The organism is Oerskovia flava, from assembly GCF_026163685.1.
Classification (GTDB): Bacteria; Actinomycetota; Actinomycetes; order Actinomycetales; family Cellulomonadaceae; genus Oerskovia_A; species Oerskovia_A flava.
In genome coordinates this window covers 859,871-916,723 of the sequence record NZ_JAOXSR010000001.1, presented here as the reverse complement: position 1 = coordinate 916,723, position 56,853 = coordinate 859,871, and the positions used below count along the sequence as shown (strand labels likewise).

Annotated in this window: 53 protein-coding genes (2 of these 53 only partly in view); 29 read left to right on the top strand and 24 right to left on the bottom strand. The window is 72.8% G+C overall.

Features of this window, described 5'->3' with window-relative positions; genetic code table 11:
* The 3 genes in view from OHL10_RS04035 to OHL10_RS04025 are tightly spaced (at most 7 nt apart) and all read left to right on the top strand, a layout consistent with a single transcriptional unit that may run on beyond the window.
* Window positions 1-765 carry the 3' portion of an ABC transporter ATP-binding protein gene (locus tag OHL10_RS04035; protein WP_265520856.1) on the top strand. The gene continues 63 nt to the left of window position 1, outside the view, so the window shows 765 of its 828 coding nt (coding positions 64-828); its start codon lies beyond the left edge, outside the window; its stop codon occupies window positions 763-765.
* Window positions 766-772: 7 nt separating this feature from the next.
* On the top strand, window positions 773-1,645 hold the full coding sequence (locus tag OHL10_RS04030) for an ABC transporter permease (protein ID WP_265520855.1): 873 nt from the start codon (window positions 773-775) through the stop codon (window positions 1,643-1,645).
* Complete coding sequence (locus tag OHL10_RS04025; RefSeq protein WP_265520854.1) at window positions 1,642-2,532, top strand: ABC transporter permease; 891 nt, start codon at window positions 1,642-1,644, stop codon at window positions 2,530-2,532. Before OHL10_RS04030 ends, OHL10_RS04025 begins: the two co-directional genes overlap by 4 nt.
* Window positions 2,533-2,590: 58 nt before the next feature.
* Here the strand turns inward: OHL10_RS04025 and phoH2 are convergent, their stop codons facing one another.
* Window positions 2,591-3,997, bottom strand: a complete 1,407-nt coding sequence (phoH2, locus tag OHL10_RS04020; RefSeq protein WP_425498935.1) for an RNA 5'-3' helicase PhoH2 — start codon at window positions 3,995-3,997, stop codon at window positions 2,591-2,593.
* Window positions 3,998-4,296: 299 nt separating this feature from the next.
* On the opposite strand from phoH2, the gene OHL10_RS04015 reads away from it, so the two are divergent.
* The 10 genes from OHL10_RS04015 to OHL10_RS03970 all read left to right on the top strand — a co-directional run bounded on the left by OHL10_RS04015 (window position 4,297) and on the right by OHL10_RS03970 (window position 15,526).
* On the top strand, window positions 4,297-5,778 hold the full coding sequence (locus OHL10_RS04015; RefSeq protein WP_265520852.1) for an amidase: 1,482 nt from the start codon (window positions 4,297-4,299) through the stop codon (window positions 5,776-5,778).
* Window positions 5,775-6,326, top strand: a complete 552-nt coding sequence (locus tag OHL10_RS04010; RefSeq protein WP_265520851.1) for a DUF1697 domain-containing protein — start codon at window positions 5,775-5,777, stop codon at window positions 6,324-6,326. The genes OHL10_RS04015 and OHL10_RS04010 overlap by 4 nt, the downstream gene beginning before the upstream one ends.
* A gap of 193 nt (window positions 6,327-6,519) precedes the next feature.
* Window positions 6,520-9,426, top strand: coding sequence for a DUF4040 family protein (locus tag OHL10_RS04005; protein WP_265521017.1), 2,907 nt, complete (start codon window positions 6,520-6,522; stop codon window positions 9,424-9,426).
* Window positions 9,423-9,884 carry a sodium:proton antiporter gene (locus tag OHL10_RS04000; protein ID WP_265520850.1) on the top strand — a complete coding sequence of 154 codons (462 nt, stop codon included), beginning with the start codon at window positions 9,423-9,425 and terminating at the stop codon, window positions 9,882-9,884. Before OHL10_RS04005 ends, OHL10_RS04000 begins: the two co-directional genes overlap by 4 nt.
* Window positions 9,881-11,440, top strand: coding sequence for a monovalent cation/H+ antiporter subunit D family protein (locus OHL10_RS03995; RefSeq protein WP_265520849.1), 1,560 nt, complete (start codon window positions 9,881-9,883; stop codon window positions 11,438-11,440). The genes OHL10_RS04000 and OHL10_RS03995 overlap by 4 nt, the downstream gene beginning before the upstream one ends.
* The gene (locus tag OHL10_RS03990) at window positions 11,437-11,805 is read left to right on the top strand and encodes a Na+/H+ antiporter subunit E (protein WP_265520848.1); all 369 of its coding nucleotides are present in this window, start codon (window positions 11,437-11,439) and stop codon (window positions 11,803-11,805) included. Before OHL10_RS03995 ends, OHL10_RS03990 begins: the two co-directional genes overlap by 4 nt.
* Entirely contained in the window at window positions 11,802-12,059 is a 258-nt protein-coding gene (locus OHL10_RS03985) for an MrpF/PhaF family protein (protein ID WP_265520847.1), read from the top strand. Before OHL10_RS03990 ends, OHL10_RS03985 begins: the two co-directional genes overlap by 4 nt.
* A 1-nt stretch (window position 12,060) precedes the next feature.
* Window positions 12,061-12,441 (top strand): cation:proton antiporter, encoded by a 381-nt coding sequence (locus OHL10_RS03980; RefSeq protein WP_265520846.1) that lies wholly within the window; start codon window positions 12,061-12,063, stop codon window positions 12,439-12,441.
* A gap of 82 nt (window positions 12,442-12,523) precedes the next feature.
* Window positions 12,524-13,720, top strand: coding sequence for an acetyl-CoA C-acetyltransferase (locus tag OHL10_RS03975; protein WP_265520845.1), 1,197 nt, complete (start codon window positions 12,524-12,526; stop codon window positions 13,718-13,720).
* 21 nt (window positions 13,721-13,741) lie between these two features.
* On the top strand, window positions 13,742-15,526 hold the full coding sequence (locus OHL10_RS03970; protein WP_265520844.1) for an alpha/beta hydrolase: 1,785 nt from the start codon (window positions 13,742-13,744) through the stop codon (window positions 15,524-15,526).
* On the opposite strand, the gene OHL10_RS03965 is transcribed toward OHL10_RS03970, so the two are convergent.
* Window positions 15,480-16,559 carry a saccharopine dehydrogenase NADP-binding domain-containing protein gene (locus OHL10_RS03965; protein ID WP_265520843.1) on the bottom strand — a complete coding sequence of 360 codons (1,080 nt, stop codon included), beginning with the start codon at window positions 16,557-16,559 and terminating at the stop codon, window positions 15,480-15,482. The genes OHL10_RS03970 and OHL10_RS03965 overlap by 47 nt on opposite strands.
* A gap of 65 nt (window positions 16,560-16,624) precedes the next feature.
* On the opposite strand from OHL10_RS03965, the gene OHL10_RS03960 reads away from it, so the two are divergent.
* Window positions 16,625-17,233: a TetR/AcrR family transcriptional regulator gene (locus OHL10_RS03960; RefSeq protein WP_265520842.1), complete on the top strand. Its 609-nt coding sequence runs from the start codon at window positions 16,625-16,627 to the stop codon at window positions 17,231-17,233.
* Between the two features lie 21 nt (window positions 17,234-17,254).
* On the opposite strand, the gene OHL10_RS03955 is transcribed toward OHL10_RS03960, so the two are convergent.
* A complete protein-coding gene (locus OHL10_RS03955) occupies window positions 17,255-18,751 on the bottom strand; it encodes a helix-turn-helix transcriptional regulator (protein ID WP_265520841.1) in 1,497 nt (498 codons plus the stop codon).
* Between the two features lie 157 nt (window positions 18,752-18,908).
* Here OHL10_RS03955 and aceA point away from each other — a divergent pair, with 157 nt between their 5' ends.
* The 4 genes from aceA to OHL10_RS03935 all read left to right on the top strand — a co-directional run bounded on the left by aceA (window position 18,909) and on the right by OHL10_RS03935 (window position 23,532).
* On the top strand, window positions 18,909-20,294 hold the full coding sequence (gene aceA, locus OHL10_RS03950; protein ID WP_265520840.1) for an isocitrate lyase: 1,386 nt from the start codon (window positions 18,909-18,911) through the stop codon (window positions 20,292-20,294).
* A gap of 124 nt (window positions 20,295-20,418) precedes the next feature.
* On the top strand, window positions 20,419-22,158 hold the full coding sequence (gene aceB, locus OHL10_RS03945) for a malate synthase A (protein ID WP_265520839.1): 1,740 nt from the start codon (window positions 20,419-20,421) through the stop codon (window positions 22,156-22,158).
* A gap of 235 nt (window positions 22,159-22,393) precedes the next feature.
* Complete coding sequence (locus OHL10_RS03940) at window positions 22,394-22,804, top strand: hypothetical protein (RefSeq protein ID WP_265520838.1); 411 nt, start codon at window positions 22,394-22,396, stop codon at window positions 22,802-22,804.
* A 5-nt stretch (window positions 22,805-22,809) separates the two neighbouring features.
* Window positions 22,810-23,532 (top strand): hypothetical protein, encoded by a 723-nt coding sequence (locus OHL10_RS03935; protein WP_265520837.1) that lies wholly within the window; start codon window positions 22,810-22,812, stop codon window positions 23,530-23,532.
* A gap of 19 nt (window positions 23,533-23,551) precedes the next feature.
* Here the strand turns inward: OHL10_RS03935 and OHL10_RS03930 are convergent, their stop codons facing one another.
* Window positions 23,552-25,405 carry a glycerophosphodiester phosphodiesterase gene (locus OHL10_RS03930; RefSeq protein WP_265520836.1) on the bottom strand — a complete coding sequence of 618 codons (1,854 nt, stop codon included), beginning with the start codon at window positions 25,403-25,405 and terminating at the stop codon, window positions 23,552-23,554.
* Between the two features lie 337 nt (window positions 25,406-25,742).
* Here OHL10_RS03930 and OHL10_RS03925 point away from each other — a divergent pair, with 337 nt between their 5' ends.
* Entirely contained in the window at window positions 25,743-25,901 is a 159-nt protein-coding gene (locus tag OHL10_RS03925; protein WP_265520835.1) for a hypothetical protein, read from the top strand.
* A gap of 14 nt (window positions 25,902-25,915) precedes the next feature.
* Here OHL10_RS03925 and OHL10_RS03920 read toward each other — a convergent pair whose 3' ends face one another.
* Window positions 25,916-26,881, bottom strand: a complete 966-nt coding sequence (locus OHL10_RS03920) for a LysR family transcriptional regulator (RefSeq protein WP_265520834.1) — start codon at window positions 26,879-26,881, stop codon at window positions 25,916-25,918.
* A 109-nt stretch (window positions 26,882-26,990) separates the two neighbouring features.
* Between OHL10_RS03920 and OHL10_RS03915 the strand changes: the two genes are divergently transcribed.
* The 3 genes from OHL10_RS03915 (at window position 26,991) to OHL10_RS03905 (ending at window position 30,033) form a co-directional block, all read left to right on the top strand.
* Window positions 26,991-28,352 carry an aspartate aminotransferase family protein gene (locus OHL10_RS03915; protein WP_265520833.1) on the top strand — a complete coding sequence of 454 codons (1,362 nt, stop codon included), beginning with the start codon at window positions 26,991-26,993 and terminating at the stop codon, window positions 28,350-28,352.
* Between the two features lie 154 nt (window positions 28,353-28,506).
* Window positions 28,507-29,418 (top strand): sulfurtransferase, encoded by a 912-nt coding sequence (locus OHL10_RS03910; protein ID WP_265520832.1) that lies wholly within the window; start codon window positions 28,507-28,509, stop codon window positions 29,416-29,418.
* A 150-nt stretch (window positions 29,419-29,568) separates the two neighbouring features.
* Window positions 29,569-30,033 carry a SufE family protein gene (locus OHL10_RS03905; protein WP_265520831.1) on the top strand — a complete coding sequence of 155 codons (465 nt, stop codon included), beginning with the start codon at window positions 29,569-29,571 and terminating at the stop codon, window positions 30,031-30,033.
* Window positions 30,034-30,126: 93 nt separating this feature from the next.
* Here OHL10_RS03905 and OHL10_RS03900 read toward each other — a convergent pair whose 3' ends face one another.
* The 5 genes from OHL10_RS03900 to eda form a co-directional block, all read right to left on the bottom strand.
* Complete coding sequence (locus OHL10_RS03900) at window positions 30,127-31,101, bottom strand: bile acid:sodium symporter family protein (RefSeq protein WP_265520830.1); 975 nt, start codon at window positions 31,099-31,101, stop codon at window positions 30,127-30,129.
* Window positions 31,102-31,136: 35 nt separating this feature from the next.
* Window positions 31,137-31,922 (bottom strand): SDR family NAD(P)-dependent oxidoreductase, encoded by a 786-nt coding sequence (locus OHL10_RS03895; RefSeq protein WP_265520829.1) that lies wholly within the window; start codon window positions 31,920-31,922, stop codon window positions 31,137-31,139.
* A 12-nt stretch (window positions 31,923-31,934) separates the two neighbouring features.
* Complete coding sequence (locus tag OHL10_RS03890; RefSeq protein ID WP_265520828.1) at window positions 31,935-32,303, bottom strand: hypothetical protein; 369 nt, start codon at window positions 32,301-32,303, stop codon at window positions 31,935-31,937.
* A gap of 110 nt (window positions 32,304-32,413) precedes the next feature.
* Entirely contained in the window at window positions 32,414-33,538 is a 1,125-nt protein-coding gene (locus OHL10_RS03885) for a sugar kinase (protein WP_265520827.1), read from the bottom strand.
* 3 nt (window positions 33,539-33,541) lie between these two features.
* Entirely contained in the window at window positions 33,542-34,201 is a 660-nt protein-coding gene (gene eda / locus OHL10_RS03880) for a bifunctional 4-hydroxy-2-oxoglutarate aldolase/2-dehydro-3-deoxy-phosphogluconate aldolase (RefSeq protein WP_265520826.1), read from the bottom strand.
* Between the two features lie 68 nt (window positions 34,202-34,269).
* Between eda and OHL10_RS03875 the strand changes: the two genes are divergently transcribed.
* From OHL10_RS03875 to OHL10_RS03865, 3 genes are read left to right on the top strand one after another with little or no spacing between them, the layout of a single operon-like run.
* Complete coding sequence (locus tag OHL10_RS03875) at window positions 34,270-35,154, top strand: IclR family transcriptional regulator (protein ID WP_265520825.1); 885 nt, start codon at window positions 34,270-34,272, stop codon at window positions 35,152-35,154.
* Window positions 35,154-35,537, top strand: coding sequence for a universal stress protein (locus OHL10_RS03870; RefSeq protein WP_265520824.1), 384 nt, complete (start codon window positions 35,154-35,156; stop codon window positions 35,535-35,537). Before OHL10_RS03875 ends, OHL10_RS03870 begins: the two co-directional genes overlap by 1 nt.
* A 26-nt stretch (window positions 35,538-35,563) precedes the next feature.
* A complete protein-coding gene (locus OHL10_RS03865) occupies window positions 35,564-36,154 on the top strand; it encodes a DUF4203 domain-containing protein (protein WP_265520823.1) in 591 nt (196 codons plus the stop codon).
* Here OHL10_RS03865 and OHL10_RS03860 read toward each other — a convergent pair.
* Window positions 36,096-37,082, bottom strand: a complete 987-nt coding sequence (locus OHL10_RS03860; RefSeq protein ID WP_265520822.1) for a VOC family protein — start codon at window positions 37,080-37,082, stop codon at window positions 36,096-36,098. The genes OHL10_RS03865 and OHL10_RS03860 overlap by 59 nt on opposite strands.
* Before the next feature lie 85 nt (window positions 37,083-37,167).
* Complete coding sequence (locus tag OHL10_RS03855) at window positions 37,168-38,058, bottom strand: SDR family oxidoreductase (protein WP_265520821.1); 891 nt, start codon at window positions 38,056-38,058, stop codon at window positions 37,168-37,170.
* Between the two features lie 140 nt (window positions 38,059-38,198).
* On the opposite strand from OHL10_RS03855, the gene OHL10_RS03850 reads away from it, so the two are divergent.
* On the top strand, window positions 38,199-38,678 hold the full coding sequence (locus OHL10_RS03850) for a winged helix-turn-helix transcriptional regulator (RefSeq protein WP_265520820.1): 480 nt from the start codon (window positions 38,199-38,201) through the stop codon (window positions 38,676-38,678).
* A gap of 7 nt (window positions 38,679-38,685) precedes the next feature.
* Entirely contained in the window at window positions 38,686-39,321 is a 636-nt protein-coding gene (locus OHL10_RS03845; RefSeq protein WP_265520819.1) for a nucleotidyltransferase family protein, read from the top strand.
* A 27-nt stretch (window positions 39,322-39,348) separates the two neighbouring features.
* On the opposite strand, the gene OHL10_RS03840 is transcribed toward OHL10_RS03845, so the two are convergent.
* From OHL10_RS03840 to OHL10_RS03830, 3 genes are all read right to left on the bottom strand, one after another.
* Window positions 39,349-42,159, bottom strand: coding sequence for a molybdopterin-dependent oxidoreductase (locus tag OHL10_RS03840; protein WP_265521016.1), 2,811 nt, complete (start codon window positions 42,157-42,159; stop codon window positions 39,349-39,351).
* Between the two features lie 68 nt (window positions 42,160-42,227).
* A complete protein-coding gene (locus tag OHL10_RS03835) occupies window positions 42,228-43,130 on the bottom strand; it encodes an FAD binding domain-containing protein (protein WP_265520818.1) in 903 nt (300 codons plus the stop codon).
* Window positions 43,130-44,323, bottom strand: coding sequence for an XdhC family protein (locus tag OHL10_RS03830; protein WP_265520817.1), 1,194 nt, complete (start codon window positions 44,321-44,323; stop codon window positions 43,130-43,132). The genes OHL10_RS03835 and OHL10_RS03830 overlap by 1 nt, the downstream gene beginning before the upstream one ends.
* 252 nt (window positions 44,324-44,575) lie before the next feature.
* Between OHL10_RS03830 and moaA the strand changes: the two genes are divergently transcribed.
* Both moaA and OHL10_RS03820 read left to right on the top strand, forming a co-directional pair.
* The gene (moaA, locus tag OHL10_RS03825; protein WP_425498934.1) at window positions 44,576-45,673 is read left to right on the top strand and encodes a GTP 3',8-cyclase MoaA; all 1,098 of its coding nucleotides are present in this window, start codon (window positions 44,576-44,578) and stop codon (window positions 45,671-45,673) included.
* A 56-nt stretch (window positions 45,674-45,729) separates the two neighbouring features.
* A complete protein-coding gene (locus tag OHL10_RS03820) occupies window positions 45,730-45,921 on the top strand; it encodes a hypothetical protein (RefSeq protein WP_265520816.1) in 192 nt (63 codons plus the stop codon).
* An 87-nt stretch (window positions 45,922-46,008) separates the two neighbouring features.
* On the opposite strand, the gene OHL10_RS03815 is transcribed toward OHL10_RS03820, so the two are convergent.
* From OHL10_RS03815 to OHL10_RS03775, 9 genes are all read right to left on the bottom strand, one after another.
* Complete coding sequence (locus tag OHL10_RS03815) at window positions 46,009-48,564, bottom strand: S8 family peptidase (RefSeq protein WP_265520815.1); 2,556 nt, start codon at window positions 48,562-48,564, stop codon at window positions 46,009-46,011.
* Window positions 48,557-49,525, bottom strand: coding sequence for an AAA family ATPase (locus OHL10_RS03810; protein ID WP_265520814.1), 969 nt, complete (start codon window positions 49,523-49,525; stop codon window positions 48,557-48,559). Before OHL10_RS03810 ends, OHL10_RS03815 begins: the two co-directional genes overlap by 8 nt.
* A gap of 190 nt (window positions 49,526-49,715) precedes the next feature.
* A complete protein-coding gene (locus OHL10_RS03805) occupies window positions 49,716-50,165 on the bottom strand; it encodes a molybdenum cofactor biosynthesis protein MoaE (protein ID WP_265520813.1) in 450 nt (149 codons plus the stop codon).
* A complete protein-coding gene (locus OHL10_RS03800) occupies window positions 50,162-51,415 on the bottom strand; it encodes a molybdopterin molybdotransferase MoeA (RefSeq protein WP_265520812.1) in 1,254 nt (417 codons plus the stop codon). Before OHL10_RS03800 ends, OHL10_RS03805 begins: the two co-directional genes overlap by 4 nt.
* A gap of 52 nt (window positions 51,416-51,467) precedes the next feature.
* Window positions 51,468-52,544, bottom strand: coding sequence for a LacI family DNA-binding transcriptional regulator (locus OHL10_RS03795; protein WP_265520811.1), 1,077 nt, complete (start codon window positions 52,542-52,544; stop codon window positions 51,468-51,470).
* A 45-nt stretch (window positions 52,545-52,589) separates the two neighbouring features.
* Window positions 52,590-54,350, bottom strand: coding sequence for a glycoside hydrolase family 36 protein (locus OHL10_RS03790; protein WP_265520810.1), 1,761 nt, complete (start codon window positions 54,348-54,350; stop codon window positions 52,590-52,592).
* Window positions 54,351-54,360: 10 nt separating this feature from the next.
* On the bottom strand, window positions 54,361-55,254 hold the full coding sequence (locus OHL10_RS03785; RefSeq protein ID WP_265520809.1) for a carbohydrate ABC transporter permease: 894 nt from the start codon (window positions 55,252-55,254) through the stop codon (window positions 54,361-54,363).
* Window positions 55,251-56,144, bottom strand: a complete 894-nt coding sequence (locus OHL10_RS03780) for a carbohydrate ABC transporter permease (protein WP_265520808.1) — start codon at window positions 56,142-56,144, stop codon at window positions 55,251-55,253. Before OHL10_RS03780 ends, OHL10_RS03785 begins: the two co-directional genes overlap by 4 nt.
* Window positions 56,145-56,255: 111 nt before the next feature.
* On the bottom strand, window positions 56,256-56,853 hold the 3' end of the coding sequence (locus OHL10_RS03775) for an ABC transporter substrate-binding protein (RefSeq protein WP_265520807.1). Its footprint extends 815 nt past the window's final position; 598 of the gene's 1,413 nt are visible here — the last part of the coding sequence; its start codon lies off the right edge, out of view; its stop codon occupies window positions 56,256-56,258.

The window sequence follows — 56,853 nt, the reverse complement described above, 5'->3', positions numbered from 1 at the left end:
TCCGGCACCGGCGTGCAGATCTCCGGGCTCAGCAAGGTCTTCCGGATGGGCCGGCGCAGCGTCACGGCCCTGCAGGACACCGACCTGCACACCGAGCGCGGCAGCTTCCTGTCCCTCCTCGGCCCCTCGGGCTGCGGCAAGTCCACCATCCTGCGGATCCTCGCGGGTCTCGAGGACGCCACCACGGGCACGGTGAGCGTCGACGGGCAGTCACCGACCCGGCTGCGCACGGAGCACGCGCTCGGCATCGCGTTCCAGGACTCCGCGCTGCTCCCGTGGCGCAGCGTGGTCGCGAACGTCCGGCTGCCGTTCGAGGTCGCCGGGCTGCGGGTGGACGACGCCGCGGTGCAGGAGATGATCGCGCTCGTCGGCCTGGAGGGGTTCGAGAAGGCGAAGCCCGCGCAGCTCTCCGGCGGCATGCGCCAGCGCGTCTCCATCGCGCGCTCGCTCATCCTGCGGCCGTCCGTGCTGCTCCTCGACGAACCGTTCGGCGCCCTCGACGACATGACCCGCCAGCGGCTCAACCTCGAGCTCCTGCGGATCTGGACGGAGAAGCCCGCGACCACGCTCCTGGTGACCCACGGCATCTCCGAGGCGATCTTCCTGTCCGACCAGGTCGCCGTGATGAGCGCCCGCCCCGGGCGTGTGCGCGAGGTCCTCGAGATCGACCTGCCCCGCCCCCGCGCCCCCGAGATGCAGCGCACGCCCGAGTTCCACGCGTACGTGGACCGCGCGTCCGAGCTGCTCTTCGGCCACGGGGAGTGAGGCGACCATGAGCACGACCACCGCCCCGACACCCACCGGAGCACCGCCGTCGGACACCTCCGCCGAGCGCGCCCGACGCCGCCTGCCCCACTGGGTGGTCGGCGTCATAGGGGGCGTCGGGCTCGTCGCGCTGTGGTGGCTGGGTGCGGTGACCGTGTTCTCGGACGTCGGTCCGGGCAACGCCCAGGCCATCCCGACACCGCTGGACGTCGTGCGCCAGTGGGGGCTCGACGGCTGGGAGCTGTACGCCCGCAACCTGTCCGTGACGCTGGCCGAGGCGGCGCAGGGATTCCTCTGGGGCAACGGGCTCGCGCTCGTGCTCTCGACCCTCGTCCTGGTCGTGCCGCGCCTCGAGGGCGCGGTCATGCAGCTCGCGATCATCACCTACTGCATCCCGATCGTCGCGATCGGCCCGCTCGTGCTCATCATCATCGGCCCGCCGCCCACGGGCGAGCCGTCCGGCACGGCCGTCTTCCTCGCCGCGATGAGCTGCTTCTTCACGACGGTCGTCGGGGCCCTCCTCGGTCTCAAGGCCGCGGACCGCTCGACGCTCGACGTCGTCGCGGTCCTCGGGGGGTCCCGCCTCACGCAGCTGCGCACGGTGCGCCTCGTCGCCGCGCTCCCCCAGGTGCTCACCGCCCTGCAGATCGCGGTGCCGGCCGCGTTCCTCGGGGCGATCCTCGGGGAGTACCTCGGCAAGGTCGACGTGGGACTCGGCCCCGCGATGATCAACGCACAGAACTCGCTCAACGCGGCCCGGCTGTGGGGCTTCGCGCTCGTGTCCGGCGCGGTCGCCATGATCGGCTTCCTCGCGCTCGGCGCCGTCGGACGCCTGGTCGCGCCGTGGTCCCGCGGGACGAGCCGCGGAGGACCCGCGTGAGCGCCCCGACCGCGACGGTCCCCGGGCCGGACGGGCCGACCACCCACGACCTCGCCCTCCTGCGACGACGGGTCCGGCGGGAGGCGACGCGGGACGTGCTGCGCACGATCGGTCGTGGTCTGCTGACCTTCGCCCTGACCGTGGTCGTCGTGCTCGCCCTGTGGTGGGGGGTGCTGCTCGTCTTCGACGTCAGCCCCTACGTCGCGAAGAGCCCCGCCGACGTGTGGGACCACCTGGTGGTCTCTCCCGACGCCGCCGCGCACCGTGCCGCGGTCACGGCACCGCTCGGCATCACGCTGTACCACTCGTTCGTCGGGTTCTGTACAGGGCTCCTCGTCGCGCTGGCCGGCGCCGTGAGCTTCCGCCTGTGGAAGGGCGCCGAGAACGCGCTCATGCCGGTCGCGATGCTGCTGCGGTCCGTGCCGCTCATCGCCATGGCGCCGGTGATCATCATGATCGTCGGGCGGGACGTCGCGGCCGTCGCCGTCATCGGCGGGATCGTGGTGCTCTTCCCCGCCCTCGTCACCATCGCGGCCGGGCTGTCCTCGGCCTCGCAGCAGATGACCGACGTCGTGCACGTCTACGGCGGGTCCCCCTGGCACGCCCTGCGGATGGTCGCGCTCCCGGCGTCCCTGCCGGCGTTCTTCGCCGCGGTGCGCATCTCGGTCCCGGGCGCGATCACCGGGGCGCTGCTCGCGGAGTGGCTCGCGACCGGCGACGGTATCGGCTCCGCGATCAACCAGGCCATCCCGCAGGTGCAGTTCTCGTTCATCTGGTCGAGCGTGGTGCTGGTCACCGCCGTCTCGCTCGTCCTGTACAACGTGGTGCAGATCGTCGAGAACGTCGTCCTGGTGCGGACCGGGATGCGCACGACCACCGACCGCTAGACGCACCCGCGTCCCGGTCGCCGGCCCGTCGGCCGGCCACCGGGACGCGGGCCCTTCCTCAGACCTCGATGCTCTCCAGCATCTCGGTCACGAGCGCGGCGACGGGCGAGCGCTCGGACCGGGTCAGCGTGACGTGCGCGAACAGCGGATGGCCCTTGAGCGCCTCGATGACGGCCGCGACGCCGTCGTGCCGCCCGACCCGCAGGTTGTCCCGCTGCGCGACGTCGTGCGTGAGGATCACGCGCGACGACTGGCCGATCCGGGAGAGCACCGTCAGCAGCACGTTGCGCTCGAGGGACTGGGCCTCGTCGACGATGACGAACGCGTCGTGCAGCGAGCGCCCACGGATGTGGGTCAGCGGCAGCACCTCGAGCAGCTCGCGGTCGATCACCTCTTCGACGACGTCCGGCGAGACGAGCGCGCCGAGCGTGTCGAACACCGCCTGCGCCCAGGGGTTCATCTTCTCCGCCTCGGAGCCCGGCAGGTAGCCGAGGTCCTGGCCGCCCACCGCGTACAGGGGACGGAACACCATGATCTTGCGGTGCTTGCGGCGTTCGAGCACGGCCTCGAGGCCGGCGCACAGGGCGAGCGCCGACTTCCCCGTCCCGGCGCGCCCGCCCATGGAGACGATCCCGATCTCGTCGTCGAGGAGCAGGTCGATCGCAATGCGCTGCTCGGCCGAGCGGCCGTGCACCCCGAAGAGCTCCTGGTCGCCGCGCACGAGCTGGACGTGCTTGTCCGCGGTGACGCGACCGAGCGCCGAGCCCCGCGGCGAGTGCACCACGAGGCCGGTGTGGCACAAGAGCGGCCCGGCGCCGGCGAGGACGAGCGGGTCGAGCTCGGCGAGCTCGATCGAGTCGTTCTCCCACAGCTCGGCCATCTGCTCGTCGGCCAGGTCGATCTCGCTCATGCCCGTCCACCCGGAGTCGACGGCGAGCTCGGCCCGGTACTCCTCGGCCGCGATGCCGACCGCCGACGCCTTGACGCGCATCGGCAGGTCCTTGGACACGACCGTCACGTCGTAGCCCTCGGCCGACAGGTTCGCCGCGACGGACAGGATGCGCGTGTCGTTGTCGCCGAGCCGGAAGCCCGCAGGCAGCACGGTCGGGTCCGTGTGGTTGAGCTCGACCCGCAGCGTCCCTCCGCCGTCACCGACGGGCAGGGGCGCGTCGAGGCGGCCGTGGGTGATGCGCAGGTCGTCCAGCATCCGCAGCGCGCTGCGGGCGAAGTAGCCGAGCTCGGCGTGATGGCGCTTGGCCTCGAGCTCGGTGATGACGACGACCGGCAGGACGACGTCGTGCTCGGCGAACCGCAGGATGGCCCGCGGGTCGGACAGCAGGACGGAGGTGTCGACGACGAAGGTCCGACGCCCCTCCCCACCGGCTGGTGCATCGTCCGATGCAGGTCCTGGTACCGAGACGGGTTCAGGTGCGTTGCGGACCACGGCAGGCTCCCTCCGGCGCATCAGCGCCGTTCTCGCCGCCCGACCCCGTTCCCGGTCCCCGTCGAGGCGGGCCGGGGCGTGGCGGGCTGTTGGGTGGGGCAGGCGACCGGCCGCAGGTGCAGCGGAGCCGGTGCCGGCCCTCCTGCGCGGAGCGTGAACTCCATGGGCTGGCCTCCCGGGGACGGCTGGTGCCGTCCTGTGCTCCCGAAACTACGCCCGTGTGATTCCTGTCACCAGCCCAACAGCCCCGTGTCGCCGAGATGTCACGCGGAATTAACCCTGCGGAGCCCTGGACGACCGTTCCGCCTACGCTCGTCACCATGACCGACGCGACGTGGACCGGGTTCGACGCCCGCGGGCTGGCCCTGGCCGTGCGGCGTGGTGACGTCTCACCGGTCGAGGCGCTCGACGCGACGCTCGCGGCGGTCGACGCGCTCGGCGAGACGGTGGGCGCCTTCGCCGCCGTGACCGCCGACCTCGCCCGCGCGCAGGCCGTCGCGGCGCAGGACGCGCTCGTTGCGGCCCGACGCTCCGGGTCGCTGCACGACCTGCCGCCCTTCCTCGGCGTCCCGTGCCCCGTCAAGGACCTCACGATGGTCGCGGGCGTGCCGCTGCGCGCCGGATCCGCCGCGATCGAGGTCACCGCCCCGTACGACGACGGCGTGGTCACCCTCCTGCGCCGGGCCGGCACGATCATGGTCGGCAAGACGAGCACCCCCGAGCTCGGCCTGCCGCCCTACACCGAGCCGGACACCGGCCCGCCCGCGCGCACCCCCTGGGACCTGTCGCGCTCGGCGGGCGGGTCGAGCGGCGGCGCGGGCGCGGCCGTCGCCGCCGGGATCGTGCCCGTCGCCCACGGCAGTGACGGCGGGGGCTCGCTGCGCATCCCCGCCTCGGCCTGCGGCCTCGTCGGGCTCAAGCCGTCGCGCGGGCTCGTGAGCCCCGGTCCCTACGGGGTCGACGGCCCCGGCCTCGCCTCCCACGGCGTGCTGACCCGCACGGTGCGCGACACCGCCGCCTTCCTCGACGTCCTGGCCCAGCCCTGGCCCGGCGACACCTTCGTGAGCGGGTGCGCGGGGCGCGGCCCGACGACGTACCTCGACGCGTGCGAGCGGCCGCCCCTGGTCCGGGTCGGCCTCCTCACCGCGCCAATCATCGCGACGGACGCCCCGGTCGACCCGGCGTGCCGGCAGGCGGCCCTCGACACGGCCCACCTGCTCGAGGAGCTGGGGCACGAGGTCGTGGAGATCGACCCGCCGTTCGACGCCGAGCGCTGGTCCTCGTTCGCCGCGCTGTGGTCGGTCGGTGCGCTCTCGGCCGAGATCGACCCCGAGGACGAGCACCTCCTCACCCCGCTGAGCCGATGGCTTCGTGCGCGCGGGCGGGACGTGACCGGGCTGGAGCACGCCCGAGCGCTCACGGCGGTCCAGACGCTCACCCGGGAGGTCGCGGCCGCCTGGGCCGGGGTCGACGTCGTGCTCTCACCCACCCTCGCGCAGCTGCCCGCACGGGTCGGCTCGCAGCGGGAAGACCACGACCCCGCCGCGGACTTCGCCGCGCAGAGCGCCTTCACCCCGTGGACGAGCGTATGGAACCTCACGGGCCGACCGGCCATCAGTCTGCCGCTCGGCGAGGCCACCGCCGACGGCGTCCGGCTGCCCGTCGGCGTGATGCTCGGTGCCGCGCACGGGCAGGACGCCGTGCTGCTCGCCCTGGCCGCCCAGCTCGAGACCGCCGCACCCTGGGCGCACCGCCGTCCGCCGGTCCACGCCACGACCAGGCTGCCGACAGGCCCGCGATGACCACCTCCGTCGTCCTGCTCCTCGGCGTGAACGTCGGGGGCAGGCGCGTCGTGCGGTCGCAGACCCTGCGCCAGGTCGCGACCGACGCCGGGTTCACCGACCCACGGACCCACCTGGCGAGCGGGAACCTGGTGGCCGGGACAGGCGACGCCTCGCCCGCGGAGGTCTCGGCACGGATCCGGTCGGGCCTGCTCGACGCACTGGGCCTCGACGTGCACGCCGTCACCCTCTCCGCGACGAGGATCGCGGGCATCGTGACTGCCAACCCCTACCCCGAGGCCGCGCGCGACGACCCCGCGCACCTGCTCGTGCTCGTGGGCACCGAGGAGATCGACGCCGAGGGCGTCGCCCGCCTCGTGGCCGAGCACCCCGGACGCGAACGCGCGACCGTCGTCGACGGCGTGCTGTACGTCACGTACCCCGACGGGATCGGGCGCTCGCGGCTCACGTCCGCCGTGCTCGCGCGGGCCGCGTCCACTGCGCTGACCGCCCGGAACTGGACGACGATCACCCGGCTCGCGGAGATGGCCGGTAGACTCCCCGGGTGATCGAGGCGAACAGGTACCGGGCGCGCCGGTTCCGTCATGAACCGTCTCGGGGACCGATCGCCCAGCACCGAGCACGGGGCACCAACGGGTACGTCTCGGCCTGGGGAGCGGACCAGGCAGGGTCAGCCCCGCCCCACGACGCCTGACCCGTTCGTCCTCCACCGGCTCCACAACGACAAGGTCCGCCTTCGTGATGCTCCCTGCCGTCCTCGGGCTCACCGCGCTCCTCGCGCTGATCGCCCCCTTCCTCGGTCGCGCCCTCGGCCGTGCTGCCGGGTGGCCTCTCGCTGCCGGGCTCCTCGCGCTCGCCCTGTGGATCGGGATCGCACCTCCCGCCACCGGCACCGAGTGGTCCGTGGCATGGATCCCCTCGCTCGACGTCGCGCTGCACCTGCGCTACGACGGGCTGACGGGCATGTTCGTCATGCTCGTGCTGGGGGTCGGCGCGGCCGTGCTCGCGTACTCCGCGAAGTACCTGCGCCCCGGCCCGCACCCCGGCTTCTACGGGCTGATGACCGCCTTCGCGGCGGCGATGACGGGCCTCGTGCTGGCCGACGACGTGATCCTGCTCTTCGTCATGTGGGAGTTCACGACGGTCTGCTCGTTCTTCCTCATCGCGCGCACCAGCCCGCAAGCACACGCGCCCGCGGTGCGGACCTTCCTCGTGACGGTCGCCGGCGGCCTGTGCCTGCTCGGTGCCGTCATCGCCATGTCCGTGGTCACCGGGACGACGCAGCTCAGCGCGATCCTCGTTGACCCCGTCTGGTCGCAGGACACCACCTTCGCCGCGACGATCGCGGTTCTCGTCGCGCTCGCCGCGTTCACGAAGTCTGCCCAGTTTCCTTTCCACGCGTGGCTGCCCGACGCCATGGTCGCCCCGACGCCGGTGAGCGCGTACCTGCACGCCGCGGCGATGGTCAAGGCCGGGATCTACCTGCTGCTGCGGTTCTCCGCCGCGCTCGCCGAGGTACCGGTGTGGAACATCCTGCTCGTCACGGTCGGCCTGATCACCACAGTCATGGGGGCGGTGTTCGCGCTCCAGCGCAACGACCTCAAGGAGCTGCTCGCGTACTCGACGGTGAGCCAGCTGGGCCTGCTCGTCGCGGTCATCGGCATCGGCACGCCCACCGCGCTGCTCGCGGCCTGCGTGCACACCGTCGCCCACGCGCTGTTCAAGTCGGCGGCCTTTATGCTCGTCGGCGTCCTCGACCACCAGACAGGCACACGCGACATCCGTCGCCTCGCCGGCGTCGGGCGGGCGATGCCGCTCACGGCCGTGGCGATCGTGCTCGCCGCGACATCGATGGCCGGGCTGCCCCCGCTCCTCGGCTTCGTCAGCAAGGAGTCGGTGCTCGCCGGGATGCTCGAGGCTCCCGGATGGGCCGGTCCCGTGACCGCCGGTGTCGCCGCGCTCGGCGCGGTGTTCACGTTCGCCTACTGCGGACGCATCGTGCTGCGTACGCTCCCGGGCGTTCCCGACGACGAGCTGCGCTCCACGATGCGCGAGGGCTCGCTCGGGCTCGTCCTGCCCGCCGCGATCCCTGCCGCGCTCGGCCTGCTCCTCGGCCCCGGCGCCGCGCTGCTCGACACGATCACCGGGTCGGCGGCGAGCGCGGCGGCCGGCAGCGAGGTCGACGCGCACCTCACGCTCTGGCACGGGATCACCCCCGAGCTCGGCATCTCGCTCGTCATCTACGCCCTCGGCCTGCTGCTCGTGCTCCGCTCGCGCACCGTCGAGCGCGTCCTCGGGCGTCAGCTCTTCCCGTTCACCGGCGTCGAGGCGGTCGCCGCCTGGCAACGCTGGACGGTCGCTTTCGGCGCTCGGGTCGGCGACCTCACCCGGACCGACGCCCCGGCACGGCACCTGGCGATCCCGGTCGTCGCGATCGCGGTCGTCGCCGTGGCCGCCGCCGCGTCCGTCACGGGCCTCGGCGACGCGCGCGAGACCTCGCGCCCGCTCGACTGGGTGCTGCTGGGGATCGTAGCCCTCGGTGTCGGGGCGGCCGTCACCGCTCGGTCGCGCCTCGGGTCGGTGGCCGTCATCGGCATCGTCGGCTTCGCGGTTGCGGTGCTGTTCTTCGCCCTCGGCGCCGCCGACGTCGCGCTGACCCAGCTCCTCGTCGAGTTCCTCACCGTCGTCGTCGCGGTCCTGCTGCTGCGCAGGCTCCCTCGCAGGTTCCGGAAGGTGCCCCCGCGGCGCGTGCTGGTCACCGGCACGATCGCGGTCCTCGGTGGGCTCTCCGCGGGCCTCGCGACGTTCGCGCTCACCGGGCGGCGTGACCTGTCCGCCGCCGGCGAGCACTTCCTGCTCAATGCGCCGGACGACACGGGCGGCAGCAACGTGGTGAACACGATCCTCGTGGACTACCGCGCGCTCGACACCCTGGGTGAGCTCACCGTCCTCGGGATCGCCGGCGTAGTCGTCGCGGTCCTGCTCGAGTCGGCACGGGCGCTGCCCATGCGCTCGCGCGACGGCGGCCCCGCCATCGCGGTGCTCCCCCGCTCGCCGCTCGTCGACCCCGTGCAGAACGGGCTGTTCACCCGTTCGCTGGCCAAGCCGCTCGTGCCGCTCATGATCGCCTTCTCGCTCTACTTCCTGTTCCGCGGGCACAACGCCCCCGGCGGGGGGTTCATCGCGGCCCTGGTCGCGGCATCCGGCTTCGCGCTGGCCTACCTCGCCGCGACGTCGGACTCCCCGCGGCGCACGCCGTACTACCCGCTCATCGGCGGCGGCGTGCTCATCGCCGTCGTCACAGGCCTCGCCGGTCTGGTCGACGGGTCCTTCCTGCGGCCGCTGCACGTCGACGCCCTGGGGATGCACCTGACCACTGCCCTGATCTTCGACGTCGGGGTCTACCTCGCCGTCATCGGAGTGGTCGTCGCGGCGCTCGACCTGCTCGGCAGCAACCCGCCGCCGGTCGGCACGGTGAGCGTCGACGAGCCACCCCCGACACCCGCGGCCGGCACGGATGCGGACGCCGACGGCGGCACCGGTGCGGACACCGGTGCCTACACCGAGGGGACAGAACCGCCCCCACCGCAGGAACCGGCGATCGCCGGCGCCCACCGACCGTCCACGAACCCGAAGGAGACCGCATGACGCTCGCGATCATCGTCGGGCTCCTCGTCGCCGGCGGCATCTATCTCGTGCTCCAGCGCGAGATGCTCCGCATCGTGCTCGGCTTCATCCTCCTCAGCCACGCCGTCAACGTCCTGCTGCTCGCCGCCGGCGGCGCCGACCGGCGAGGGCAGCCCCTCGGCGACTCCCCTGATCCGGCGACCACCGCGGACCCGCTGCCGCAGGCGTTCGTCCTCACCGCGATCGTCATCGCGTTCGCGATCACGATCTACATGCTGTCCCTCTCCGTCGTCGGGCGCGGTGACGACGACACCGACGTCCTGTCCGACGCGGCGCGCGCCGACCGTGGCGCGCACGAGGATCCACCGCCGATCGAGGAGATCGCGCGGGCGCACGGCATGACCCTGAGCACCGGGTCCGGCGGCGGCACCGGCAGCGGCACCAGCACCGGTAGCAGCACGACGGGAGCGGACGCATGACCGCGACTCTCCTGCCGCTGTTCGTCGCCGTCCCGCTGGTCGCGGCGGCCGTGCTGCTCCTCGTGCCCGGCTCACGTCACTGGTCGACGTCGGTCCTGCTCGCGACGCTCACGGCGTCCGGCCTCGCCGGCATCGCCCTGATCGTCGAGACCGCCGACGGTTCCGCGCTCGCGCACGGGATCGGGCTGTGGCCGTTCGGCATCTCGATCCCCTTCGCCGCCGACATGTTCACCGCACTCATGCTCACGCTGACGGCGGTCCTGTCCGTGACGTGCTCGGCGTTCGCGGTGGCCTCGACGCATGTGCGCCTGCGGTTCTTCGCGCCGCTGGTCCTCGTGCTCGCCGCGGGGGTGAACGGCGCGCTGCTCACGGCCGACCTGTTCAACCTCTTCGTGTTCGTCGAGGTCATGCTGCTGCCGTCCTACGGCCTCCTGGTGATGTCCGCGCCCGGCCGTGCGCCGCTGCGCCGCGTGACCGGCTCACGCCTGTACGTGACGGCGAACCTCCTCATCTCGACCGTCTTCCTCGCAGGCGTCGGGCTCACCTACGGTGTCGCCGGGACGGTGAACATCGCCGAGCTCGCCGGCGCGGCGAAGGACTCCCCCGTCGTCGCGATCGCCGTCGCCGTGTGCCTGTTCGCCCTGTCGATGAAGGCCGCGGTCGTGCCCGTGCACGGCTGGCTCGCCCGTGCCTACCCGGACGCCTCCCCGGCCGTCACGGCGCTGTTCTCCGGTCTGCACACCAAGGTCGCGATCTACGCCATCTACCGGATCTACGCGGTCGTCTTCGAGGGGATGAGCGAGTACCTGTGGATCGGCGTCGTGATGTTCTCCCTCACGATGATCGTCGGCGTGCTCGGTGCGGTCGGCGAGAACTCGACCCGGTCGATCCTGGCGTTCCACATGGTCAGCCAGATCGGCTACATCCTGCTAGGGGTCGCGCTCTTCGGACCGATCGGTCTCACGGCGGGGATCTTCTACCTGCTGCACCACATGATCGTCAAGGCGTCGCTGTTCCTGTCGACGGGTGCGGTGGAGGTCCGCTACGGGACCGGGCCGCTCGGCAGCGTGCACGGCATCGCCCGGGCGGAACCGCTCATCGCAGTGACGTTCTTCATCGCCGCGATGTCGCTGGCCGGGATCCCGCCCTTCTCAGGTTTCGTCGCCAAGCTCGCGCTCATCACCGCGGCGCTGGACTCCGGCCAGGTGGCTGCCGTCGTCGTGATGCTGGTCGTCAGCATCATCACGCTGATGTCGATGCTGAAGATCTGGTCCGGGACCTTCTGGGGACGGCCGGGGGTCGTCCCCCGTGGCTCCGTGACCCCGGAGCACGTCAGCGGAGAGTTCGACGAAGCGCAGGCCCGCGACGCGACGACCATCCTGGCCGTCCAGCCGCGACGCAAGATCAACCTCGCGCTCGCCGCCCCGGCGGTCTTCCTCGCCGCGCTCACCGTGGCGCTCGGCCTCGGCGCGCAAGGACTCATGGAGCTGAGCGAGATCGCGGCGTACAACCTCGTGGACACCACGACCTACGTGGAGGCGGTGACCGGAGCATGAGCTGGCTGACCTGGCCGTTGCGCTGGGCGTGGTTCGTCGTGTGGTTCGTGTGGCAGGTGGTGGTCTCGAACTTCACCGTCATCCGAGACACGGTCACGCCCGGGCAGAACTCGTCGCCCTGCATCGCTCGCCTCGAGACCCGGTGCCGCTCAGCGGCCGAGGTCACGCTCCTGGCGACCGCAATCACTCTGACACCCGGCACGCTCACGCTCGGGACGCGCACGCGACCCGGATCGAGCGACGGCGCTTGGGACCTGTACGTCCACGGCATGTATGCGGACGGTCCGGAGGGCCTGATCGCCGAGCTGCGCGTCATCGAGGACCACATGGTCCGAGCCACCCGACGGAAGGAGACCGCCTCGTGATCGCCCTCACCGTGGCGGCAGGTCTGGTGGTCCTCGCCATGCTGGCTGCGGCCTACCGGATGATCGCCGGACCCGACGACGCGAACCGCGCCGTCGCGGCCGACCTGTTCTTCTTCGCGATCATCGCGATCATCGCGATCGTCGGGGTCGCGACCGAGAGCGTCGGCACGTTCGACCTGGTCCTCGTCGCCTCGCTCGTCGGATTCCTCTCGGCGCTGTCACTGGCACGCGCCCTGACCCGTGGGGAGCGCTGACATGACCACCTCCGTCCTCGAGATCGTCGGACAGGTCCTCGTCGTGCTCGGCGGGATCGTCTTCCTCACCGCCGGCCTCGGACTGCTCAAGCTGCCCGACGTCTACACCCGGACGTCAGCCATCTCTACGGCAGCCGGGTTCGGCATCGTCCAGGTCGTCATCGGTGCGCTCCTCATCGCACCGGCGCTCGACGACACGATCAAGGTCGTGCTGGCCGTCGTCCTTCAGCTCGCCACGTCCGCGATCGGTTCGATGGCCCTCGCGCGAGCCGCCTACACAACGGGTTCACCACTCGTTGCGAACACGTCCCCGGACGCCATCTCCGACGACACCCCGGACGACCGCACCGACGCCGTCAAGGGGAGCACTGCCGAGGGCTGACGTCCCGCGTGCGGACGTGCGATGCTCGGGAGAGAGCCCCACAGCGGGTCCCGAGCACCGTCGCTCACCAGGAGGTCGCACGATGAGCAGCACCAGACCCGACGACGTCGTGATCGTCGCCGCCGCCCGAACTCCCCAGGGACGGCTCCGCGGCTCGCTCGCGACACTCACCGCGACCCGGCTGGGCGCCGTCGCGGCGCGCGCGGCGCTAGAGCGCGCGGGGTCGCTCGGGGCGTCGGTCGGCGCCGTGATCTTCGGCCAGGTCCTCCAGGCGGGTGCCGGCCAGAACCCCGCCCGTCAGACCGCGATCGCCGCCGGGATCGGCTGGGACGTCCCGGCCGTCACGCTCAACAAGGTCTGTCTCTCGGGTCTGACGGCCGTGATCGACGGCGCGCGCCTGCTCCGCACGGGCGAGGCGGAGGTCGTGCTCGTCGGTGGCCAGGAGTCGATGACGAACGCCCCGCACGTGCTGCCGGGAGCGCGCGCAGGCTTCACCTTCGGTGACGTGACGCTCCTCGACGCCGCCGCGCACGACGGCCTCACCGACGCGTTCGACCACGACTCGATGGGCGTGTCGACCGAACGGACCAACACGGGCGACGCCTACGTCTCGCGGGAAGACCAGGACGCGCTCGCGGCCCGCTCGCACCAGCGGGCGGCGGCTGCGTGGAAGGACGGACGGTTCGACGCCGAGATCGCGCCCGTCCTCGTCCCGCAGCGGCGCGGCGAGGACATCGAGGTGCGCACGGACGAGGGCGTCCGACCGGACACGACGCCCGAGTCCCTCGCACGGCTGCGCCCGGCCTTCGCCCCGGACGGGACCCTGACGGCCGGGAACTCGTCCCAGATCTCCGACGGCGCCGCCGCCCTCGTCCTGACGACCCGCGCCCGCGCCGAGAGCTCCGGAGCACAGGTGCTCGCGACCGTCCGGTCGGCCGGTCAGGTCGCCGGACCCGACACCTCGTTGCACTCACAACCCGCGCGCGCGATCGCCGCCGCCCTCGACCGGGAGGGCTGGAGCGCCGGTGACCTCGACCTGGTCGAGATCAACGAGGCCTTCGCGACCGTGGTCGCACGGTCCACCGCCCTCCTCGGCGTCGACCCCGAGCGGGTCAACGTGCACGGCGGCGGGATATCCCTCGGCCACCCCATCGGCGCCTCGGGTGCACGCCTCGCCGTCCATGCGGCGCACGAGCTGGCACGCCGCGGCGGTGGTCGCGCCGCGGTCGGGTTGTGCGGCGGTGGCGGCCAGGGCGAGGCGCTCCTGCTCGAATCCTGAGCCACCCCCTACTATCGGGGCGTGGAGCACACCGAGGCAGCACCGTCCGAGGTCGACGTCCGGCAGCCCGAGGTGATCGAGCCGGCCCCCTCCCCGCGTCACCGCGTGGCGGACGCGTTGCTGCGGTACGTCCGCCGGTTCTCGGCGACCGGGCTCGTGCTCGCCCTGCTCTTCTTCTGCCTCTCCTGCACGCCGTCCCTCATCCCGCGCGCCTGGTACTTCCAGGCGGTGATCAGCGGGATGAGCGTCGTCGGCGGGTACGGGCTCGGGGCGTTCGCGCAGTGGTTCGCCGGCCGTGTCGGGCTGCGCGTGCGGTGGAGCGCCCGGGCGGGCCGGCTCGCCTGGTGGGTGCTCGCCGGCGCGACGATCGTCCTGGTGCCGTTGTTCCTCGTGCTCGCCGCCCGCTGGCAGTCCGAGCTCCGCGAGCTGTTCGGGATGCCGGCCGAGTTCGCGGCCCGGGACGTGGCGGTCGTCGTCACCACGCTCGTCGTCGCCCTCCTCGTGCTGCAGGCGGGCCGGGGGCTGCGCCGGGTCGCCCAGCTGTTGAGCCGGCTCGTCGGCCGGGTCGTCCCCGCCCCGGTGGCCCGCTTCGCGAGCGGCGTCGCCGTCGCCGTCGTGACCGTCCTGCTGTTCAACGGCGTCATCTGGTCCGGCACGCTCAGCCTCCTCAGCTCGGTCTACGCGACGGCGAACGACACCGTCGCCGCCGACCTCGTCCCGCCGACGCAGACGGAGCGTTCCGGCTCGCCCGGCTCGCCGGAGACGTGGGAGTCGCTCGGCGCCGAGGGCCGCAACTTCGTCGCCCTCGGCCCGACCCTCGACGAGCTGCGCGACTTCGCCGCAGCGGGGACCGTCGTCGACCCGGACGCCGTCCTCGAGCCCGTGCGCGTCTACGCCGGCCTCGACGCCGACGGCGACCTCGACGCGACCGCCTCGCGGGTCGTCGCCGAGCTCGACCGCACCGGCGCCTGGGACCGCTCGACGCTCGTCGTCGCGACCACGACGGGCACCGGCTGGGTGGATCCCGGCATGAGCGAGGCCCTGGAGCTCATGCACGGCGGAGACACCGCCATCGCGACCATGCAGTACTCGTACCTGCCGAGCTGGATCAGCTTCGTCGGTGACCGCAGCACACCGCCGGACGCCGGCAAGGCGCTGTTCGAGGCCGTCTACGAGCGGTGGTCCGACCTGCCCGAGGACGACCGGCCCCGCCTGCTCACCTTCGGCATCTCCCTGGGCTCCTTCGGCGCCCAGGGCGCCTTCAGCGGGCTGCAGGACATGACCGCGCGCACGGACGGTGCGCTGTTCGTCGGCACGCCCGGCTTCACCCCGAACTGGCGGGACCTCACCGACGCCCGCGACTCCGGGTCGCCGGAGTACTCGCCGGTCCTCGACGCGGGCGCGCAGGTCCGGTGGGGCACCGGCGCCGCGAGCGCCGCCACGATCTGGGAGCTGCCCACGACGTGGGAGGAGCCGCGCGTCGTCTACGTCCAGCACGCGTCGGACGGCGTGACGTGGTGGTCGCCGTCGCTGCTGTGGTCCGAGCCCGACTGGTTGCGCGAGCCCCGCGGACCCGACGTCCTCACCGACGTGCGGTGGTGGCCGTTCGTCACGTTCTGGCAGCTCACCGGCGACCTGTTCGTGGCGGCGGCCTCCGACATCCCCGCAGGTCACGGGCACAACTACCACCTGGAGTACGCGGACGGCTTCTCGGCCCTGCACCCGCCCGCGGGGTGGACGGACTCCGACACGCAGCGGCTCAAGGACGTGATGGGACCCGCGGCCCAGCAGGGTTCCGCCGGGTAGCCGGCTCGACCACGCTCGCGCCGTCGGCCACGAGCCGCTCGGGAAGGTCCTGCAGGGCGGCGACCTGCTCGAGGTGGTGGACGCCGGGCGGCACCTGCCCGGCGAGGACGGCGCGGGCCGCTGCCGCCGCGACGAGCCCGGTGAACCGTCCCTGTCCCCGGGCGGTGAGCGCGTGCTCGGAGGCCCCGCGCGCCGAGGACGCCGTGGCCATGACGGTGAAGCGGTCCCCACCCGCGTGGAACCGTCCGAGCGTCGTCACCAGCGCGCGGCGCGCCCGCGGCGCTCGCATCGCCCGCAGGAGCCCCAGCCGCCGCGCGCCGAAGAGAAGGCGGGTCTGCACCCGGGAGTCGAGCGAGAACCTCGTGGCGACGCGCGGCACGCCCAGGGTCCTGCGCAGCGTGTGCTGGTCGGAGAAGTCGAACGGGTGGGCGGTCCGGTCCCCGAACCCGGGCACGTGGAGGCGGCGAGACGAGCGCGGCCCCGTCCTGCTCGTGGGGTCGACGAGCTGGTCGACGGTCCAGCGCACGGCGTCCGCCCCGTGGCGCTCCCCCGCACCGAGGACGACGGTGAGGTCGATGCGCTCCGCCCCGCCGACGCCCTCGTGCGCTCGCCGAGCCAGCAGGTTCGTCAGTCCCGGCGCGACCCCGACGCTCAGGAGCATCGGCGACCCGGCACGGCGCGCCTGCGCGTCGAGGCGCTCGACCGCCTCGAGCTGGGTCCGCGTCGCCGAGACGTCGACGAGCCCTGCTCCGTGCTCGACGCACAACCGCGCGACCCGGTCGTCCCCGGGCTCGACGCACAGGACGACCACCCCGACCCCGTCGAGCGCGGCGCGCAGCGTCGCGAGGTCGTCGAGGTCCACGCGGGCCGACCGATCGAGGCCGAGCCGGTCGGCGAGCGCCGCCGCGCGCCGCGCGTCGCGCCCCGCGGGCACCACCCGAGCGCCGAGCGTGCCGGCGAGGGCCTCGCACACCGCTGACCCCACGGCTCCGTACCCGCCGACGACCAGGACATCCGTTTTCGCTGTAGTCATGCTCTAGTGAGTATCACTGTAGTCTTACTACAGTCAAGATCGGCTGACCCGACCGAGGAGGACCGATGAGCGGGACACGCGCCGAGAAGGCCCGGGCGACCCGGGGCCGGATGCTCGACGCCGCGCGCACCCTGTTCGTCGAGCGCGGGTGGGCCCGCACGTCCGTCGAGGACGTCGCCCGCGCGGCCGGCGTCGCGACGCAGACCGTCTACTACACGTTCGGGACCAAGCACGCGCTCTTCGCCGAGGTGCTCGACGTGACGGTCGCCGGCGACGCCGAACCCGTCGCGACCCTCGACCGCGACTGGGCCCGGCACGCCCTGGGGTCCCCCGACCCGCGCGACCACCTGCGCCGCCAGGTCGCCGGGACGCGCACCGTCATGGAGCGCGTCGTCCCGCTCCTGCGCACGCTGCGCGAGGCCGCCCCCGCCCACGAGGAGATGGCCGCGCTGTGGGCCGAGAACCAGCACCAGCGCCGGGAGGTCACCGCCCGGTTCACCGCGTCGCTCGCGGGCAAGGCCACGCTGCGCGTGCCCGAGGACCGCGCTCGCGACGTCACCTACGTCACGCTCGGACCCGAGGTGTACGACCAGCTCGTGGAGTCGTGCGGCTGGAGCGGTGCGCAGTGGGAGGACTGGGCCGCCGACGCCCTCGTGCGCCAGCTCCTCGCCTGAACCCGTGCCTCGGGACGCGCCTCAGGACGTGGGCGCGTGCGCCTCGAGGAACGTGTACACCTCGGTCGTGTCCACCCCGGGGAAGGCGCCGACGGGCATGGCGGCCAGCATGCTGGCGTGCGGGCGGGCGCTCGGCCAGGCCTGGTCCGCCCACCGGTCCGCCAGCACGGCGGGCGGGCGGCGGCAGCAGGACTCGTCCGGGCAGCGGGAGACGGTGCGCTCGGTCGTCTCGCGCCCGCGGAACCACTTGACGTGCGCGAACGGCACCCCGACGCTCACGGAGAACTCGCCGTCGGCGGTCTCCTGGACCCGTGAGGTGCACCAGTACGTGCCGCTCGGCGTGTCGGTGTACTGGCTGAACGGGCTGAGCCGGTCCTCGACCGCGAAGACCGTGCGGGCGGTCCAGTGCCGGCAGACGTACTGCCCCTCGACCGCGCCGAGCGCGTCGGACGGGAACCGCACGCCGTCGTTCTCGTAGGCCTTGTGGATGATGCCGGCCTCGTGGATCTTCATGAAGTGCACCGGGATGCCGAGGTGCTTGGTGGCGAGGTTCGTGAACCGGTGCGCGGCGGTCTCGTAGGAGACGGCGAACGCGTCCCGCAGGTCCTCGACCGAGATCTCCCGCTCGTCCTTGGCGGCGCGCAGGTGCTTGACCGCGTCGCGCTCGGGCAGCAGCAGCGCGGCCGACAGGTAGTTCGCCTCGACGCGCTGGCGCAGGAACTCGGCGTAGTCGCGCGGCTCCTGGTGGTCGAGGACGTGGCTGGCGAGGGCCTGCAGGAGGGCCGAGCGAGGGTCGCTCGCCGCGCGCATGCCGTTGCTCGGCAGGTAGACGCGGTGGTGGCGCAGGTCGATGACCGACCGCGTCGAGTGCGGCAGGTCGTGGACGTAGTGGAGCGAGAAGCCGAGGTGCGCGGCGAGGTCGGCGGCCACGCGCTGGGACATCGGTCCACGCGTGTGCCCGACGCCGTCCAGCAGGTCCCGCGCCGTGTCCTCCAGCTCCGGGAAGTGGTTGTCCTGGGCGCGCATGACCGCGCGGAGCTCGGCGTTCGCGCGCCGCGCCTCCTCGGGCGTCGCGGCGCGCTCGGTGTGCAGGCGCGCGAGCTCGCGCTGGAGCGCGACGATGGTCTCGAGCGCATCGGTCGGCAGCGACTTGCCCACCCGCACGGGGTGCAGCCCGAGCGCCGAGAAGAGCGGCCCGCGCTGGGCGCGTTCCAGCTCGATCTCGAGGGCGTCGCGGCGGGACGGCGGCTCGGCCGACAGCAGGTCGTCGAGGCTCGCCCCGAGCGCCCGCGCCACGGCCTGGAGCTGCGCGAACCGCGGTTCCCGTCGGCCGTTCTCCAGCATCGAGACCTGCGACGGCGCGCGACCGATCGCGGCCCCGAGCTCGTCGAGGGTCATGCCCTTCGCGGTGCGCAGGTGGCGCACACGACGGCCGATGGTCAGCGCGTCGGGTTCGCTCTCGAGCGGGATTCGCGCAGGTTCCGAGGTTCCGGCGGTGCTGGACGTCGAGATTGCCATGACTGAGGGTGACACACCTCACTCCTTGCGCACAACAGAAGAACGACGCTTCTTCTCCTCGGATTGGCTTGAGAACCCCTTGCACGAGGGAGGAAGGTCGTTTCAGGAGCTCCGGCGACGGAGATCCCCGACCGCACCACCGCACAGGAGGCACCCCGTGAGCACGCCCACCATCGTCACCCGACGCGCCAGCACCGAGTACACGACCGGGAGCACCCGGGTCGCGTCCGCCGGCAGCTCGACCGGGCCGGCTCGTCCCGGAGACCAGCGCCAGACCGCTGCCGAGCTCGCCCTGACCTGGGCGACCGACCCGCGCTGGACCGACGTCCGCCGCGACTACACGGCCGAGGACGTCGTCGCGCTGCGCGGCTCGGTGCGCGAGGACCGCACCCTCGCGCACCGCGGCGCCGAGAAGCTCTGGGACCTCCTCCACACCGAGGAGTGGGTCGCCGCGCTCGGTGCGATGACCGGGAACCAGGCCGTCCAGCAGGTGCGTGCCGGGCTCAAGGCGATCTACCTGTCCGGCTGGCAGGTCGCCGCCGACGCCAACCTCTCGGGCCAGACGTACCCCGACCAGTCGCTCTACCCCGCGAACTCCGTCCCCGCCGTCGTGCGCCGCATCAACAACGCGCTGCTGCGGGCCGACCAGATCGAGACCGCCGAGTCCTCGACCGGCAAGCCGGAGCGGGACTGGCTGGCCCCGATCGTCGCGGACGCGGAGGCCGGGTTCGGCGGTCCGCTCAACGCCTACGAGCTCATGCACTCCATGCTCGAGGCGGGCGCCGCGGGCGTGCACTGGGAGGACCAGCTCGCGTCGGAGAAGAAGTGCGGCCACCTCGGCGGCAAGGTGCTCGTGCCCACCGCGCAGCACATCCGCACCCTCAACGCCGCGCGGCTCGCGGCCGACGTCGCCGGGGTCCCGGCGGTGATCATCGCCCGCACCGACGCGCTCGCCGCGGACCTCATCACGTCCGACGTCGACCCCCGGGACCAGGAGTTCCTCACCGGGGAGCGCACCTCCGAGGGCTTCTACCGCACGCGCCCCGGGATCGACACCGTCATCGCCCGCGGCCTGGCCTACGCCCCGTACGCCGACCTCATCTGGGTCGAGACGGGCGAGCCCGACCTCGAGCTGGCCCGCCGGTTCGCGGAGACGGTCCACGAGCAGTACCCGGACAAGAAGCTCGCCTACAACTGCTCACCGTCGTTCAACTGGAAGAAGCACCTGGACGACGCGACCATCGCGAAGTTCCAGAAGGAGCTGGCCTCCTACGGGTACGCGTTCCAGTTCATCACGCTGGCCGGCTTCCACGCCGTCTCGCACTCCATGTTCGAGCTCGCCCGCGGGTACAACGACCGCGCGATGAGCGCCTACGTCGAGCTGCAGGAGGCCGAGTTCGCCTCCGAGGCCGACGGCTACACGGCCACCCGCCACCAGCGGGAGGTCGGCACCGGCTACTTCGACCGGGTCGCCACGGCTCTCAACCCGGACAGCGCCACCCTCGCGCTGGCCGGCTCCACCGAGACCGAGCAGTTCCACTAAGCCATCCCGCCTGACCCGCCTCACGCCGAGACAGAACGCCCGTCCGCGAGGGAGAACGCCAGTCGTCCTCCCTCGCGGACCGGGGTCCTCCCTCGACAGGGCACCTGACCGTTCGGAGACCGCCATGCCCATCACGCTCACCGACCAGACCACCACCTCGCCGCCCCCGGGCCCGACGTCCGACGCCGGAGCCCGGCCCGAGCGCCCGGGCCGCCCGACGCCGTCAGGCACCCTGCGCATCACCGGGACCCTGGGCCGCCGCTACGACGAGATCCTCACGCCGGGCGCCCTGGACTTCCTCACCGCGCTGCACGACCGGTTCGTGGCTCGCCGCCACGAGCTGCTGATGGACCGCCAGCAGCGCCGCCAGGACGTCGCCGACGGGATCGACCCCGACTTCCGGGCGTCGACCCGGCCGGTGCGCGACGACCCGACCTGGCGCGTCGCGGGCTCGACCGGCGCCCCCGGGCTCGAGGACCGTCGCGTCGAGATCACCGGGCCCACCGACCCGAAGATGGCGATCAACGCGCTGAACTCGACCGCGAAGGTCTGGCTCGCCGACGCCGAGGACGCGTCCAGCCCCACGTGGCGCAACGTCGTCGAGGGGCAGCTCGCGCTGCACGACGCGATCCGCGGCACGCTCGAGCACACGAGCCCCGAGGGCAAGGAGTACCGCCTGCGCTCGACGACGCTCACCGACCTGCCGACGATCGTGTTCCGCCCGCGCGGGTGGCACCTCATCGAGAAGCACATGCGCTACGTGGACCGCGCGGGCGTGAGCGTGTCGGCGTCGGCGTCGCTCGTGGACTTCGGCCTGTACGTCTTCCACAACGCCCGTGAGCTGGTCGCCCGGGGGCGGGGGCCGTACCTCTACCTGCCGAAGCTCGAGGGGTACCGCGAGGCGCGGCTGTGGAACGACGTGTTCACGTTCGCCCAGGAGTGGATCGGGATCGAGCACGGCACGATCCGTGCGACCGTGCTCGTCGAGACCCTGCCCGCCGCGTTCGAGATGGAGGAGATCCTCTACGAGCTGCGCGAGCACTGCGCCGGCCTCAACGCCGGTCGCTGGGACTACCTGTTCTCGATGATCAAGTCGTTCCGCACCCGGGGCGCGTCCTACGTGCTGCCGGACCGCGCGCAGGTCACGATGACGGCGCCGTTCATGCGGGCGTACACCGAGCTGCTCGTCGCCACGTGCCACCGGCGCGGGGCGCACGCGATCGGCGGGATGAGCGCATTCATCCCGGACCGACGACGGCCCGAGGTCACCGAGCGCGCCTTCGCCCAGGTGCGGGCGGACAAGGCGCGGGAGGCCGCCGACGGCTTCGACGGCACCTGGGTGGCGCACCCCGACCTCATCGACGTCGCGCGCGGCGAGTTCGACGCCGTGCTCGGCGACCGCCCCCACCAGGTGTCACGACTGCGCGAGGACGTGAACGTCGGCCAGCACGAGCTGCTCGACGTCGGCTCGGCCCGCCGCGCCGGGGCGACCGTCACGGCGGCCGGGCTGCGCGCGAACGTGTCCGTCGGCGTGCGGTACATCGAGTCGTGGCTGCGCGGGGTCGGCGCCGCGGCGATCGACCACCTCATGGAGGACGCCGCCACGGCCGAGATCTCCCGCTCACAGGTGTGGCAGTGGATCGCGTCCGGCACGCGCACCGACAACGGCGTGCCCATCACGCACGAACGCGTCGAGGCGCTGCTCGCCGAGATCGTCGACGACCTGCCCCGGGTGGAGGGAAACCGCATCGACGACGCGGCGACCGTCTTCCGCGCCGTGGCGCTCTCCGAGGACTTCCCGACCTTCCTCACGATCGGCGCCTACTCGCAGTACCTGGTGGGCTCCCCCCAGGACCAGCCGTAACCTCGCCACCCCCCGTGGCCGAACACGACCTTGGTGCCGTTATCCGCTGGATGACGGCACCAAGGTCGTTCTCGTGGCCGAGGTAGCTCGTGGTGGAGGTAGCTCGTGGTCGAGCGCGCCGTTGGGGCGGGTGTCTGGCGGCGGGGTGGGTGGGCGTGGGAGGATCCGCTCGCGCACGGCGGTCCGGTCGCTGAGCGAGCTCGTCCCGCCCCAGCACGCCCCCGGGAGCCCCGCGTTGAGCGATCTGTTCGCCTCACCCTCGTCGCCGCCGTCGCCGTCGCCGTCGCCGTCCGCGGCACCCACGCACGTCGCCGCTGCGCCACCTGCCGCGGTGCTCGCGCCGAGCCCGGCTGGTCCACCCGTCCCGTTCTCCGTCGGCCCAGTCGGCGCAGTCGGCCCCGTCGCGCACGCTCCGTTCACGGGTCCGGGCCGTCCCGACGGCCCGCCACGGCCCGGCATCTCCCTCACCTCGATCGGGGTGATCGCGGCGGTCGTCGGTCTGACGTTCGGCATCCTCGCCGGAGGCTGGCTCGGACGCACCGTCCCGGGACCGGAGCCGGAGCAGTCCGCCGTCGGTGCTGCCCCCGACTCCCTGACCGGCGCCGTCGCGGTCGCGCTGCCCTCGCCCCTCGCCACGGAGGAGTGATCCCCGTGACCACGCCCGCAGGCCCGCAGCCGACGCCCTACGGACCTCCGCGTCCGATGCCCTACGCACCTCCCGTGCACAACCCGTCCGCCCGCCCGGACCCGTGGTCGCGGCCTCCCGCCTCGCCTCGCAAGAGGGTGCTGGTCGGCGCCGTGTCGGGCGGTGTCGCGTTCCTCGCGGCCGGTGCGCTGTCGTTCGGCGTGACGTACGCCGTCGAGCACGCGGACGATCTCCTCGTTCCCACCGACGGCCTCGCCGAGGACGCCTGGTGGGACGAGGAGTGGCCCGATGTCTGGGTGGACTCCCCCGAGGACGGGACGCCGGACGACCCGTGGCCCATCGGCGTCACGGTCTACGGCACCGAGTGGGACGCGACGCTCGGCTCGCCGCGCGACGCGACCGCGGAGATCCTGGCGGCCGACCCGTCGAACACCGCTCCCGACGACGGGACGGAGTACTGGGTCGTCCCGGTCGCGGCGTACTCGTGGAGCGACGACGCCGCGCTCACGGAGGACGAGTCGGTCCGCCTCTCGTTCCTCGACGCCACCGGCACGGAGCACACGGCGTCGTGCGGGACGGTGCCCGGGGAGCTCGTCACGACGGGCCGCATCAGGGACGAGACGACGGTGGTGGGCAGCCTGTGCGTGGCCGTCCCCGCGGGGGCCGACGGCGTGTGGCGGCTGACGCTCGGCACCGCGGGCCCGGTCCACCTCGCGTCCGCGGACTGACGCACGCTCGACCGGCGCGTCACCACCAGAGGGCGTCGCGCAGGGCGCCTTCCAGCCGCGTCGAGACCATGGTGTCGGCGGCGACGGCGTCGCGGACGCCGACGGCGCTGCGCAGGTCGCCCGTGATGATGCCGTCGAGACCGTCCTGCAGGTAGGCGCGCATCGCGGCCGGGTCGTTCACCGTCCAGACGAGCACGTCCACGCCGGCGGCGCGGGCCTCGGCGCGCAGCCGCGGCGTGACCGACCACTCCTCGACGACGACGAAGTCGACGGCCACGTCACCGAGACCGCCACGGCTGAACGGCACGACGTACCCGACGGAGATCTCCGGGCCGAGCGCCCGGACCTCGTCCACCAGGTCGGGGTAGATCGACTGGACAAGGTGCTCACCGGCGACGTCGTGCTCACGCAGCAGCGCCACGACGTCGGCCGCGAACCCGGGCGTCTCGGACCCGTGCCGCTTGAGCTCGACGAGCAGCGGCTGGTCCAGCTCCTTGGCGCGCAGGACGAACTCCTCGAGCGACGGGATCTGCGCCTCGAAGGCTCCCTGGCGCACGGTCGTCGCGGTGAGCTCGTCGAGCGTCGAGCCCGCGACGGTCTGCGACGACCCGGCGAGGCGCCGCAGCGTCGTGTCGTGGAAGACGACGAGCTCACCGTCCGCGGTCTGGAGCACGTCGAGCTCGACGTACTCGGGACCGAGGGCCGCGGCCGCCTCGAGCGCCGGCACCGTGTTCTCCACTCCCCCGCCCGGGTAGCCGCGGTGCGCGACGACCGCGCCCGTCCCCCCGGCCGCGAGGCCCGCCACGACGGACGTGTTCACCGCCGCGAGCCCGACGAACACCGCGACACCCAGCAGCCCGACGGCGGTCCGCACCCGCCGCGACCACGGCGCCCGCCCGGGCACGGCCTCCGGTGACGGCTCGGCACGGACGGGCGCGACGCCGTCGGGCAGACCGGACGCGCCGGCGGCGAGGACCACCACCTGCGAGCAGAGCGCCGCGACGAGGCCCGCGAGGAGGACCCCGAGCACCTGGACCACGGCGAGCGACGCACCCGCCACGGCGGGGGCGGCCGCGGGGAGGTGGACGTCGGCGAGCCGGGTCGGCACGAGCCCGGCGGTGACGAGGCCCGCGCTGATCACGAACGCCCCGACCAGGACGGTCGCGAACCGGCCGAGCAGGCGCAGCGCCACCCCGCGCGTCATCCGCCAGCTCGCGGACATCGCGGCGGCGACGGAGGCGTCCGAGGTGAGGAGCACCGTCGTCGTGAGGACGAGCCGGAGGTTGAGCGCCAGCACCACCAGCAAGAACACGACGTAGACGGCCAGGCCGCCGTCGAACTTCAGCAGCTCGGTGACGACGAAGTTCGGCAGCGCGATGCCGCGCACCACGGTCGCCGCCACCCCGAACCCGCCGAGCGGCACGAGCACGAACACGTACGCCACGAAGAGCAGCAGCTGCGGACCGACGAGCCGTCGGACGGCGCGCGCGAGATCACCCGCGACCGCGCGCACCGACACCGCGGCGCCGTCGCGCAGCCGCGCGCTGATCGCCAGATACACACCCTGCTGGACGAGCGCGACGACGCTCGCCACGAGCGCGAGCAGCACGAGAAGGAGCACCGACGTCGGCGTCGACAGCACCCGCAGCACGTTGAGGTGCGTGAGCGCGCCGACGCCCGCCTGCGCGAGCGCCGCGTCGAACAGCCGCGCGATCAGCGGGAACGCGAGCAGCACGGACACGCCCTGCACCAGGAGCGTCGCGGCCAGGTACGCCCGCGGCGCCGCGGCGACCTGCGCGGCCGCGCGGGCGAGAGTCGCCGAACGACCCGGCGCGGGGGGCCGCGTGCGGGACCCCCTCCGACGCGCGCTCACCAGGCACCGCTCACGCGGTGCGCCGCCGTGCCATGGACTCCGTCTGCATCGTGAGCATGATAGCCACCAGGTCGGCCGCGGAGCGGGTGATCAGTCGTCGAGCGGGCCGTCGACGAGGCGCGACCTGGCCTCACCGGTCTGCTCGTACGCGTGACCCACCGTGTTGTCCGCAGCGCAGGTGCAAGACCGGGCCGCGTTCGCCGACCTCCTGACCAAGAACCCGTGCAGTACGGTGGCCCATTTCTGGGCCGACAAGGGGCTACGTCGGCCAAGGCCTTGCCGAGGCCGCTGCAGCCACAGGGATCAAGCTGGAGATCGTCTCCGGCCCCGCGCCTTCATGGTCAGCACAGGCGCTGGGCCGTTCGAGCGGACGAACGAGTGGATCAACCGGCAACGCCGCCTCGTGAGCCAGTACGAAGCCACCCTGACGGCCCACGAGAGCTTCGTGATGCTCTCCCCGTTCCGTCTCCTGCTCCGCCGCCTCGACCGCTGGTAGGTGTTCGACAGGCACTAGGACGTTCCACGCGGCGCGTCGCCAGCCGACCGTCGTCCTGTGGACAGGCGCTCGCGCGCGACCCTGCGAAGACCCGACAGGACTGCCGCCGTGGCGGGCGTCGGTGGGGCGCCCCGCCGCACGGCGGCGTAGACCTTCCGTGTGCGCGGCGCGGCGGGCGTGTGGACGTCGACGGCGTAGCGGCGGTCCACCGCGAGCCCGGGCAGGAGCGCGACGGACAGTCCCGCCTCGACGTGCGCGAGCAACAGCTCGTAGCTCGGCAGTCGCGCCACGACGTGCGGCGCGAAACCTGCCTCACGGCACACGTCGTCCAGGAGCGTCGACAGATAGGTGCCGGGCAGGTCCGCCGCCCACCGGGCGCGGGCGAGTCCGGTGAGGTCGACCGCTCCGGCGGCCCGGTGCCCTGTCGCCGCATCACCGGGTCCGCCCGCGGCCGCGGTCACGAGGACGACCGGGTCCTCGAGCAGCGGCACGGTCGCGACGTCCGGACCGGCGAGCGGCGCGCCGTCGAGGAGCTCGGCGGTGACGGCGAGGTCGACGTCGGCACGCCGCAGCGCCGGGCCGCTCTCGCGCGGGTCGAGCTCGACCACGTCGATCTCGACCCGCGGGTGCTCCGTGGCGAGGCGCAGTGCGAGGGGGATCACGAGCTCGCGTACCGCGCTCGAGAACGCGGCGATGCGCACGACCCCGGCGGGCTGCCCGTCGGGGTGCGCGAGGTCCGCCTCCGCGAGCGCCATCTGGTCGAGGATGATGCGCGCGTGCCGGGCGAGCGACCGGCCCGCCGGGGTGAGGTGCACCCGCCGCCCGGTCCGTTCGAGGAGTCGGGAGCCCGTCTCGGCCTCGAGCGCCGCGAGCTGGGCGGACACCGCGGAGGGGCTGAGGTGGAGCGAGGCACCGACGGCGCGGACCGTGCCGAGGCTGTCGAGCCGGGCCAGGATCTGCAGCCGTGCGGCGTTGAGCACGAGCGTCTCCCCGGTGTCGGCGCGCGAATCGCGTTGTGCGGCTTCTCCGCACAGACTGTACGAGAAGTCGTGCTGTACGCGCACAGCGCCTCGTCCCTACGCTCGGCGCATGCCTCCCGCCGACGCCACCGCCGCCGCCACCGCCGCACCGCCTGAGTCCGCAGGCTCCCCCGAGCGCTTCTGGGCCGACGTCGAGCGTCACGTCGTGCGCTACGGCGGGCCGTTCACGCCCGAGATCGTGGAGAGCGCGTCGGGGAGCTGGGTCACGACGGCGGCCGGTCGCCGGGTCCTCGACTTCACGTCGGGCCAGATGAGCGCGATCCTCGGCCACAGCCACCCGGCCGTCGTGGAGACGGTCCGCCGGCAGGTCGGCACCCTCGACCATCTCTTCAGCGGGATGCTCTCGCGACCTGTCGTCGACCTCGCGCGCCGGTTGGCGGACACCCTGCCGGACCCGCTCGAGAAGGTGCTGCTCCTCACGACCGGCGCGGAGTCGAACGAGGCCGCGATCCGCATGGCCAAGCTCGTCACGGGCGGGCACGAGATCGTCTCGCTGGCCGGGTCGTGGCACGGGATGACGCACGCGGCGGCAGCGGCGACGAACAGCGCGGGCCGGCGCGGCTACGGCCCGACGGCGCCGGGCAACGTCGTCATCCCGGCGCCGAACGCGTACCGCCCCGACCATCTCACCGCCGACGGCGGGCACGACTGGCGCCGTCAGCTCGACCTCGCGTTCGACCTCGTCGACGTGCAGTCGACGGGCAGCCTCGCGGCCTGCCTCGTCGAGCCGATCCTCAGCTCGGGCGGGATCCTCGAGCTCCCGCCGGGCTACCTCGCCGCGCTGCGGGACAAGTGCCACGAGCGCGGGATGCTGCTCATCCTCGACGAGGCGCAGACGGCGCTGTGCCGGACCGGGTCCTGGTACGCATTCGAGGGGCGGCCGGGCGACGAGCCCGTGGTCCCTGACATCCTCACGCTCTCCAAGACGCTCGGGGCAGGCCTGCCGCTCGCCGCGGTGGTCACGAGCGGCGAGATCGAGGAGCGTGCGCACGAGCGCGGCTTCCTGTTCTTCACGACGCACGTGTCGGACCCGCTGGTCGCGGCGGTGGGCACCACGGTCCTCGACGTGCTGCAGGCCGAGCACATGGACGCGCGCGTGCGGGTGCTCGGCGACCGCCTGCGCGCCGGCCTGCTCGACCTGCAGTCCCGGCACGAGGTCGTCGGCGACGTCCGCGGCCGTGGGCTGCTCCAGGGCATCGAGCTCGTCGTCGACCGGGAGACCAAGGAGGGCGCCGACGCGCTCGGCGCGCTCGTGACCCGGCACGCGCTCGAGCTCGGCCTGCACATGAACGTCGTGCAGCTGCGGGGCATGGGCGGGGTCTTCCGCATCGCCCCGCCGCTCACCATCACCGAGGACGAGCTCGACCTCGGGCTCGCGCTGCTCGACCAGGCGATCCAGGCCGCGACGTAGCCTCGGCATGCCTCCACGTCTCGTCACGTTGTCTCAGCATGCGCGACGCCCCTTCCGCGATACGGACGCCCGACCTAGCCTGACGACGAGCGGCGACGCAGGCCATCGTGCCCGCCGCCGCACCGACCGACAACCTGCACCACGGAGGACGTCCATGCCCGCACCGCTCGACACCACCGAGAAGATCGCCGCCTACGCGCACCCCGACCGCCTCGTGAGCACGGACTGGCTGGCGGAGCACCTGGGCGACGAGAACGTCGTCGTCGTGGAGTCCGACGAGGACGTGCTGCTCTACGAGACCGGCCACATCCCGGGCGCCGTGAAGGTCGACTGGCACACCGACCTCAACGACCCCGACCTGCGCGACTACCTCGACGGCAAGGGCTTCGCGGAGCTTCTGGGCGCCAAGGGCATCTCGCGGGACACGACGGTCGTGCTGTACGGCGACAAGAACAACTGGTGGGCCGCCTACTCGGCGTGGGTCTTCACGCTGTTCGGCCACGAGGACGTGCGCCTGCTCGACGGCGGGCGCGGCAAGTGGATCGCCGAGGGTCGCGAGACCACCACGGACGTCCCGACGCCCGAGCCGGTCGAGTACCCCGTCGTCGAGCGTGACGACGTGACGATCCGCGCCTTCAAGGAAGACGTGCTCGCGCACCTGGGCAAGGGCCCGCTCGTCGACATCCGCTCCCCGCAGGAGTTCACGGGCGAGCGCCTGCACATCCCCGACTACCCGGAGGAGGGTGTGCTGCGCGGCGGCCACATCCCCACGGCTCGCAACGTCCCCTGGGCGACCGCGGTCGCCGAGGACGGCACGTACAAGTCGCGCGCCGAGCTCGAGGCGATCTACCAGGAGGGCGGGCTCGGCCTGTCCACGGACGACGACGTCGTCACGTACTGCCGCATCGGCGAGCGCTCCAGCCACACGTGGTTCGCGCTGACGTACCTGCTGGGCTTCGACAAGGTCCGCAACTACGACGGCTCCTGGACCGAGTGGGGCAACGCCGTGCGCGTCCCGATCGTCAAGGGCGACCAGCCCGGCGAGGTCCCGGCGCACCTCTCCTGAGCCTGAGACCTCTTCTCGCAGCACGGATGCCCGACGGCGGTGGGCCGGCTCCCGGAGCCCGGCCCACCGTCGTCGGGCATCCGTACGTGCGGGAGTTCCGGTGACTGGAAGCGGGCGCGCCGTCGCGCCGCGTGGTGCGAGGATCGACCCATGAGCGAGCACACCACCACCGCGGACGAGACCCTGCCCGAGGCTCTCGCCGCGCTCCGCGACGACTTCCTGGCGGTCCCCGAGCGCGACCGGCTGCAGCTGCTGCTGGAGATCTCCCGCGAGCTGCCCGACCTGCCGGAGCGCTACGCGAATGCGCCGGGGATGCTCGAGCGCATCGAGGAGTGCCAGTCGCCGGTCCGGGCGTTCGCCGAGGTCGGGGACGACGACGTCGTGCACTTCTACGCCACGGCCCCCGAGGAGGCCCCGACGACGCGCGGGTTCGCCTCGATCCTCGCCCAGGGGCTCAGCGGCCTGACGTCGGCGCAGGTGCTCGCCGTCCCGGACGACTTCCCGTTCATGATCGGCCTCACGCGCGCCGTCAGCCCGCTGCGGATGAACGGCATGAGCGGCATGCTGACCCGCGCGAAGCGCCAGGTCCGCGAGCAGATCGCGGCTCGCGCCTAGACCGCCGAGCACGGGGCTGGTGCCGTTCTCGGCTCCGAGACGGCACCGACCCCGTGTTCGGCGGGAGCGGTGTCGCGGAGCGGCGTCAGAGCTTCAGTCGCGGAGGGCCAGGCGGCGGGCCAGGACGGCGCAGACGACGAGCTGCAGCTGGTGGAAGATGATGACCGGCACGGCGACGGTGCCCGCGACGGCGACGGGGAACAGCACGGCGGCCATGGGGAGCCCGGTGGCGAGGCTCTTCTTCGAGCCGCACATGAGCAGCGCGATGCGGTCCGGCACGTCGAGGCGCAGTGCAGCGCCGCCCCACCACGTGACGGCCAGCATCACGGCGAGCAGGACCCCGCTCACACCGACCAGGGCGAGGATGGTCCAGCCGGACGTGCGTGCCCACACGCCCGCCGTCGTCGCGGCGGCGACGGCGCCGAAGACGACGACGAGGATCGTCCCGCGGTCGACGCCGAGCGTCAGCCACCGGCGCGCCCGGATCCACCGGCCCACGAACGGCTGGAGGAGCTGCCCGACGACGAACGGCACCAGCAGGTGCACCAGCACCCCGCGCAGCCCGTCGAACCCGCCGACCGCACCGTCTGCCGCGCCGGTCCCCGCGAACAACCACAGCACGAGCAGCGGCGTGACGACCATTCCGACGACGTTGGACACCGTCGCCCCGCAGATCGCGCCCGCGATGTTCCCGCGCGCGACGGACGTGAAGGCGACCGACGACTGGACGGTCGAGGGCAGGAGCGCGAGGAAGAGCACGCCGGCGGCCAGCGGCTCGCCGATCAGCGGTGTGACGGCCCACGCGACGAGCAGCCCGACCAGGGGGAACACGACGTACGTCGAGGCGAGGATCGATCCCTGCAGCCGCACGTTGCGCAGACCGGCCACGACCTCGGTCGTCGGCAGCCGCATCCCGTAGACGAGGAACAGGACCGCGACCGCGACGTCCGCCACGGCGTCGACGACCCGCTGGACGTCCGCGCCGACCGGGACGACCAGCCCCAGCACCATGACGGCGACGAGCAGGACCACGAACGGGTCGACCCATGTCTTCAGCACCTGGCGCACGGGCCACGAGTCTGCCACGTGAGCGCGGCGGCCACTCAGAAGAGCGTGTACCCGCCGTCGACGGTGACGACCGCGCCGGTCATGAAGCTCGACGCACGGCTCGCGAGGAACACGACCACGGGCCCGAGCTCGTCGGGTGTCCCCCAGCGCTGCATCGCCGCGGGGGCGACGCAGTCGTCGTGGTACTCGGGCTGGTCCACGGGCGACGCCTCGGTGAGGAAGTAGCCGGGCGCGACCGCGTTGACCCGGATGTCGTGGGGCGCCCACTCGGCGGCGAGGCCCTTCGTCAGCTGGTGGACGGCCGCCTTCGACGCGAGGTAGGCGGGCTGCCACCGCGGCCGGTTGACGATCTGCGCCGACATCGAGCCGATGTTGACGATCGTCCCCGGCACCCCGGCGTCGACCAGTCCCCGCGCGACCGCGCGCGAGCAGTACCAGACCCCGTCGAGGTTGGTGGCGAGCGTGCGGTGCCACACGTCGTCGTCGATGTCGAGCGCCGCGCCCCCGATAGAGATGCCCGCGTTGTTGACGAGGAGGTCGACCGTGCCGAGGTCGGCACCCGCCTGCCCGACGACGTCGTCCACCTGCGCGCGGACCGTCACGTCGAGCGCGTATCCCCGGGCGTCGATGCCCGACGTGCGCAGGTCGGCAGCGGCGCGCTCGGCGGCGTCGGCGGTGGTCGCCGTGAGGGCGACGCGCGCGCCGGCCTCGCCGAGCGCACGGGCCACCGCCCGGCCGAGGCCGCGGCTGCCGCCCGTGAGGAGGGCCGTGCGCCCGGTGAGGGAGAAGGTGTCCAGGACCCGGCCGGTGGTGTTCGGCACTCGCACTCCTCGTCAGTCTGCTGCGAGCTGCTCGCGCAGCTCCTCGGCACGGTGCACCTCGTCGTCGAGAGCCGTGAGAGCGTCGGCGAGGAGCGGGAGCGCCTCGGCACCGTCCAGGAACCGGGCGGCGGCGACGTCGTCGTGCAGCTGCAGGGCGAGGTCGGCGCGCAGCACGAGCGCCCGGAACCGCAGCGGCTCGGACACGGTGCGGGCGCGGACGCCCTCGGCGTCGAACGCCCGGTCGAGGACGCGGGCGGCTCCCGTGGGATCACCGGCGCCGCGCAGGATCCGCGCGTGCTCGACGGCGCGGGAGAGGTCCGCCGGCACGTCGACGCGCCGTCGCGGGAGTCGGGGCTCGACGGTCCCGTCTCGCCTCGTCACGCGCACCTCCCGGCAGTCGGCAGGTGATCGGGTCACGTACCCCGGACACCTGCCGTCACCCTAACCCCGCGCCGCCGACCTCGCCCGAGATGTCGGTGTTGCCCGAGGGCTCAGCGCTGGACGCGCGCGCTCCCGCCCGACGCGAGCTTGCGCACCTCGGCGAGCGACGCGGTCGACGTGTCGCCCGGCGTCGTCATCGCGAGCGCACCGTGCGCCGCCCCGTACTCGACGGCCTCGGCGATCGACCCGAGCTCCATCAGCCCGTAGGCGAGACCCGAGGCGAACGAGTCCCCGCCGCCGACGCGGTCGAGGATCTCGAGGTCCGCGCGGTGGGTCGCCTCGGCGAAGCCCTGCACGCGCGACCACGCGATCGCGCCCCAGTCGTTGACGGACGCGCTCGTGACCCCGCGCAGGGTCGTCGCGATGACCTGGAAGTTCGGGTACTCGTCGGCGGCCCGCGAGATCATGGCCCGGAACGCGCCCGTGTCGAGGTCGGTCAGCGACTCGTCGACGCCCTCGACCTCGAAGCCGAGGCTCGCCGTGAAGTCCTCCTCGTTGCCGATCATCACGTCGACGTGCCGCGCGAGGCGGCGGTTGACCTCCTGCGCCCGCTCGACCCCGCCGATCCCCTGCCACAGCGAGGGGCGGTAGTTGAGGTCGTACGACACGATCGTCCCGTGCCGGCGGGCGGCGGCCATGGCGGCCTCGGCCACGTCGGCGGACGACTCCGAGAGCGCCGCGAAGATCCCGCCCGTGTGGAACCACCGCACGCCGCGCCCGAACAGCTCGTCCCAGTCGACGTCGTCGGGCCGCATCTGCGCGATCGCCGTGTTGCCGCGGTCCGAGACCCCGACGGCGCCGCGCACGCCGAAGCCGCGCTCGGTGAAGTTGAGGCCGTTGCGTACGGCCCGGCCGATGCCGTCGTAGGGCACCCACCGCACGTGGCTCGTGTCGAGCCCGCCGGTGAGCATGAGGTCCTCGACGAGCCGGCCGACCTCGTTGTCCGCGAGCGCCGTGACGACCGCGCCGCGCAGGCCGAAGCAGCGGCGCAGGCCCCGGGCGACGTTGTACTCGCCGCCGCCCTCCCAGGCGCTGAAGGTGCGGGCGGTCTTGATGCGGCGCTCGCCCGGGTCGAGGCGGAGCATGACCTCGCCGAGGGCGACGACGTCGTACGCGCAGTCGGCGGCGGGTCGGACGGTGAGCGGCGCGCTCGCGCCGGTGGCGTTCTCGGTCACGGGTCAGGCTCCTTCGGTGGGCGTGGAGGCGGCGAGGGCGACGGCCTCGCGGGTGCGGCGGGTGATCTCGGCCCAGTCGCCGGCGGCGACGAGCGAGCGCTCGACCATCCAGGAGCCGCCGGCGGCGTGGACGGCGGGCAGGGCGAGGTAGTCGAGCAGGTTGGCGGCGCCCACTCCCCCGGTGGGCACGAACCGCACGCCGGGGAAGGGTGCGGAGAAGGCCTTGACGGTCGCCGGGCCGCCGAGGACACCGGCGGGGAAGAGCTTGACGAGGTCGAGCCCGAGGTCGAGCGCGGCGATGATGTCCGACGGCGTGGCGACGCCCGGGAGGATCGGCACGCCGTGGTGCTGGGCCCGGCGCACGACGTCGGCGGACAGACCCGGCGAGACGAGGAACCGGGCGCCGACGCGGACGGCCTCGTCGACCTGCTGGGCGGTGACGATCGTCCCGGCGCCGACGAGGACGTCGGGGCGTTCGGAGGCGATCGCCTCGATCGCGAGGTGGGCCCCGGCGGTGCGGAAGGTGACCTCGGCGACGGGCAGGCCGCCGTCGGCCAGGGCGCCGGCGACCTGGAGGCCGTCGGCTGCGCCATCGACGACGACGACGGGGACGACCCGCGCGGCGCCGAGCTGGTCGACCACGGAGCTGGCGGTGGGTGACATCAGTGTCTCGTTTCGCTATGGTGAACGGCGGTTCTGTACTGCGGAACGACTCTACGGGAAGGGCTCTCATGACGGAAGCCGGTGGCGACGCGAGCCCGCTCGGCAGCGTCGACAAGGCGCTGCGCGCGCTCGAGGAGCTCGCCGCGGCAGGGCCCGGGGGCCTGCCGCTCGGCACCCTCGCGAGCCGGCTCGACCTCAACAAGGCGTCCCTGCACCGCACGCTCGCCGCGCTGCGCTTTCGCGGGTTCACCGAGCAGGACCCCGTGAGCGGCAGCTACCGGCTCGGGCAGGCGGCCACGGCCCTCGCGACCGTCTACCTGGGCGAGGAGAACCTGCCCGCCCTCCTGGAGCCCGCGCTGCGGACCCTGTGCGCGGCCACCGACGAGCTGGTCCACCTCGGCGCGCTGTCCGGCACCGAGATCGTCTACCTCGACAAGATCGAACCCGCACGCGCCGTGCGGGTCTGGTCCGCCGTCGGCCGCCGCCGCCCCGCGGCGACCACCGCGCTCGGTCGCGCGCTGCTCGCCCACCGCGACCTCGACGAGGCCGCGCTCGCCTGGTACGCGCCGGACGACGCCGTCCGGGACACCCTGCGGTCCGCGCTGTCCGCCACGCGCGAGCGAGGGTTCGCGACGGAGACCGAGGAGAACGAACCGGGGATCAGCTGCCTGGCGGTCCCCGTGCTGCGCGGCGGGCAGGCGGTCGCCGCGCTGAGCGTCACCGCGCCCGCCGAACGGATGGGCCCGGAGCGGCACGACGAGCTGCGGCGGATCGTCGCCACGCAGGTCCCGGCGACCTTGCCACCCACGCTCGCGGTGCCCGCCGAGCTCGGCGACGCGGCTCGGCCCACCGCCTCGCCGCCACGCCTCCCGGGTCGCGGCGGCGACAGTCCATCTGTGAGAGAGTTCGAGGGCGGAGGCCCGGCTCCGACAGACGCGGAAGGATATCGGTGATGGCCGTACTGGTGGCCTACAACGACTCACCGCAGGGGGAAGCAGCGCTGCGCGCCGCCGCGGGCGAGGCGACACGACGACGACTACCGCTCGCGGTGTTCGTCCTCACCCCGCAGGACGACGAGACCGCCGTCCCCGCCGACCTCGCGCACCTCCTCGAGACGCTGCCGTCCGAGGTCGGTCCGCCCGCGATCACCTACCGCGACCCCGACGCCGATCCGCCCGAGGCGATCCTCGACGAGGCCGAGCGCACGAGCGCCGAGCTCATCGTCATCGGCTCGCGCAAGCGCACCCCGGTGGGTAAGTTCCTGCTCGGGAGCACCACCCAGCGCGTCCTGCTGGACGCGTCCGTCCCGGTCCTGGTGATCAAGGCCCAGCACTAGGTCTCCCTCAGCGACTGGAGCTGTCGATGGACCCGATCGTCGCAGGTGTGGTCATCGTCCTTCTCGGGCTCGTCCTGTGCTTCGCCGGCATCGGGTCGCTGCACGCCGCCGTGCTGGCCTCGGGCTTCGGCCTGGGCTGGCTGCTCGCGGACCTCTTCCAGTCGAGCTCCGGCACCGCGCTGCTCATCGGCGCGCTGAGCGCGGTCGTGGCCTGGTTCGTCGTGACGTTCATCTTCAAGTTCGCGGCGTTCTTCGTCGGCATCCTCACGGGCGCCGTGATCGGCGCGAAGATCTACGGCACGATCTCCGGCGACTCGGGCAACTGGCTGCTCGCCGTCGTGCTGGTCGTCGCGGTCGCGGCGACGAGCGGGTTCCTCGCCGACCGCTATCGCGCCAGGGCGCTGCTGTGGCTGACGACCATCGGCGGCGCCGGGATCGTCATGGCAGGCCTCGGCCGGGTCGACGAGGACCTCTTCGGGTTCCTGCGCCACCCCGAGGCGGCGTGGGAGCAGGTCGTCTCCGTGCTGGTCTGGGTGACCCTGGCCGTGCTCGGGTGGCTCACCCAGCGGCGGCTGTTCGCGCGCCGGCTGCGGATACCGGAGAACCGCCGCGACTGACCGGGGCGACCGCGACCTCCAGCCGGTTGTTCCACGGGTCGTCGAAACGCAGCACGAGGCCGTCGTCGCGGACCGGCACGCCCGCCGTGGTGAGCCGGTCGCGCAGGGCGGCGACGTCGTCGGGCGCGGGGACAGTGATCGCCACCGTGCCGAGGCCGAGCGTCGAGGCGCGCGGACCCGCACCGCGGCTGTTCCACGTGTTCATCGCCATGTGGTGGTGGTACCCGCCCGCCGCGACGAACAACGCCCCGGGGACGCTCGCCGTCTCCTCGAAGCCGAGCGCGTCGACGTAGAAGGCGCGCGCGGTCGGCACGTCGCCCACCTGCAGGTGCACGTGCCCGACGACGGCCCCCTCGTGCGCCAGGCCGTCGGTCACGCCCGTGGTCGCGAGGGCCTCCCGGGCCTGGTCCGTGAGGTGGGCACCGAGGAAGGCGTTCGGGTCGAGGCGCTCGGTGGCCATCCGGACGTGCCCGCCGTCCCACGCCCACTGGTCGCGGGGCCGGTCCGTGTAGAGCTCGACCCCGTTGCCCTCCGGGTCCGTGAAGTAGAACGCCTGTGACACGAGGTGGTCGGCGCTCCCGATGAAGGTGCTCGGTGCGGTCCGGGCGACCGAGGCGACGGCCGTCGCCAGGGCCGGCTCATCGTCGAACAGGATCGCCGTGTGGAACAGGCCCGCCTCGCCCCGGCCCGGCAGCGGGAGGTCACGCGTGCGGCGCAGCACGACCAACGGCCTCGAGCCCCGGCCGAGGACCACGGTCTGCCCGTGGTCCCCGGCCGGGAGCCCGAGCGACTCCGGGACCGGCAGCTCCCGCAGCGAGAGCGCGTCCCGGTAGTAGCGCGCCATGAGGTCGAGGTCGTCGACATGGAGGGTCACCGCGTCCATCGACGTGTCGGCGGCGAGCAGGTCTCGGGCGTGCGCGGTGGTCATGACGCTCCTTGGTCACCCGGTCGGACCGGGACGGACGGTTGTTGATGCTTCAACCATTAGCGGGCACCGCGCATTCCCGCACCGCTCAGGAGTGCGCCGGGGCCACCGCCAGCGCCGCAGCGAGGCCCTCGGTGAGCGGCGTCGTCGGACGGCCGAGCAGGCGGGCGAGGTCACCGCTGGTCTCCGCGAGGTCGCCCCCGCGGATGTTCCCGTCGAGCGCCACGAGGAAGCCGGCCGTGCCCTCGTCGAGGCCCGCGCCCAGGAGCGCGGCGCGGTGCTCCGCAGGGTCGAGGTCGCGGTAGACGACGTCGCGACCGAGGACCTCGCTCGCGGCCCGGGCGAGGGCCGGGTGGTCCCAGGCCTCGTCGCCCGCCAGCTCGTAGACCGCCCCGGCGTGGGCGCTCTGCGCCGACGTCTCGATCTCGGCCAGCACGACCGCGGCGGCCTCGGCGAAGTCGTCGCGGCTCGCGCTCGCGACGAGCCCGTCACCCACGCTGCCGATGATCATGCCGCTCTCGCGCGCCTGGAGCACGGTCGAGAGGTAGTTCTCTGTGTACCAGCCGTTGCGCAGGATCGTGGACGCGAGCCCCGAGGCCGCGACGGCCTCCTCGGTCGCCTTGTGCTCCGGGGCCAGGACCAGGCTCGACGTCGTGGCGCGCGGCGCGCTCGTGTAGACGAGGTGGCGGACACCGGCGGCCACCGCGGCGTCGATGACGGCGGTGTGCTGCGGGACCCGTCGACCGACCTCCGAGCCCGACACCAGCAGGAGCGTGCTCACACCCTCGAGCGCCGGGGCGAGCGTCTCGGGCCGGTCGTAGTCCGCCTCGCGCACGACGACGCCACGGTCGGCGAGGTCCTGGGCACGTGCGGGGGTGCGGACCGCGGCGACGACCTGGTCCGCGGGGTGGCCCTGCGCGATCAGGGTCTCGACGACGTGGCGGCCGAGCGCGCCGGTGGCTCCGGTGACAGCGATCATGGGGTTCTCCTCGAGAGACGGTTGCGCCGCACTGCTGCGCGACCCCTCCAGCATGCACTTACTTTTCCACCGTGCCAACTATTGGCTAGTGCGGCGAATCTCACAGCGTAGATCGGCGGTGCGCGCCGTACGATGGTCGGGTGAGCCCTCCCCCCGACACGGCAGCCGGCGAGCCCGCCACGGACGACGGTCCCAGCGACGCGTTCATCGCCGACGTGTTCCAGCGCGGGTGCACGTCACGCAAGGCGCTCGAGACCGTGACCGGGCGTTGGGGCGTGCTCACCGTGGCGGGGCTGCGCGACGGCGCGATCCGCTTCAACGCGCTGCGGCGCCGCATCGACGGGGTCAGCGAGAAGATGCTCGCGCAGACGTTGCAGTCGCTCGAGCGTGACGGCCTCGTCATCCGCGAGGTCCGGGCCACCCTGCCGCCGCACGTCGAGTACCGCCTCACCGAGCTCGGCACCGACGTCGCGGACCGGCTGATCGCCCTCATCGAGGTCCTCGAGGGCTCCGTGACCGAGGTCGCTGCCGCCCAGGTCCGCTACGACGCCCGCTCCGGTGCCACCTCCGGCACGCCATCCGGTACACGGAGCGACACACAGACAGACAAGACGTCCTGAGCGCCCCGTGCCCGCGCACGCCGAGATCTCGGAGCCGCCCACGGCGACGACCGGCGTCGTGCTCGCGGCCGGGGACGGCAGCCGACTGGGCCGCGGACCCAAGGCGCTGCTGCGCCAGGACGGGCAGACCCTGGTCGACGGCCTGGTCGCCGCGCTGCACGACGGCGGCTGCGACGAGGTCGTGGTGGTCCTCGGCGCCGAGGCCGACCGCGTCCGTGCGGAGGCCACGCTCGCCGGGGCCCACGTCGTCGAGAACCCCGCCTGGACCACCGGGATGGCCTCGTCGCTCCGGCTCGGGATCAGCACGGCCCTGGCGCGCGGCGCCGCACGGGTCGTCGTGGCGCTGGTCGACCAGCCCGACGTCGGACCGGACGTCGTGGCCCGGGTCCTCGCCGCGCACCGGCCCGGGCGCGCCGTCGTCTCCCGCTGGGCGGACGCCGGCCGGAGGCCGAACGCGCACCGCGGCCGGGCGCACCCGCTCGTCCTCGACGCGGCGCTCGCCGAGCGCGTGGCGCGTGGCGCGCAGGGCGACCGCGGTGGTCGCGACGTGCTGGACGCGCACGCGGACCTGATCGACGTCGTCGAGCACCCCGGTGACGGTCGGGACGTCGACACGGCGGCCGACCTCGACCTGCTCGGCTGAGGCCGAGCGCTCGGGTGTGCGCTCGGGTCAGCGCAGCGGCAACGTCCGGCCGGCCGCCTTCATCGCCAGGTAGACACGGTCGCGGGCCAGCGGCAGCTCCGTGAGGCGGATCCCGGTGGCGGCCTTCAGCGCGTTGGCGAGCGCCGGGGCCACGGGGTTGAACGGGCTCTCGCTCATCGACTTCGCCCCCAGCGGGCCGAGCGCGTCCGTCGTCCTGGCGAAGTACACCTCGCTGCGCGGCACGTCGGCGAACGTGGGCACGTGGTAGTGCCGGAACACCGGGGTGGTCACGCGACCGGCGTCGTCGACGACGACCTGCTCGTACAGGGCGGCGCCCAGCGCCTGCGCGATCCCGCCCTCGACCTGCCCCCGGCACTGGCGCGGGTTGACGACGACCCCGGCGTCGGCGGCCTGCACGCTCTGCAGGATCCGGATCTCCCCCGTGCCGCGGTGCACCGCGACCCGGAAGCCGTGGACGTTGAACGCGATGGACCGGGGTGTGCCGCCCCAGCGCCCGTCGGCGCTCAGGTCGAGACCGGCGTCGGTGCCCGCGCGTGCGACGTCGTGGAGCGGGACGAGGCGCCCCGCACACTCCACGCCACCGGGGACGAGCCGGCAGTCGGCGGGCGCCGCCCCCGTCATCGCGGCGCCGACCTTCACGAGCGTCTCGGCGAGACCCTCGGCCGCGGCGTGCGAGGCCTTGCCCGCGACGACCGTCCCGGTCGACCCGAACGCGCCCGTGTCGTGCTCGACGAGGTCCGTGTCGGACTGCCGCACCACGACCTGCCCCACGTCCTGCCCGAGCGCCTGCGCGACGAGCTGCTGGTGGACCGTCGTCGTGCCGTTCCCGAACTCCGCCGTGCCGACCTCGGCCTCGATCGTGCCGTCCGGTCGCAGCCGGACACGGGCGTGCGCGTGGTGCCCGCGCGGCGGCACCGTGTCGATCATCGCGAGCGCGGCGCCCTCCCCCACCACCCACGCCGGGCCCAGGTCGGGGAGCCCGTCCGGACCGGCCCCGTGCTCGGCGACGTCACGGGCACGACCCCGCGCCAGGGCGTCCGCCGCGAGGTCGAGGCACTGGTCCAGGCCGTAGGACCCGTAGAGCACGTCCATCTCCGGCTCGGGGCTGGTCGACAGCAGCGGGTCACCGACGTGCACCACGTTGCGCCGCCGCATCTCGAGCGGGTCGATCCCGAGCTGCTCGGCGAGCTCGCCGATCGCGGACTCGACGGCGAAGACCGTCTGGGACAGGCCGTACCCGCGGAACGCCCCGGCAGGGACCGTGTTCGTGTAGACCGCGTGCGCGTCGACCCGCTTGTTCGCGCACCGGTAGACCGCGAGGGACTCGCCGCACCCGTGGAACATCACACCGGGCGCATGGTTGCCGTACGCACCGGTGTCGGACAGCACGTCGAGGTGCAGCGCGGTGAGGGTCCCGTCGGCGCGCGCTCCCGCGCGCACCCGGATCCGGAAGGGGTGGCGGGTCGTCGTGGCGACGAACTGCTCGGTGCGGGTGTGCTCGAGCTGCACCGGGCGTCCCAGCGTGAGCGCGGCGAGCACGGTCACGTCCTCGGTGAGGACCTCCTGCTTGCCGCCGAACCCGCCGCCGACCCGCTCGCACACGACGCGCACCTGGTCGGGGTCGAGGCCGAACACCCGGCACAGCGTCCGGCGCACGAGGAACGGGACCTGCGTGCTGGTGCGCACGACGAGCCGACCGTCGGCGTCGAACGACGCGATCGTGGCGTGCGTCTCGAGCGCCGCGTGCTGCACCCGCTGGGTGCGGTACGTGGCCTCGTGCACGACGTCGGCCTCCGCCAGCCCGCGCTCGACGTCACCGATCGTGGTGTGCACCTCCGCGACGACGTTCGCCTCGGGGCGCGCGACCCGCGCACCCGCCGGGTCGAGGTCGGGGTGCACCAGCGGCGCCCCCGGCACCATGGCCTGCTCGGGGTCGACGACGGCGGGCAGGGGCTCGTAGGACACCCGCACCGCCCGGACGCCCGCCTCCGCGGCGGCCACCGTGTCCGCGACGACCGCCGCGACCCGCTGCCCGACGAACCGCACGACGTCGTCGAGGACGCGGGTGTCGTCCGGGTCGTCCGCGGCGTGCTCGTGCTGCGCGGTGGAGAACCGCACGCCCGGCGCGTCGAGGTGCGTGAGCACCGCCTGCACCCCGGGCACCGCGAGCGCCGCGGTGGCGTCGACGTCGAGCACCCGGGCGTGCGCGTGCGGGGACCGTACGAGCCGCAGGTGCAGCAGGCCGGGGTAGTCGGCCGGGTCGACGTCGAGGGTGAAGCGGGCCGTGCCCGTGACCACGCCCCGGCCGGCCGGGGCCGCCGCGCTCGTCCCGACGGCGCCGGCGGACCGGTCCCCCGGACCGTCGTCCTGCGACATCTCGCTCGTGGTGTCGCCGCGGGCGAGGACGGCGTCGGCGATCGCGCGGTACCCGGTGCACCGGCACAGGTTGCCCTTGAGGGCGCGTGGCAGGTCCTCCTCGCGCGGGTCGTCGAGCGCCGCGGCCGTCATGATCATGCCCGCCGTGCAGAACCCGCACTGGAAGCCCTGCGCGTCGAGGAACTGCTGCTGGACCGGGTGCAGGTCTGTGCCGCACGTCGCGGCGAGCCCGTTGATGGTCGTGACCTCGCGGCCTGCGGCGCGCCGCGCCGGGTACAGGCAGCTGTGCACGGGGACCCCGTCGACGTGCACGGTGCACGCACCGCAGTCACCTCCGTCGCAGCCCTTCTTGACGCCCAGCGCACCCTGCTCGCGTACGAAGGTGCGCAGGCACTGGCCGGGCCGCGGCGCGGAGGCCACGTCGCGGCCGTCGAGCACCATCTCGAACGGCGGGCTGCTCGCCTGCTCGCTCGTCTGCCCGGTCACCTGCGCGTTCGTCTGCGGGTCCTTCACCGCTGACCTCCCTGTCCGGCGGGCGTGTTCCCGTGCCCGTGCTCCCCGCGGGGCCGGTCGCCGTCCACCAGCTCGGCGCGGATCTCCTCCGCGAGGCGGTACGTCATGTCACGGCGCCAGGCGGGCAGGCCGTGGACGTCGTCGTGGTAGAGGCCGTCGTCGATCGCCGCGTCGAGGGCCGCGGCCAGGGCGCCCGCGTCCGGCCACGCGGGGAGGGGTGCGGCGCCGAACCGGAGCTGGACCGGGCGGCGGGTGGCGGCGGTGACGGTCAGCACGAGCTCGCCGTCGGGGTCGAGCCTGCCCACGAGCAGCGCACCCGACCGCCCGAGGGTCGTCAGGGACACCCGCCGCAGGGCAGTCCGCGCGCGCAGCGCGCGCTCGGGCAGCCGCACGGCGCGCAGCAGCTCGCCGGGCGCGAGCGTGGTCGTCGCGTCCCCGGTGACGAGCTCGGCGACCGGCTGGGTCCGCACGGCGCCCCCGGGCGACCAGATCTCGGCGACGCCGTCGAGCGCCGCGGTGAGCGACGTCATCGGCCCGGCCGGCAGCGCCGTGCAGATGTTGCCGCCGACGGTCGAGGCGTTCCAGACCTTGGTGGAGGCGACGAACGCGTCGCAGCACGGGCGCACGAGGGCGAGGGCGGGCCAGGTGTCGCGCAGTGGCGCGGCCGCCGAGTCCTCGAAGTCGTACAGCTCCGCGACGGTGCAGGTGGCGGCGATCTCGAGACCGTCGGCGGTCGCCTGGAGGGCCGGCCAGCCGGCGCCGGTGATGTCGAGCAGCCGCCGGATCCGGTCGCTGCCGTCGGAGAAGAGCACGGTGCCCCCGGCGAGCCAGGCGTCCCCGTCGCGGAACTGCGACGGGTCGGTGGTCGCCACGAGGTCGGCGACGGTGTCCAGGTCCATCAGGGCCTCCGCTCGGCGGGGGTCGGGTCGTCCTGCGGGTGGCCGTGCAGCTGGTCGTCGTGCAGCGGGCCGTCGCCCGCGCTGAGGGGTGCGACCGTCGCGCGGCCGTGCCGGGCCGCGACGAGCTCGGCGCAGATGGACACCGCGACCTCCTCGGGACCGACCGCCCCGAGGTCGAGACCGACGGGCGACCGCAGGCGCGCGAGGTCGGCGTCGGCGACGCCCTCCGCCCGCAGCGCCTCGACCCTCTGGGCGTGGGCCCGCCGGGAACCCATCGCCCCGACGTAGGCCAGCGGGAGTCCCAGCGCGAGCCGCAGGAGCGGCACGTCGAACTTCGGGTCGTGCGTGAGGACGACGACGGCGGTGCGCTCGTCCACCCGGCCGGCGGCGTGCTCGCGGGCCAGGTAGGCGTCGGGCCACTCGACCACGACCTCCGCCTCTCGGTAGCGCCCGGCGTCGGCGAAGACCTCGCGGGCGTCGACCAGCGTGATGCGGTAGCCGAGGAGCGAGGCAGCCCTGACGAGGGCGCCGGCAAAGTCGTTCGCCCCGGCGACGACGAGCCGCGGAGCGGGCCGCCGGGTCTCCACGAGGAGCGTGACCGGGGCGTCCTGCTCGGAGCCGTCCCGCGCGTCGCGGCTCGCGGCGCGCACGACCGCCGTCCCGCCCGTGCGGAGCGCCGCGTCGACCTGGCGCGCCACGCTCTCCAGCGCGGAGGGCTCGACGAGCCCGCCCAGCGCTGCGGCGATCTCGGCCGAGCCGATCGCGGCGCCCCGCAGGAGGACCCCGGTCGTGCCGGTCGTGTCGATGCGGCGCACGAGCGCCGTCGGTGCGTCGCCCGCGCCGTCGCGGGCGTGGCGCGCGAGGTCCGTGACGAGCGGGGTGGGGTGCGTGGGGTCGAGGGGCTGGACGTGCACGTCGAGCGTGCCACCGCAGGTGAGCCCGACGGCGAACGCGTCGGCGTCGCTGTACCCGAAGGCCTCGCGGCAGGCGCGCCCGACCGAGATCGCCCTCAGACAGGCCGCGTGCACCGCGGCCTCGACGCAGCCGCCCGAGAGGCTGCCGACCACGCGGCCGTCCACGCGCACGGCCATCGCGGTCCCGACGGGGCGCGGCACCGAGCCGGACGCGCCGACGATCGTCGCGACGGCGAACGCCGGCCGACCGGGCTCGAACCACCCGGTGATCTCGTCCATCAGATGAAGCACCAAGGCCTCGCTTCCGCACGGGTGCCGGGCGCGGTGCGCCCGACGTCTCCAGTCAACCCAGTTAACCCTTGCGGTGAGTCCCTCGCGGGTCACCCGCGGCCGGCGAGGCCGCGCGGGTGCCCCTCGAGGCTTGAGTCCGCGCCGTTCTTTCGCTTCCCGGAAACGATGTTCCACGAAGTGGACGAGAACCTAGCACGGACACTCCGCCCCGTCACCGGTCCGCGTGTGTACGATCGCCGTGTGGCCGCCGTAGCTCTCGGGATGCCGACGCTGCGCTCCCGAACACGCGGGGCGCCGTCGACCGACGGGCGCCCGGACACCGCCGCGCTCGTCGACCGCTTCGGGCGCGTCGCGCGCGACCTGCGCATCTCCATCACCGAGAAGTGCTCGCTGCGCTGCACGTACTGCATGCCGGCCGAGGGCCTGCCCGCCATCCCCCGCGAGGACCTGCTCACCCCCACCGAGATCGGGCGCCTCGTGCGGCTGGCGGTCGGCACCCTCGGCATCCGCGACGTCCGCTTCACCGGCGGCGAACCGCTGATGCGCCCGGACCTCGCGGAGATCGTGCGCCGCTCCCGCGCCGCTGCTCCCGGTATCCCGATCTCCATGACCACCAACGCCATCGGGCTGGACAAGCGCGTCCACGAGCTCGTCGAGGCCGGGCTCAGCCGCGTCAACATCTCGCTCGACTCGGTGGACCGTGAGGACTTCGCCCGGCTCACGCGGCGCGACCGGCTGCCCGACGTCCTCGCCGGGGTCCGCGCGGCGCTCACCGCGGGCCTGGCCCCGGTCAAGCTCAACGCCGTGCTCATGCCCGAGACCCTCGCGGGAGCGTCCGACCTGCTCGCCTGGGCGGTCGACCACGGGTGCCACCTGCGGTTCATCGAGCAGATGCCGCTCGACGCCGACGAGCGGTGGCGCCGCGAGGACCTGGTCGCCGCCGACCGGCTGCTGTCGGTGCTCGGCGAGCGCTTCGACCTGCGCGCCGTCGGTCGCGAGGACCCCTCGGCCCCGGCCGAGGAGTGGCTGGTCGACGGCGGCCCCCAGACGGTCGGCATCATCGCCTCGGTCACCCGCTCGTTCTGCGGCGACTGCGATCGCACCCGGCTGACGGCCGAGGGCACCGTGCGCTCGTGCCTCTTCGGGAACGACGAGACCGACCTGCGGGCGCTGCTGCGCTCCGGCGGCGACGAGCAGGCTGTCGACGAGGCCGTGCTGGCCGCCTGGCAGGGCGCCATGTGGGCCAAGCCGTTCGCGCACGGCAGCGACCGCGACGAGCTCGCCGACCCGCAGTCCTTCGCCCGCACCGAGCGGAGCATGGGCGCGATCGGCGGTTAGGTGTGTCGCTGCGCGCAGCGGGCGCCGGGCCTCGTCCCGGTCTCTACCATGGGTCTGTGCCCACCGACCGTCCGATCTACCGACCCGACGACTCCGGCCCCTGGAAGATGGGCCGGCGCACCCTGGTGGGCACGCTGATCGGTGCCGTGGTGGGGGTGGCGGTCCTCGCCTGGTTCGGTCTCGTGCTGGGTGCCGCGTGCGGCTTCGGCATCGGGCTCCTGCTCGACAACCGCTCCGCCCAGGGCTAGGGCGTTTGGCACGTGCACGGACAGTTCACGCGGCCCGTGCACGCCGACAGAAACGATCAGGTATTTCGGTGCAGCAGCGGTATTGCTCTATTGAGCGAAGACCCTTGTGGGTACTCGCAATTGGGTCGCGATGGGCGTGTACAGATCGATGTCCTGGCGCTGAGTCCGCAGAGATGCTAGCAGCGCGTAGCGCACTGGCATGGATGTGCGGTCGGCGCGGCCGGTGTTCTTCCACCACCCGCCCACCGGATACACCGCGATGGTGTTTGCGGCGGCGAGTTCATGCCCGGTTCCGGTCCACTCATCCTGGTGAAGCGAGCCGAGGTGACGTTGGTAAGGACCCACCAGCCAGCGTTCGGAGGCGGCGGTGCTCCTCGCTGCACCCTCTTCGTCTCGCTGCGCATCGCGGTTCACCCGGCGGACAAACTCTCGCTGAGACTCCAGTGGGCTCTGCAGGTCGAAGCGGAGGCCGTGCGAGGCATACGAGTAGCGTTGGCGCCACCCTCGCCGAGAGGGCGATGGCTCGATAAAGTAGGACAACGTGACGCGCATCCGCACCTCACCGTCCCCGATCGCCTCCAACGCCTCGCGCGGCCAAGGCAGAGGGTGCAGGCGCAGGTGGCGCATCCTGTATTCGGGGCCATCGAAGGGAGTGAAACGGTCCTGGCTGACCAGGGTGACGGCCTGCTGGGAAGAGTAGAGGACTCCCTCGGGCGCGGGGACACCCCACCCGTAGCGCCGCAGGAGCCGCAACCGTGCGGTCTTGCCCGCCTCCCCCTCGATCTCCTTGCGCATACTCTGAGTCCACTCGGCCGCATGGGTTAGTAAACCGCGTACGGTCTCGGGCCAGTAGCTGGGATATCGCGCCATGGTCATTGCAGCCAGGCGAGACGCTTGGGCAGTGGCCGCGCTCGTTGCGTTCGCGGAGGTCAGTGCGAGATTGCTCCTCGTGCCAGTCGTGCGCAACGACAGCAGCGGGTGCTTGGGCTCAAACCCGGTGTCTCCGTTGGTCAGGACGTTGCCGCCCTCCATACAAATGTCGGGCTTAATGGGCCACTTACGCTCAGCGAAGAGCATGGAGGTCCGGCTGTGTGGGGACAACTCTCCAGCTTGGGCGAGTGGCGTCCAACCGTGGTAGTCGGGATCCGTCGGAACGTCGTCGAGTTCTGTGTGCGCGGAGACAGTCAGCGCATTCCACGCTTGTGCAGGGTCCTGGATTGCCGAGGTGTCTGATTCGGCCCGGTGGTCCAGGTGGTAGCGGTCAACGTTTCCCGCCGCGATAACGATGAGCCGGGCGGCAGCGGAGTCCGGAGCCGACAGCAGCTGAATTTGGTGGCCGTCACGAACGATGTCTGTGCCGACTGCCAGTGCGTCGACCGTGGAGGACCATAGCGTGGGCTCCCCAGGCTTATCCGGTTCGGAACTTAGAGGCATGCAGAACACGCGAGCGCGGGGGGCCGTGATCTCCGGCAGCACGACGGCCTCCGCCGTGGCGGTCCCGTAGTCGAGCGGATCCAGGAGTGGTTCACCACGGGCGGGTGTCATCCGCACCGATTCGAGGCGGTGCTCAAGCTGGACCCGCTGTCTGCCAATCAGAAGTGGGTCGAGATCTCCATGCAACGCGAGACCGGCCATGGAAGTGCCATGCCCGCGCACGTCATGGCCAGACGTGCCGACGATCGTGTGCACATCGGAAGGGTTCAGCGACCCTCGGATGAGGACATGTCCTTGGAAGACGCCGGTGTCGAGGTGACAGACGACCGGGGCGCTCTCCGAGTCGGCCGGCACCAGCCGTTCGGCCAGGTCCTGGACGTACTCGTCCTGCTCACCAACCTGGAGATCCTCGACGGTGTCGACGAACTCGGGGCGGCGGATCTCCGCGATCGGGATCCGAGAGAACATCAGGATCTGTAGCTGTTCCCAACGGGCCTTAACCCACACTACGTGGCGGTCTTGGAACGACAGCGTCCGGCGAACGGTCTGCAACTGTTGCACTGCGGTGAACGCGTCGAATACCTCCAACGCCGACTGCGAAGTGTCGAGCCAGAGTTCCCACCAATGCTGCCCGCGGCTGGGAGGCTCGCCGTCTGAGGTCCATAAGTCGGCTAGCACTGCCTCACGGATCCGAGAGATGTTCGCGATCAGGGCTTGGTTCGCGGGGTTGCCGTCCGGCGTGGTCCAGTTCTCAGGGTTGCCTTTCGTGGAGAGCTTGTCGAGGTAATCCTGAAACAGGCGCAGGAAGTTGGCACGGTAGGCGTCGGCGACCCAGACGGTCGCGCGCTCTTGCTGCGTGTCGGTAGGCGGGTGGACGGAAAGCAAAAGCCACATCGGCCGCTTGGCCGATGCGCGATGAGTGCTGAGTCGGTTTAGCCGGTCGACGTTCAAAGGGTGGGTCGCATCGGTGCCCTCCAGAACGATGATCGTGCCGAGTGCCTGCAACTCATCCAGGCTTACGCTCACCTCGCGGCGGTGGGCATCGCTGGCCTCCAGGACCTGCTGGAGTTGGCCACGCAACGCCATCCCGTGTGCGCGGTGCTCAACTGGGCGTACTCTGGCGTTGCCCTGACCTGCGCGCGTAAGTTCCTCGTTGACCGCCCGCTCGACGATATATAGGTGATCGAGGTGGCGCAGCTCCTCAACCAATGCTTGCCTGTCGGCGCAGTGTCAAAGCCGCGGTCAGGTCGTCTCGCGTGACGCTGGCTGCACCGCGCATGAGTGCGCTCTTCGCGGCTGCCTCGGCTGCCTTAACTAGGTCAGCATGACTCAGCCCAAGAGTCGCACCGCTCAACCTGGCTAGGCTGAGCCCCGTAGCCAAGGATCCGAGTCGCGAGCGAATCACTGACACCGCCTGCCGCGGGTCGGGCAGGTCATAGGTGAGCACGGCGTCGAAACGTCGAAACAACGCACGATCCAGGATCGAACGGTGATTGGTCGCAGCTACCACTATGGACTCGGGGCTTGCCTGCTCGAGAAAGACGAGAAAGGAGTTCAGGATGCGCCGGGCCTCGCCCACGTCGTTGCCGGTTCGGTTGGCACCGAGAGCGTCGAATTCGTCGAAGAGGTAGACCCCGCGACGTTGAGCCACTGCATCGAACACGAGCCGAAGCTTGCCAGCTGTCTCACCCATGTATTTGCTTAGCAGACCGTCCAGGCGGACCGTGTACATCGCTAACCCGAGCTCGCTAGCGAGCACAGAGGCAGTCATCGTCTTTCCAGTCCCTGGCGGGCCTTCGAGAAGAAGTCGATGTGCTGGGGCGAAGCCATGCTCAAGGAGAGTGTGCCGCTGGCGCTGCTCGGCGATCACCTGTTTGATGTGGCCGATCAGTTCCGCGGGCGCCACGAGGTCGCGGAGCGAAACCTCTGGGTGGGTGGTCTCAACCAGGTCAGCCAGGTCGCCACGCGGTTGGTCCAACCTCGTGACGTTGGCACTTGGCATCGTCTGGCGCGAAGCGTCGATTGCTTTGCGGATGTCGCCGGCCAACACATGATGGCCGCTGCGAGCTTCACGCGCTGCGACCTGCAAGGCAACCGAATAGAAGGCGGCATCGTCGCCAGCGGCATGGCTACGCACCATCGCCGTGATGTGCTCACCGAGGCCCGCCATCTGCCTGCTTCCTGTGCTGAGTACGAAATTTCTGTAGACGCCATCCTAGAGGGCAATCAGTGCCCAGCCCCGCCACCGTCGGCACTCCAGCGCGAACGTGTCCGACCCTGCGCGGGCCGCTCGTACGTGTACCGACCTGTGAGGTCGGGAACGCGGTTGGACTGCCCACACCGGCGCCCTGGCCCCGCTGTCAGAGACCGACCCACTCCGAGACACCGTCGGTGAAGTGCTGGCGCTTCCAGATGGGCACCTCGGCCTTGATCCGCTCGACGAGCAGCGAGCACGCCTCGAACGCCTCGCGGCGGTGGCCCGCGGACGCGCTCGCCACGAGCGCGACGTCCCCGACGACGAGCTCGCCGTACCGGTGCACCGCGGCGACGCGCAGCCCGGTCTCCTGCGACACGGCCGCGCAGCAGCGGCGCAGCACCTCGGACGCGTCGGGGTGCGCCTCGTAGTCCAGCCCGGTCACCCCCCGGCCGCCGTCGACGTCGCGCACCACCCCGCGGAACGTCACGCTCGCCCCGCACTCGGCGGAGTCCACCGCCGCCTCGACGGCTCGCACGAGGGTGTCGTCGAGCACCTCCCGGGTCACGCGGCTCACGTCCGCGACCTCCGGCACCCGCTGGTCCGTCCCACTCACAGCTCCCACACCTCCACCTCGTCACCCGTCACCCTGCGCGTCACGTCCGCCGGGACGTCCACCAGCACGTCGGCCCGCGCCATGGAGGCGACCAGGTGGGAACCAGGACCCCCGACGACCCGGACGGTCCCGTCCCCAGACCGTACGCCGCGCAGGAGCTGGCGCCGGCCGGCGGGCGAGGACACCTCGCCGTCGAGCACCGCGCGGGAGCGCGGCGCCGGGACCCGTCCGGCGGCCCGCGTCACGGCGTCCCGGGCGAACACCACGAACGACACCTGCGCGCTGACCGGGTTGCCGGGGAACGTGAGGATCGGCGTGCCGTGCACCCGCCCCAGTCCCTGGGGGCCGCCCGGCTGCATCGCGACCGAGCGGAACACCACGTCGCCCGCGCCGCCCAGCACGTCCTTGACCACCTCGTAGGCGCCCTGGCTCACCCCGCCCGAGGTGAGGACGAGATCGCTCGCCGCGGCCGCCTCGGCCAGCACCCGAGCGAGCTCGTCGGCGTCGTCGCCGGTGCGGTGCTCCCCCACGACGAGGCCACCCGCACGCCGCACGGCGGCGCCCAGGGCGACGAGGTTGGCGTCGAACACCTGCCCGGGACCGGGGCGGGTGCCCGGCGCCACGAGCTCGGACCCCGTCGAGACGACCGCGACCCGGGGCGGTGCGACGACGCCGAGGCGGTCGACCCCGCACGCGGCGGCCGCGGCGAGCAGGTGCGGGGCGAGCACGGTGCCGGCGGGCAGCAGCAGGTCGCCCGCCCGGACGTCACTGCCCGCCGCGCGCACGAACTCCCCCGCGACCCGGGCCGCCCGCACCTGGACGTGCGGCGTGGGGTCGCCCGGCCGGGGAGCCCCCGGGGAGAACGACCCGTCGCCGGTGTCCTCGACCGGGACGACGGCGTCCGCCCCGTCCGGCACGGGCGCGCCGGTCATGATGCGCGCGGCCGAGCCCTGGGCCAGCGCGGCGGGGCGGCCGGGTGCCGCCGCGACCTCCGCGGTCACGGGCAGGGTCACCGGTGTGCGGGCGCCCGCCCCGGCGACGTCGGCGGCGCGGACGGCGAAGCCGTCCATCTGGGAGTTGCGGAACAGCGGCAGGTCCACCGGTGCGTGCAGGTCCGCGGCGAGGACACGGTCGAGAGCCTCGGCGAGCGGCACGACCTGCGCCGGCCGGGACCTGCGCTCGGTGCCTCCCAGCGAGCCGAGCAGGTCCTCGACGTCGCGCCGGTGCTGCTCGACCGAGATGCGGGTCATGGCTGGTCGGCTCCTCGTCGGCCTCGGGGTACGGGCGTCACACGCACGCAGGCTACGGTGCGCCCGCCGGCATCACCATCTGCACCGCGGTACCGGGCGCCGTCGACGTCGAGGCACGGACCACCAGCTCCGGGTCGAAGAACATCTCCCCCACCTCGACCTCCCGCCCGTCGACGAGCGCCGTGACGGCGCGCGCGATCTCGGTCGCGAGCCGCTGCACGGGCTGCCGGACGGTGGTCAGGGGCGGGTCCACGTACTCGAGCAGCCGCGAGTCGTCGTACCCGACGACGGAGACGTCCGTCGGGGTGGTCAGACCCTGCCGCTTGACGGCACGCATCATGCCGAGCGCCATCTCGTCGCTGCTCGCGACCAGCGCGGTCACACCCTGCGCGAGGAACTGCTCCGCCGCGCGCTGCCCGCCCTCGGCGGAGTAGGAGGTCCGCACGAACGGGACGTCCTTCTTCGGCATGCCGCGGCGCGCGGTCGCGCGCAGGAAGCCCTCGACCCTCCGGTCGGCCGGGGTGTTCCCCTCCGGTCCGGCGGCCATCCCGATCCGCGTGTGACCGAGGGTGACGACGTGGTCGACCGCGAGCTCCGCGGCCAGGAGGTCGTCGGTCGAGAACACCGGCGCCGAGACGTCGTCGAACCCGCCGTTCATGCAGACGAACGGCACCCCACGCTCCTGCAGCAGGCGGTACGGGGTCCGGTCCGACGACTTGATGGTGTTCGACGACGACAGGAAGATCGCGCCCGCGACGCCGATGCGCAGCAGAGACTCGACGTAGACCATCTCCTGGTCGGTCCCGGGGAACACGGGGCACACGAGGGTGCGCAGCCCGTGCCGGGCCAGGCGCTCCTCGATCCGCTCGCACAGCTCCGCGAAGAGCGGGTTCGTGATGTTCGGGGTGAGGATCGCGACGTGGTCGCCGCGCGACCGCCGCTGGACGCCGAGCTCGTTCATCGCCTGCTCGACCGTCTCGCGCGTGCGGGGCGAGACCCCGTACTTCCGGTTGAGGACGCGGCTCACGGTCGCTTCGCTGACACCGGCTCGGGACGCGATCTCGGCGAGGCCGATGCGGTCGGCGCGCGTGGCGTCCGGGTCGGGCTGCGCCGGGTTGCTGGCGGCCATTCGACTCATTCCTCCTGGTCTATGCGGGTTCGGGCGGCCAGCGTCTCACGAGCGTGACGGCGTGACCTGGACGATCGCCGACGAGGGCACGTCCAGCGCGACGAGTGCAGTGTCCCACTGCTCGCGACGTTCGGCGAGAAGGTGTCCGCGCTCGTCCACCACGCGGACCCGGACGAAGCGGCTGCCGCCGTCCTCCGGACGCAGCACGAGGCCGGGTGCCGCCGTCGCGTTGAACAGGGTGAGCTCGGTGAACCGGGCCGGGACGGGCACGACCACGTCCTGGTACACCCCCACGACCACCCGGCCGTCGAGCTCGGCGCGCAGCACCGGGAACCGCGCCTCCGGGGCGCCCGGGACGAAGCGACCGTGCAGGACGACGTCGCGCACGGACCGCCAGCGGCTCAGGAACGCGCGCACCACGGCCCGGTGGTCGACGCTCAGGTCCGCGAGGCGCATCGACAGCTGCGGGACGGCGAAGAAGCCGCCGTAGAGCTGCCGGGCCACCGACCGGGTGGACGCCTGCGGGTCCCACATCATCATGTCCGAGTGCACGGCGGCCGCCCCCTCGCTCATCCGCAGGTCGGCGATCGAGCACCGGTTGGCGATGGCGTCCGCCGGGCAGTCCGCCGCCCGGATGGCGTTGGAGTGCACGGCGATGCCGGGGCCGGCGTACGGCTGGCGGAACTCGATGACGGTCTCCGGCCGGCCGGCCGCGGCGAGCCGCTCCGACAGCGCGGTGAGGAGCAGGTCGACCGCGACGCCCACGTCACCGACGTCCTCCGGTGCGGGCGTCCCGGCGTACGTCATGGCCTCGTCGATGAAGTCGATCTTGAGACCGTCGAGCCGGTAGTGGGTCACGAGGTGCACGCACGTGTCCACGACGTGCTCGCGGACCGCACGGAGCCGCGGGTCGAGAACGCGGCACTGCAGCCGCTCGGCGAACGCCGGCGCGAGGTCGGCGAGCCGCGCGTGCGCACGGGACCGGGCCCCGAGCAGGAGCGGCGCGATCCACAGGACCACGCTCATCCCGGCGTCGTGCAGGGTCCCGACGTGCCCGGCGAGGTCCGGGAACTTGCGCTCGTCCGGCACCCAGTCGCCGACCCCCGCGTACAGCCGCCCGTCACCCAGCTCCTGCCAGCCGTCGTCGACGAACACGGACCGGCACCCGAGCGCGACCGCCTCGAGAGCCTCCTGCTCGACCGCCTCCGCGGCCAGGTCCTGCCCGAACGCGTACCACGTGGAGAAGACCGGCTCGACGGCGGCGGCAGGCACCGCGAGGGAGCTCCCTCTGCGGGAGCGCACCCACCCCGACAGCTGGGCGACGGACTCGTGGAACGGGCGGCCCGGCCGCGCGAGCGCGAGCGTCACCTCGTCGGAGCCGGACGGCAGGTCGATCCGCACCACGAACGATCGACCCTCCTCCCAGACGCCGAAGCGCAGGTTCACCTCGTGGACCACCTCGTCCGCCGCGAACGCGAGCAGAGTCCCGCCCGCGGCGTCGTAGAGGCACCCCATCGGGGCGGACGACACGAACGAGGTGGCGTCGCTCCCCGACCAGTCGGCCGGGAGCTGCGGGCGCTCACCCGAACCGCGCGGGTTCCAGTAGGCGATCGCGTCCCCCAGGGGGACCTCCAGCACGACCGACCAGCCGTCGTCCGACGTCGGGGTCCGCTTGAGGTGGAGGAGGTCGAGGTCGCCGTCGGTGCCGGCGTCGACGACCTCGGCGTGGACCACGCCGAAGGTCGAGAGCCAGGCAGGTCCGGGGTAGGTGACGTCCAGGTGTGCGGCGAGCTCTTCGAGAATCATGGATGTCGACTCATTCCTTGACAGCGCCGGAGAGGATCCCGGCGACGAAGTGGCGTTGCAGGAGGAGGAACACGATCGCCGCGGGGACGATCGACACGGTGGTCCCGGCGAGCAGCTGGCCGTAGTCCGTGGTGCCGATGCCCTTGAGCGCGGCGAGCGCGACGGGAACGGTGTACGAGTCCGGCGAGCGGAGCGCGATGAGCGGCCACACGAAGTCGTTCCACTGCGCGAGGAACAGGTAGATGGCGAGCGCGGCCACGGCGGGCCGCATGGTGGGGAGCACGATCCCGAACAGCAGCCGCACCTCGCCGCACCCGTCGATCCGTCCTGCGGCGAGCAGCTCGTCGGGGACGGCGAGCATCGTCTGACGCATGAGGAAGATGCCGAACGGGAACGCGAGGTTCGGCAGCAGGATCGCCTGGTAGGTGTCGAGCCAGCCGAACCAGAGCATGATCTGGAACAGGGGCACGAGGGTGACCTGCGCGGGGATGACCAGGGTGGCCATGATGAGACCGAAGGCGATTCCCTTGCCCCGGAACTCGAACTTGGCGAACGCGTACCCGGCGAGGGTGCAGACGAACCCGGCCACGACCGTGTACACGGCAGCGATGAGGAACGAGTTGGCGACCGCTCGGCCGAAGCCGCGATCGACGACGAGCGACCGCAGGTTCTCCCAGAAGGCGTCGCCGGGCAGCAGCACGGGTGGCGAGGAGAAGATCTCCGCGGACGTGTGGGTCGAGGCGATCACCATCCAGTACAGGGGCGCGACGACGACCGCCGCCCCGATCGCCATGACGGCGGTGAGGGTCAGGACCTTCGCGGTCGTCCGCGGCCCGCGGTGCTCGCGCAGCGGAGCGGCAGGCGCGGCGGAGACACGGCCCCGCGGTGGTGCGACGGTGGTCATGACCGCCTCCCGAGGAGTCGGAACTGCGCGAAGCTGATGAGGGCGACCAGCAGGGCGAGCGCGTACGCGATCGTCGAGGCGTAGCCGAAGTCGAAGTACCGGAAGCCGTTCTGGTAGAGGTACATGCCGATCGTGAGCGTCGCGTTGTCGGGGCCGCCGTTGGTCAGCACGTAGGGCTCGTCGAAGAGCTGCAGCGTGCCGATCGTCGACAGCACCACCGTCAGGAGGATCGCGGGCCTCAGGCCCGGGAGCGTGATGTGGACGAACCTGCGCCACGGGCCGGCGCCGTCGGTGGACGCGGCCTCGTAGAGCTCCCGGGGGACCGTCTGCAGCTGGGCGAGGTAGATCACCGCGTTGTACCCGGTGTAGTGCCAGGTCAGTGCCAGGATGATGGACACCCTCGCCCACATCGGATCGCCGAGCCACGGCACCGGTTCGATGCCGACGCCGCCGAGGACCCAGTTCACGAGCCCGTACTGGGTGTTGAGCAGCGTGGAGAACAGGATCCCGTAGGCGACCAGCCCCATGACGATCGGCAGGAAGAAGGCCAGCCTGAGCGTCCCGCGCCACCGCAGCAGGGTCGAGTTGAAGCCCACCGCGAGCGCCACCGCGAGGGCGAGCATGATCGGCACCTGGATCAGGAGCACGAGGGCGGTGTTGCCGAGGGCCTTGAAGAACAGCGGGTCCTGCAGGAGCCGGACGTAGTTCTCGGCGCCGGCGAACTCCTGGCGCCCGCCCACGGAGCGGGTGAGGCTCAACCAGAACGAGTAGACGTACGGGTAGAGCTTGAAGGCGACGAAGAGGATCAGCACGGGCGCCAGGAACACGTAGGGTGCCGTGTTCTTCGTGACGATGGTGCGACGCCGCACGGAGAGTGTCGCTGTGGACATCGTTCCTCCCAGGTCAGGACGGCCCGGCAGACGGCGCCGGACGGTCGGTGGTCGGTGCGGTGGACGCGCCACGGCACGGGTGCACCGACGGGTGCACCCGTGCCGGTGGCGTCATCCGCCCGCGATCGACCGTCCGGTCTGGCTGGCGAGCTGCTTCTCCGCGGCCTCCAGCGCGGCCTGCGGGTCTGCACCCGAGAGGAGCACCTGGGTCTGGGCGTCGGTCACGGCCTTCAGTGCCTGGGCGTAGTCGGACGTGAAGTTCGTCGTCGGGAGGTCCTGGCCGAGCTGGTCGACGAAGACCTCGTTGGGCGACTGTCCCCCGAAGTACTCGCTCGGCGTCACGAAGTCCGGCGTCTGCCAGACGGACGTCAGGCCGGGGAAGAGACCCCCCTCCTCGTACATCGCGAGCTGCGACTCCTCCTGCGTGAGGGCGAACTCGACGAACTCCCAGGCGGCCTGCTTGTTCTCGCTGCTCTCCGCGACGGACAGGTAGGTGGCGCCGGTGATGGCGGCGGTCAGACCACCCTCCTCGACGGCCGGCGGGAGCCGCAGCCCCCACTGCCCCGACATGTCGGTGAGGTCCGACTGCAGGACGCCGGCGACCCAGGCGGCAGACGCCACGACGGCGACGTCACCGTTGCTGATGGACTGCATCCACGGGTCCCACGCCTGCGACACGTCGGCGACCACGCCGGCGTCGTTGAGGTCC

Bases quoted from the DNA above. Each gene is read 5' to 3' on its own strand.
- aceB (WP_265520839.1), top strand. From the start codon at position 20,419: ATGCCCATCACGCTCACCGACCAGACCACCACCTCGCCGCCCCCGGGC.
- OHL10_RS03875 (WP_265520825.1), top strand. From the start codon at position 34,270: ATGACGGAAGCCGGTGGCGACGCGAGCCCGCTCGGCAGCGTCGACAAG.
- OHL10_RS04015 (WP_265520852.1), top strand. From the start codon at position 4,297: ATGACCGACGCGACGTGGACCGGGTTCGACGCCCGCGGGCTGGCCCTG.
- OHL10_RS03835 (WP_265520818.1), bottom strand. From the start codon at position 43,130: ATGGACCTGGACACCGTCGCCGACCTCGTGGCGACCACCGACCCGTCG.
- OHL10_RS03870 (WP_265520824.1), top strand. From the start codon at position 35,154: ATGGCCGTACTGGTGGCCTACAACGACTCACCGCAGGGGGAAGCAGCG.
- OHL10_RS04000 (WP_265520850.1), top strand. From the start codon at position 9,423: ATGACGCTCGCGATCATCGTCGGGCTCCTCGTCGCCGGCGGCATCTAT.
- OHL10_RS03780 (WP_265520808.1), bottom strand. From the start codon at position 56,144: ATGTCCACAGCGACACTCTCCGTGCGGCGTCGCACCATCGTCACGAAG.
- OHL10_RS03910 (WP_265520832.1), top strand. From the start codon at position 28,507: ATGCCCGCACCGCTCGACACCACCGAGAAGATCGCCGCCTACGCGCAC.
- OHL10_RS03865 (WP_265520823.1), top strand. From the start codon at position 35,564: ATGGACCCGATCGTCGCAGGTGTGGTCATCGTCCTTCTCGGGCTCGTC.
- OHL10_RS03855 (WP_265520821.1), bottom strand. From the start codon at position 38,058: ATGATCGCTGTCACCGGAGCCACCGGCGCGCTCGGCCGCCACGTCGTC.
- OHL10_RS03810 (WP_265520814.1), bottom strand. From the start codon at position 49,525: ATGGCGGGCCTCGGTGAGCACATCACGGCGATGGTGCGTAGCCATGCC.
- OHL10_RS04005 (WP_265521017.1), top strand. From the start codon at position 6,520: ATGCTCCCTGCCGTCCTCGGGCTCACCGCGCTCCTCGCGCTGATCGCC.
- OHL10_RS03960 (WP_265520842.1), top strand. From the start codon at position 16,625: ATGAGCGGGACACGCGCCGAGAAGGCCCGGGCGACCCGGGGCCGGATG.
- OHL10_RS03840 (WP_265521016.1), bottom strand. From the start codon at position 42,159: ATGGTGCTCGACGGCCGCGACGTGGCCTCCGCGCCGCGGCCCGGCCAG.
- phoH2 (WP_425498935.1), bottom strand. From the start codon at position 3,997: ATGCGCCGGAGGGAGCCTGCCGTGGTCCGCAACGCACCTGAACCCGTC.
- OHL10_RS03955 (WP_265520841.1), bottom strand. From the start codon at position 18,751: ATGGCAATCTCGACGTCCAGCACCGCCGGAACCTCGGAACCTGCGCGA.
- OHL10_RS03790 (WP_265520810.1), bottom strand. From the start codon at position 54,350: ATGATTCTCGAAGAGCTCGCCGCACACCTGGACGTCACCTACCCCGGA.
- OHL10_RS03980 (WP_265520846.1), top strand. From the start codon at position 12,061: ATGACCACCTCCGTCCTCGAGATCGTCGGACAGGTCCTCGTCGTGCTC.
- OHL10_RS03990 (WP_265520848.1), top strand. From the start codon at position 11,437: ATGAGCTGGCTGACCTGGCCGTTGCGCTGGGCGTGGTTCGTCGTGTGG.
- OHL10_RS03830 (WP_265520817.1), bottom strand. From the start codon at position 44,323: ATGGACGAGATCACCGGGTGGTTCGAGCCCGGTCGGCCGGCGTTCGCC.
- OHL10_RS03905 (WP_265520831.1), top strand. From the start codon at position 29,569: ATGAGCGAGCACACCACCACCGCGGACGAGACCCTGCCCGAGGCTCTC.
- eda (WP_265520826.1), bottom strand. From the start codon at position 34,201: ATGTCACCCACCGCCAGCTCCGTGGTCGACCAGCTCGGCGCCGCGCGG.
- OHL10_RS03860 (WP_265520822.1), bottom strand. From the start codon at position 37,082: ATGACCACCGCGCACGCCCGAGACCTGCTCGCCGCCGACACGTCGATG.
- OHL10_RS04010 (WP_265520851.1), top strand. From the start codon at position 5,775: ATGACCACCTCCGTCGTCCTGCTCCTCGGCGTGAACGTCGGGGGCAGG.
- OHL10_RS03975 (WP_265520845.1), top strand. From the start codon at position 12,524: ATGAGCAGCACCAGACCCGACGACGTCGTGATCGTCGCCGCCGCCCGA.
- OHL10_RS03785 (WP_265520809.1), bottom strand. From the start codon at position 55,254: ATGACCACCGTCGCACCACCGCGGGGCCGTGTCTCCGCCGCGCCTGCC.
- OHL10_RS04030 (WP_265520855.1), top strand. From the start codon at position 773: ATGAGCACGACCACCGCCCCGACACCCACCGGAGCACCGCCGTCGGAC.
- OHL10_RS03925 (WP_265520835.1), top strand. From the start codon at position 25,743: ATGGTCAGCACAGGCGCTGGGCCGTTCGAGCGGACGAACGAGTGGATC.
- OHL10_RS03965 (WP_265520843.1), bottom strand. From the start codon at position 16,559: ATGACTACAGCGAAAACGGATGTCCTGGTCGTCGGCGGGTACGGAGCC.
- OHL10_RS03795 (WP_265520811.1), bottom strand. From the start codon at position 52,544: ATGGCCGCCAGCAACCCGGCGCAGCCCGACCCGGACGCCACGCGCGCC.
- OHL10_RS03800 (WP_265520812.1), bottom strand. From the start codon at position 51,415: ATGACCCGCATCTCGGTCGAGCAGCACCGGCGCGACGTCGAGGACCTG.
- OHL10_RS03915 (WP_265520833.1), top strand. From the start codon at position 26,991: ATGCCTCCCGCCGACGCCACCGCCGCCGCCACCGCCGCACCGCCTGAG.
- OHL10_RS03995 (WP_265520849.1), top strand. From the start codon at position 9,881: ATGACCGCGACTCTCCTGCCGCTGTTCGTCGCCGTCCCGCTGGTCGCG.